Raw genomic sequence first — 55,887 nt, 5'->3', positions numbered from 1 at the left:
GCGCCGTCGACGAGCCAGCCGATCACGCCGACGTCGGCCCAGGTGGGCGTCGGGTAATTGAAGATGCTCGAGTACTTGGCCTTGCCGGCGTGCAGTGCGTCGATCAACTGGTCGCGCGAGACGCCGAGCGTTTCCGCGGCGCTATAGAGATAAAGGCCGTGGCCGCCTTCGTCCTGCACCTTGGCCAGCAGGATTGCCTTGCGCTTGAGGCTGGGCGCGCGGGTGATCCAGTTGCCCTCGGGCAGCATGCCGACGATCTCGGAATGCGCGTGCTGTGAGATCTGGCGCACGAGCGTTTTGCGATAGGCGTCGGGCATCCAGTCCTGTGGCTCGATTTTTCCGTCGGCCGCGATCGTGGCGTCGAAGTGGGCCTGCTCGGGCGAGCCGGCGCCGGCATCGAGCGGTGCGACGTTGCCGGGAATGTCGAGGGATTGCGTGTACATGGCGGGCGCTCTCGTGCGAAGTTTGTCCGTAGGGCGCAGTATAAACCAACCGACCGGTCGGTCAATTTGATTTTCCAGGGCGGCGCGGAGGTGCCGGTCGGCGCGGGGCGGCGCGCGCAGGCAGCGTCACGGGCGCGGGGAGTCGAGCTTGCCACGGGCCTGTCTTGTCTCGCTTCGTCCCGCCCGTCGATCAGGCACAATGGCCGCCTTCCTTCTTCCAGATTCCCCACATCGCTTCAGCATGAAAATTCTTACTCTGGCTGGTGTGCTCGGACTGCTGTTGCCGCTCGCGTCGCCGGCGCTTGCTGCCACTCCCGCCGCTCCTGCCGATACCGAGGCGCACTGGGTCGCCGCCTGGGCGACGGCGCTCCAGCCTATCCCCCAGCGGGCCGAGCTGCCGCCGCTCTATCGGGCGCCCGAGGTGGCGGGGCGTACGGTTCGGCAGATCGTCTATCCAACCGTGAGTGGGCACGTCGTCCGGATTCGCGTCAGCAATGAGTATGGACGGACGGCGCTCGTGATTCGTGGTCTGCGCATTGCGCGGTCGATGGGCGGAGCGAGCATCGACCCTGCGCGAGACGTTTCGATCACGTTCGGCGGCAAGCAGGGCGTGTCGGTGCCCGCGGGGACGGATGTTGAAAGCGACCCTGTGTCGATCGAGATCGCAGCGGGAACGCCTTACGCGATCAGCTCCTATATGGGGCAAGAGCAGACGATGGTCGCGTGGCACCGGGTGGCCAGCCAGATCAATTACGTCTCGTCGCCCGGGGACCACGTCGCGGATGCTTCGGGCGCAGGCTGGCGCCAGCGGTTCACCCAGTATGCGTGGGTGAGCGGGCTCTCGGTGGAAGCGCCGGGCGCGACGACGATCGTTGCGATCGGCGACTCGATCACAGATGGTATGCGCTCGACCATCAATCGCAATCAACGCTGGCCGGATGAACTGGCGCGGCGGCTCGCCGGCGAGCGGGAGCAGTCGATCGGCGTGGTGAATCTGGGGATCAGCGGCAACCGCTTGCTCAGTGACTCGCCCTGCTACGGCGAAGCGCTCGAGAAACGTTTCGAGCGGGACGCGCTCGCGCAGCCGGGTGTGAGGGCGGTCGTTCTGCTGATCGGCATTAACGACATCAATTTCGCCGCGATGCCGCCGCACGCTGGGCTCGATTGTGACTTCCCGCATACCCAGGTTACGGCGCAAGCGCTGATCGACGGCTACAAGCGCCTGATCGCCGAGGCTCGCCGCCGCGGCGTGCGGATTTATGGTGCGACGCTGACGCCGGCCTCATTGCCGCCGCAGAGGGAGGCGATCCGGCTTGCCGTGAACAACTGGATCCGGACCGGCGGCGCTTTCGACGGCGTAGTGGATTTCGATGGCGCCCTCCGCGATCCCGCGCAGCCGGATCGGCTTCGGGCCGCGTACGACAGCGGCGATCACGTCCATCCGGGCGACCGAGGCTATGCGGCTATGGCACAGGCGGTGCCGCATGCTGTCGTGGCCGCGGCGGCGGGGAACTGAGCGCGGCGGAGGCGGGTAGGAAAAAAATCTCCGTCATCCCCTTGTCATGTGGGCGGTGTTGGCCTACTATTCGCCTCCCCGTTGCAAACACAGGGCCGCTGCAGAAACCAGCGGGGCGCGAAGCCGGCAGATTTTTAAGCGGATGCGAAATTATCTGTTGACGAAGCGGCAAAGAGTCTTCATAATCTCGTTTCTCTGCTGCTGATGCAGCGACGCAGGCGGTGCTGGAGGGAAGTGACTCTGGTGGCGGTGCGAACGATCTTTAAAAACTTACAGCCGATAAGTGTGGGCGCTTGATGGCGGCGTGCCCCGGTGACGTTATGTTGCCGGGCAAGCAAAGGTATCAAGAGTCTCACACGGTAAGGAATAGGAAGTGAAGCAATTCACGACCTGTCAGTACCGAGTTGAGCGACCTGTCCGGAGACGGACAGAGACAGTAACAGGTTTGAACTGAAGAGTTTGATCCTGGCTCAGATTGAACGCTGGCGGCATGCCTTACACATGCAAGTCGGACGGCAGCGCGGGCTTCGGCCTGGCGGCGAGTGGCGAACGGGTGAGTAATACATCGGAACGTATCCTGGAGTGGGGGATAGCCCGGCGAAAGCCGGATTAATACCGCATACGCTCTGAGGAGGAAAGCGGGGGCCCTTCGGGCCTCGCGCTCAAGGGGCGGCCGATGGCGGATTAGGTAGTTGGTGGGGTAAAGGCCTACCAAGCCGACGATCCGTAGCTGGTCTGAGAGGACGACCAGCCACACTGGGACTGAGACACGGCCCAGACTCCTACGGGAGGCAGCAGTGGGGAATTTTGGACAATGGGGGCAACCCTGATCCAGCAATGCCGCGTGTGTGAAGAAGGCCTTCGGGTTGTAAAGCACTTTTGTCCGGAAAGAAATCATCGGGGCCAATACCCCTGGTGGATGACGGTACCGGAAGAATAAGCACCGGCTAACTACGTGCCAGCAGCCGCGGTAATACGTAGGGTGCGAGCGTTAATCGGAATTACTGGGCGTAAAGCGTGCGCAGGCGGTGCTGTAAGACCGATGTGAAATCCCCGGGCTTAACCTGGGAACTGCATTGGTGACTGCAGCGCTGGAGTATGGCAGAGGGGGGTGGAATTCCACGTGTAGCAGTGAAATGCGTAGAGATGTGGAGGAACACCGATGGCGAAGGCAGCCCCCTGGGCCAATACTGACGCTCATGCACGAAAGCGTGGGGAGCAAACAGGATTAGATACCCTGGTAGTCCACGCCCTAAACGATGTCAACTGGTTGTTGGGGATTCATTTCCTTAGTAACGTAGCTAACGCGTGAAGTTGACCGCCTGGGGAGTACGGTCGCAAGATTAAAACTCAAAGGAATTGACGGGGACCCGCACAAGCGGTGGATGATGTGGATTAATTCGATGCAACGCGAAAAACCTTACCTACCCTTGACATGTACGGAACCCTGGTGAGAGCCGGGGGTGCCCGAAAGGGAGCCGTAACACAGGTGCTGCATGGCTGTCGTCAGCTCGTGTCGTGAGATGTTGGGTTAAGTCCCGCAACGAGCGCAACCCTTGTCCCCAGTTGCTACGCAAGAGCACTCCGGGGAGACTGCCGGTGACAAACCGGAGGAAGGTGGGGATGACGTCAAGTCCTCATGGCCCTTATGGGTAGGGCTTCACACGTCATACAATGGTCGGAACAGAGGGTTGCGAAGCCGCGAGGTGGAGCCAATCCCAGAAAACCGATCGTAGTCCGGATTGCAGTCTGCAACTCGACTGCATGAAGCTGGAATCGCTAGTAATCGCGGATCAGCATGCCGCGGTGAATACGTTCCCGGGTCTTGTACACACCGCCCGTCACACCATGGGAGTGGGTTTTGCCAGAAGTGGCTAGTCTAACCGCAAGGAGGACGGTCACCACGGCAGGATTCATGACTGGGGTGAAGTCGTAACAAGGTAGCCGTATCGGAAGGTGCGGCTGGATCACCTCCTTTCCAGAGCAGCGCGTCCAAAGTCAGAGCGCTCACACTTGTCGGCTGTATGAATGACAGACTCAGGGGTCTGTAGCTCAGTCGGTTAGAGCACCGTCTTGATAAGGCGGGGGTCGTTGGTTCGAATCCAACCAGACCCACCAACTTTGTCTGTGACGGGCAGTCCCCTGCAGGAGTCGGTGAGGGGGCATAGCTCAGCTGGGAGAGCACCTGCTTTGCAAGCAGGGGGTCGTCGGTTCGATCCCGTCTGCCTCCACCAGTCCCCAGCGCGCAGTGTCGGTGAGACACGGGTACTGCGCCCTGGCGACTGCCAGCCAGACGGCATGAGGTTGATGCCGCTGTCGTTCTTTAACAATCAGGAAGCAGCAGTAATTTGACTGATGCGAAAGCGCCTTGTGAGATGGGCGTGAGTAGGTCAGTCAGGGTTGTGATTGTATCGAAAGTATCTCAGGGCCATCGAAGGATGGCATTGGAATACGGCACAACGCTAAAACTCAACCTGTAGCGGTCGAGGTCTGTTCCCTGTGTGGGAAGAGACACACCCGTTATAGGGTCAAGCGAACAAGTGCATGTGGTGGATGCCTTGGCGATCACAGGCGATGAAGGACGCGGTAGCCTGCGAAAAGCTCCGGGGAGCTGGCAAACAAGCTTTGATCCGGAGATGTCCGAATGGGGAAACCCACTCCTTCTGGAGTATCCGTGGCTGAATACATAGGCCATGTGAAGCGAACGCGGCGAACTGAAACATCTAAGTAGCCGCAGGAAAAGAAATCAACCGAGATTCCCAGAGTAGTGGCGAGCGAAATGGGAGCAGCCTGTACTCTTTATCTGAACTGTTAGCCAAACGCTCTGGAAAGTGCGGCCATAGCGGGTGATAGCCCCGTAGGCGAAAACAGGTTGGAAGAACTGGGTGTACGACAAGTAGGGCGGGACACGTGAAATCCTGTCTGAAGATGGGGGGACCATCCTCCAAGGCTAAATACTCGTGATCGACCGATAGTGAACCAGTACCGTGAGGGAAAGGCGAAAAGAACCCCGGGAGGGGAGTGAAACAGATCCTGAAACCGCATGCATACAAACAGTCGGAGCCTCGAAAGGGGTGACGGCGTACCTTTTGTATAATGGGTCAGCGACTTACATTCAGTGGCGAGCTTAACCGTATAGGGCAGGCGTAGCGAAAGCGAGTCCGAACAGGGCGTCCAGTCGCTGGGTGTAGACCCGAAACCAGGTGATCTATCCATGGCCAGGCTGAAGGTGCGGTAACACGTACTGGAGGGCCGAACCCACTGACGTTGAAAAGTCAGGGGATGAGCTGTGGATAGGGGTGAAAGGCTAAACAAACCTGGAAATAGCTGGTTCTCTCCGAAAACTATTTAGGTAGTGCCTCGTGTATCACCTTCGGGGGTAGAGCACTGTCATGGTTGAGGGGTCCATTGCGGATTACCTCGCCATAGCAAACTCCGAATACCGAAGAGTGCAATCACGGGAGACAGACATCGGGTGCTAACGTCCGGTGTCAAGAGGGAAACAACCCAGACCGCCAGCTAAGGTCCCCAAACATGGCTAAGTGGGAAACGAAGTGGGAAGGCTAAAACAGTCAGGAGGTTGGCTTAGAAGCAGCCACCCTTTAAAGAAAGCGTAATAGCTCACTGATCGAGTCGTCCTGCGCGGAAGATGTAACGGGGCTAAGCCATGTACCGAAGCTGCGGATGCGAGCTTGCTCGCATGGTAGGAGAGCGTTCCGTAAGCCTGCGAAGGTGCACCGGAAGGTGTGCTGGAGGTATCGGAAGTGCGAATGCTGACATGAGTAGCGATAAAGGGGGTGAAAGGCCCCCTCGCCGTAAGCCCAAGGTTTCCTACGCAACGTTCATCGGCGTAGGGTGAGTCGGCCCCTAAGGCGAGGCAGAAATGCGTAGCTGATGGGAAGCAGGTCAAGATTCCTGCACCGGCGTGAAATGCGATGGGGGGACGGATCGCGGAAGGTTGTCCGGGTGTTGGAAGTCCCGGTCGCTGCATTGGAGAAGGTGCCCTGGCAAATCCGGGCACGCAATTCAAGGGTGTGGCGCGAGCGGCCTCGGCTGCGAAGCAACTGGAAGGGGTTCCAGGAAAAGCCTCTAAGCTTCAGTTTCACGTTGACCGTACCGCAAACCGACACAGGTGGGCGAGATGAGTATTCTAAGGCGCTTGAGAGAACTCGGGAGAAGGAACTCGGCAAACTGGTACCGTAACTTCGGGATAAGGTACGCCCTGGTAGCTTGACCGGCCTGCGCCGGAAGGGTGAAGGGGTTGCAATAAACTGGTGGCTGCGACTGTTTAATAAAAACACAGCACTCTGCAAACACGAAAGTGGACGTATAGGGTGTGACGCCTGCCCGGTGCCGGAAGATTAAATGATGGGGTGCAAGCTCTTGATTGAAGTCCCGGTAAACGGCGGCCGTAACTATAACGGTCCTAAGGTAGCGAAATTCCTTGTCGGGTAAGTTCCGACCTGCACGAATGGCGTAACGATGGCCACACTGTCTCCTCCCGAGACTCAGCGAAGTTGAAGTGTTTGTGATGATGCAATCTACCCGCGGCTAGACGGAAAGACCCCATGAACCTTTACTGCAGCTTTGCATTGGACTTTGAACCGGTCTGTGTAGGATAGGTGGGAGGCTGTGAAGCGTGGACGCCAGTCTGCGTGGAGCCAACCTTGAAATACCACCCTGGCTTGTTTGAGGTTCTAACCCAGGTCCGTGAATCCGGATCGGGGACAGTGCATGGCAGGCAGTTTGACTGGGGCGGTCTCCTCCCAAAGCGTAACGGAGGAGTACGAAGGTACGCTAGGTACGGTCGGAAATCGTGCTGATAGTGCAATGGCATAAGCGTGCTTGACTGCGAGACCGACAAGTCGAGCAGGTGCGAAAGCAGGTCATAGTGATCCGGTGGTTCTGTATGGAAGGGCCATCGCTCAACGGATAAAAGGTACTCTGGGGATAACAGGCTGATACCGCCCAAGAGTTCATATCGACGGCGGTGTTTGGCACCTCGATGTCGGCTCATCTCATCCTGGGGCTGTAGCCGGTCCCAAGGGTATGGCTGTTCGCCATTTAAAGAGGTACGTGAGCTGGGTTTAAAACGTCGTGAGACAGTTTGGTCCCTATCTGCCGTGGGCGCTGGAAGTTTGAGGGGGCCTGCTCCTAGTACGAGAGGACCGGAGTGGACGAACCTCTGGTGTACCGGTTGTCACGCCAGTGGCATCGCCGGGTAGCTATGTTCGGAAGAGATAACCGCTGAAAGCATCTAAGCGGGAAACTCGCCTCAAGATGAGACTTCCCCGGGGCTTCGAGCCCCTTGAAGGGTCGTTCAAGACCAGGACGTTGATAGGCCGGGTGTGGAAGCGCAGTAATGCGTTAAGCTAACCGGTACTAATTGCCCGTAAGGCTTGATCCTATAACCGGTGTGTTTCAGCACACCGCTACAGTTGCGCGTTGTGCCCAGTCACAACCCCACAGTTACATACGCTGCTTCCCGATTGGCTGCGCCGCAGCCGGGCCTCATACCGGCCCCGCCCACGCGACGCAGCAACCCGTCATGCCTGATGACCATAGCGAGTCGGTCCCACCCCTTCCCATCCCGAACAGGACCGTGAAACGACTCCACGCCGATGATAGTGCGGATTGCCCGTGTGAAAGTAGGTAATCGTCAGGCTCCTTACCCAGCAAAGACCCCGCCAAACATATGGCGGGGTCTTCTGCTTTGGGCGCGTGCTTATAAGTGAGAACGCCTTGGGGGATTCCCGTAGTTGATGCTTGACATCAATCGGTTACTCCCCCATAATCATCAGTTCTCTGCGGAGGGGTGCCCGAGTGGCTAAAGGGGGCAGACTGTAAATCTGTTGGCTTACGCCTACGTTGGTTCGAATCCAACCTCCTCCACCAGAATTGCTAAGCTGAGGTCGCGGCAGGAAATCGAAGGCCCTTGCGGGTGTAGCTCAATGGTAGAGCAGAAGCCTTCCAAGCTTACGACGAGGGTTCGATTCCCTTCACCCGCTCCAGCGCACAAAAAGTATCGCCCATGTGGCTCAGTGGTAGAGCACTCCCTTGGTAAGGGAGAGGTCGGCAGTTCGATCCTGCCCATGGGCACCAGCGAGTGTCAGTGATAGTTTGCGCCCAGCGCAACGTACGGAAAAATCCTCTTAGGAGTCGAAAATGGCTAAGGGTAAATTTGAGCGGACCAAGCCGCACGTGAACGTGGGCACGATCGGTCACGTTGACCACGGCAAGACCACGCTGACGGCGGCGATTGCGACGGTTCTGTCGGCGAAGTTCGGCGGTGAGGCGAAGAAGTACGACGAGATCGACGCGGCGCCGGAAGAAAAGGCCCGCGGCATCACGATCAACACGGCGCACATCGAGTACGAAACGGCCAACCGCCACTACGCCCACGTTGACTGCCCGGGTCACGCGGACTACGTGAAGAACATGATCACGGGTGCAGCGCAGATGGACGGCGCGATCCTGGTGTGCTCGGCCGCGGACGGTCCGATGCCGCAGACGCGCGAGCACATCCTGCTGGCGCGCCAGGTGGGCGTGCCGTACATCATCGTGTTCCTGAACAAGTGCGACATGGTGGACGACGCCGAGCTGCTCGAGCTGGTGGAAATGGAAGTGCGCGAGCTGCTGTCGAAGTACGACTTCCCGGGCGACGACACGCCGATCATCAAGGGTTCGGCCAAGCTGGCGCTGGAAGGCGACAAGGGCGAGCTGGGTGAAGTGGCGATCATGAACCTGGCCGACGCGCTGGACACGTACATCCCGACGCCGGAGCGCGCGGTGGATGGTGCGTTCCTGATGCCGGTGGAAGACGTGTTCTCGATCTCGGGCCGCGGTACGGTGGTGACGGGCCGTGTCGAGCGTGGCGTGGTCAAGGTTGGCGAGGAAATCGAGATTGTCGGTATCAAGCCGACGGTGAAGACGACCTGCACGGGCGTGGAAATGTTCCGCAAGCTGCTGGACCAGGGCCAGGCGGGCGACAACGTCGGTATCCTGCTGCGCGGCACGAAGCGTGAGGAAGTGGAGCGTGGCCAGGTGCTGGCCAAGCCGGGTTCGATCACGCCGCACACGCACTTCACGGCTGAGGTGTACGTGCTGAGCAAGGACGAAGGCGGCCGTCACACGCCGTTCTTCAACAACTACCGTCCGCAGTTCTACTTCCGTACGACGGACGTGACGGGCTCGATCGAGCTGCCGAAGGACAAGGAAATGGTGATGCCGGGCGACAACGTGTCGATCACGGTGAAGCTGATTGCACCGATCGCGATGGAAGAAGGCCTGCGCTTCGCCATCCGTGAAGGTGGCCGTACCGTCGGCGCCGGTGTCGTCGCCAAGATCATCGAGTAAGCCAGCTAGTTCTCGTTGATCGGTTGTTTCGGGGTTGGCGACATCGTCAACCCCAAATGGTTTAGGGGTATAGCTCAACTGGCAGAGCGTCGGTCTCCAAAACCGAAGGTTGGGGGTTCGATTCCCTCTGCCCCTGCCAAATTCTCGCGCTCGTCGCGATGTTCGTTAAGGTGTTATGGCGAATCCTTCCTCCGTCGAAACTGTAAATACTTCCGGTGACAAGCTTCTGCTCGTCGCGGGCGTATTGTTGGTGGTGGCCGGGTTCGTAGGCTTTTTCTGGCTCGGTAGCCAGGAATGGTACGTCCGCGGTGCAGCACTGGCCGTTGGCGTGGTCGCGGGTGTGGTGGTCGGTTTGCTCTCGGCGCCCGGTAAGGGCTTTATCGCGTTCGCCAAGGACTCGTACCGGGAAGTTCGCAAGGTTGTCTGGCCTACCCGCAAGGAAGCCACGCAGACCACGCTGGTGGTTTTCGGCTTCGTGCTGGTCATGGCCGTGCTCCTCTGGATCAGCGATAAGTCCATCGAATGGGTGATTTTCTCGGTGATTCTGGGTTGGAAATGATATGAGCGATACTCCGGCATCCCCGAGCGGAAAACGTTGGTACGTCGTGCACGCCTACTCCGGCATGGAGAAGAGCGTGCAACGTGCGCTTCAGGAGCGCATTGAGCGCGCCGGCATGCAAGACAAGTTCGGTCAGATTCTCGTTCCGACCGAAGAAGTGGTTGAAGTGAAGGGCGGTCACAAGTCTGTGACCGAGCGTCGTTTCTTCCCGGGCTACGTGCTCGTCGAGATGGAAATGACCGACGAGACGTGGCATCTCGTGAAGAACACTGCCAAGGTGACGGGATTTGTGGGCGGTGCGCGTAACCGACCCAGTCCGATCTCGCCGCGCGAAGTCGAAAAGATCATGTCGCAGATGCAGGAAGGCGTGGAGAAGCCGCGTCCGAAGACCCTGTTCGAAGTTGGCGAGATGGTCCGGGTGAAGGATGGTCCGTTTACGGACTTCAACGGTAGCGTCGAAGAAGTCAATTACGAAAAGTCGCGCGTCCGCGTTTCTGTCACTATTTTTGGTCGCGCAACGCCGGTTGAACTCGAGTTCGGCCAAGTCGAGAAGCTTTGAGCCAGATTTCGCGGATCGCGCCGGTAAGGCGCGATCCGCCTTTCGCGCTTACGGTCCGCGCAATGGCCGTTGAGGAGCGTCAGTAGTCAGTTCATCGGCGAACGCGCGTTACTACTCACCGAACGCTCACGCGTTCCACTGAGGTTTTCAAATGGCAAAGAAAATTATCGGCTTTATCAAGCTGCAGATTCCTGCGGGTAAAGCCAATCCGTCGCCCCCCGTCGGTCCGGCGCTGGGTCAGCGCGGTCTGAACATCATGGAGTTCTGCAAGGCGTTCAACGCGCAGACTCAAGCCATGGAACCGGGCCTGCCCGTTCCGGTGGTCATCACCGCTTTCGCCGACAAGAGCTTCACGTTTGTTCTGAAGACGCCGCCGGCAACGGTTCTGATCAAGAAGGCCGCGAAGATTGACAAGGGTTCGAGCAAGCCGCACACCGACAAGGTCGGTTCGATCACGCGTGCTCAGGCCGAAGAGATCGCCAAGACGAAGATGCCGGATCTTACGGCAGCTGATATGGACGCAGCGGTTCGCACGATCGCTGGCAGCGCCCGCTCGATGGGCATCACCGTGGAGGGCGTGTAAATGGCCAAGCTTTCTAAGCGTCTGCAGGCATACGCGAACAAGGTCGACCGTCAGAAGCTGTATCCGATCAACGACGCGCTCGCGCTCGTGAAGGAATGCGCAACGGCGAAGTTCGACGAATCGATCGACGTGGCCGTGCAACTCGGCATCGATGCGAAGAAGTCAGACCAGGTTGTTCGTGGCTCCGTCGTGCTGCCCGCTGGTACCGGCAAGTCGGTTCGCGTGGCCGTGTTCGCGCAAGGCGACAAGGCCGAGCAGGCTCGGGCCGCAGGTGCGGAAATCGTCGGGATGGAAGATCTCGCCGAGCAGATCAAGGCAGGCAATCTGAACTTCGACGTCGTGATCGCCTCGCCGGACACGATGCGTGTGGTCGGTACGCTGGGTCAGATTCTCGGCCCGCGCGGCCTGATGCCGAACCCCAAGGTTGGCACCGTGACGCCGGACGTGGCTACCGCAGTCAAGAACGCGAAGGCCGGTCAGGTGCAATTTCGCGTCGACAAGGCCGGCATCATCCACGCGACCATCGGTCGTGCCTCGTTCGAACCCGCAGCGCTGCGCAGCAACCTCGACGCACTCGTCGACGCGCTGAACAAGGCGAAGCCGGCAACGAGCAAGGGCGTGTACCTGCGCAAGATCGCCGTGTCGAGCACGATGGGTGTGGGCGTGCGCGTCGATCAGGCAACGCTCGCCGCGCAGTAATCGTTTTGTCGCTTCGCTGCCGGACAGGGCGGAGCGTTTAAGGGCTTTGGGCGGTCGCGGGATGGCAGGGTGCATCACGCGGCCGGTTGTCAAAGACCGTTGGTGGAGCGTAGTAGTTGGACGTCTCCTTAATGCAAACCAACGCAGATGGCGAACCCGAAAAGGTTTTGAAGTGCTGAAGCAGGTTGTCGTGCGCAGCAATGCGGGCGGGAACCGGCTGAAATACTCCGGACTGGTCGGACGCCGTTGTTGAACCCGATGCACAAGGCTCGTGCCGCGTGTATCGAATCTGGAGGCTAACCGTGCCACTCAACAAGGAAGACAAGCAGGCCGTCGTAGCTGAGGTTTCCGCGCAAGTTGCGAAAGCCCAGACGATGGTTCTTGCTGAGTATCGTGGGATTGCGGTTGGCGATCTGACCAAGCTGCGCGCGAAAGCGCGCGAGCAGCAGGTGTACCTGCGCGTGCTGAAGAATACGTTGGCACGTCGTGCAGTTGAAGGTACCCCGTTTGCTCCGCTGGCAGAGCAGATGACTGGCCCCCTGATCTACGGCATCTCGGAAGATGCCATTGCCGCTGCGAAGGTCGTCAACGACTTCAGCAAGGGTAATGACAAGTTGATCATCAAGGCCGGCGCCTACGAAGGCAAGGTGATGGACAAGGCTGGCGTGCAAGCGCTTGCCAACATCCCGAGTCGCGAGGAACTGCTCTCGAAGCTGTTGTTTGTCATGCAGGCCCCGGTTTCTGGCTTCGCGCGCGCTATGGCTGCGCTGGCGGAGAAGAAGCAGGGCGAAGCTGCGTAACGAACTTCAGCCTGGCGAGATCTGCGGACAGGATCGCTGGCTGTATCCGAATTCAATCTAGGAGTATTTCAAATGGCAATCGCAAAAGAAGACATCCTCGAAGCCGTTGGCGCGATGTCGGTTCTGGAACTGAACGAACTGGTCAAGGCGTTCGAAGAGAAGTTTGGCGTGTCGGCTGCTGCAGTGGCAGTGGCAGGCCCGGCCGGCGGCGGCGGTGCAGCTGCAGCCGCTGAAGAGCAGACCGAATTCACGGTGGTGCTGACCGAAACCGGTGGCAACAAGGTTGCCGTGATTAAGGCTGTTCGCGAACTGACGGGCCTGGGCCTGAAGGAAGCGAAGGACCTCGTCGACGGTGCACCGAAGCCCGTTAAGGAAGCGGTGCCTAAGGCTGCTGCTGACGAAGCGAAGAAGAAGCTGGAAGACGCAGGCGCGAAGGCTGAAATCAAGTAAGTTCCGGCGCGCTGTGCGAAGGCTGGCGGTTTTCACACCGCCGGCCTTTTTGTGCTTTGTGGGGACCGTGTTTTTGCACCTGCCGGGTGCGGACCTTCGGGCCCCAGAAGCCAAAGAAAATCGCCTTTCCAGGCCTTCGGGTCACGATTGAACGGCGCTTCTCTTTGTCTTCTGAAGCGACTGCAGAAGGCAAGTTTGGTCGGGCAGCGGGCAACACTGGCATCCGCTGCCGTCAGCCAGCGGTTGGTAGCGGCCAACCACCAAGCTTCTAAGGCTCGTTCAAGCCATCGGACGGCCATCGGGTCTCAGTCGGTGAACACTCGGGTCGTACCTGTCGGGCAATCCTGCCCCCGGCAACCCCGCCGTGATTCGGAGATCGTATGCAATATTCCTTCACCGAGAAGAAGCGTATTCGCAAGAGTTTCGCGAAGCGCCCCATCGTTCACCAGGTTCCTTTCCTGCTGGCCACCCAGCTTGAATCATTCAGCACATTTCTGCAAGCAGATGTGCCCACGCCGCAGCGCAAGCCTGAAGGCCTGCAAGCGGCGTTCTCGTCCGTGTTCCCCATTGTTTCGCACAACGGGTTTGCTCGCCTCGAGTTCGTCAGCTACGCGCTTTCGCCACCCGCATTCAACATCAAGGAATGCCAGCAGCGCGGTCTGACGTATTGCTCCGCGCTGCGCGCGAAGGTGCGTCTGGTATTGCTCGACAAGGAGTCTCCGAGCAAGCCGGTCGTCAAGGAAGTGAAGGAGCAGGAAGTGTACATGGGCGAAATTCCGCTCATGACGCCGACCGGCTCGTTCGTGATCAACGGCACGGAACGTGTGATCGTGTCGCAGCTGCACCGCTCGCCTGGTGTGTTCTTCGAACACGACAAGGGCAAGACGCACAGCTCCGGCAAGCTGCTGTTCTCCGCGCGCATCATTCCTTACCGCGGCTCGTGGCTCGACTTCGAATTCGATCCGAAGGACGTGCTGTACTTCCGCGTGGACCGTCGCCGCAAGATGCCGGTCACGATCCTGCTGAAGGCCATTGGCCTCACGCCGGAACAGATCCTCGCGAACTTCTTCGTGTTCGACAACTTCACGCTGATGCCGGAAGGCGCGCAGATGGAGTTCGTGCCCGAGCGTCTGCGGGGTGAAGTCGCGCGTTTCGACATCACGGACCGTGATGGCAACGTGATCGTCCAGAAGGACAAGCGCATCAACGCGAAGCACATTCGCGACCTCGACAACGCCAAGACGAAGTTCATCTCGGTGCCCGAGGACTATCTGCTCGGCCGCGTGCTGGCCAAGAACATCGTCGACAGCGAAACGGGCGAAGTGATCGCCAACGCGAACGACGAAGTCACGGAAAGCGTGCTCGAGAAACTGCGCGAAGCGGGCATCAAGGACTTCCAGACGCTCTATACGAACGATCTGGATCAAGGTCCGTACATCTCGTCGACGCTGCGGGTTGACGAAACGGCCGACCGCATGGCCGCACGCATCGCGATCTACCGCATGATGCGTCCGGGTGAGCCGCCCACCGAAGAAGCGGTCGAGGCACTGTTCAACCGTCTCTTCTACAGCGAAGACGCGTACGACCTCTCGAAGGTCGGCCGTATGAAGTTCAACCGCCGCGTGGGCCGCGATGAAATCACGGGCCCGATGACGCTGCAGGACGACGACATCCTCGCGACCATCAAGATCCTCGTCGAGCTGCGTAACGGCAAGGGCGAAGTGGACGATATCGACCACCTCGGCAATCGTCGCGTGCGTTGCGTTGGCGAACTGGCGGAGAACCAGTTCCGTGCCGGTCTCGTGCGCGTCGAGCGCGCGGTGAAGGAACGCCTGGGTCAGGCCGAAAGCGAAAACCTGATGCCGCACGACCTGATCAACTCGAAGCCGATTTCGTCGGCGATTCGCGAGTTCTTCGGTTCGTCGCAGCTGTCGCAGTTCATGGACCAGACCAACCCGCTGTCGGAAATCACGCACAAGCGTCGCGTTTCCGCACTGGGCCCGGGCGGTCTGACGCGTGAGCGTGCCGGCTTCGAAGTGCGTGACGTGCACCCGACCCACTATGGCCGCGTGTGCCCGATCGAAACGCCGGAAGGTCCGAACATCGGCCTGATCAACTCGCTCGCGCTGTACGCGCACCTGAACGAGTACGGCTTCCTCGAAACGCCGTACCGCAAGGTCGAAGACGGTAAGGTCACGGACCAGATCGATTACCTGTCGGCGATCGAAGAAGGCCGTTACGTGATCGCGCAGGCGAACGCGGCAGTGGCCGACGACGGCACGCTCACCGACGAACTGGTGTCGTCGCGTGAAGCCGGCGAAACGCTGATGGTCACGCCGGACCGCATTCAGTACATGGACGTGGCGCCGTCGCAGATCGTGTCGGTGGCGGCTTCGCTGATTCCGTTCCTCGAGCACGACGACGCGAACCGCGCGTTGATGGGTTCGAACATGCAGCGTCAGGCTGTGCCGTGTCTGCGTCCTGAGAAGGCCGTGGTGGGTACGGGCATCGAGCGCACGGTGGCGGTCGACTCGGGCACGACGGTTCAGGCGTTCCGCGGTGGCGTGGTCGATTACGTCGACGCGGGCCGTATCGTGATTCGCGTGAACGACGACGAAGCCGTGGCCGGTGAGGTGGGTGTCGACATCTACAACCTCATCAAGTACACGCGTTCGAACCAGAACACGAACATCAACCAGCGTCCCATCGTGAAGGTGGGCGACATCGTCTCGCGCGGCGACGTGCTGGCCGACGGCGCCTCCACGGACCTGGGCGAGCTCGCGCTCGGCCAGAACATGCTGGTCGCGTTCATGCCGTGGAACGGCTACAACTTCGAAGACTCGATCCTGATCTCCGAAAAGGTGGTGGCCGACGACCGTTACACGTCGATCCACATCGAAGAGTTGAACGTTGTTGCTCGCGACACGAAGCTCGGACCGGAAGAAATCACGCGCGACATTTCGAATCTCGCGGAAGTGCAGCTGAGCCGTCTCGACGAGTCGGGCATCGTGTACATCGGCGCGGAAGTCGAAGCGGGCGACGTGCTGGTGGGCAAGGTGACGCCGAAGGGCGAAACGCAGCTCACGCCGGAAGAAAAGCTGCTGCGCGCGATCTTCGGCGAGAAGGCATCGGACGTGAAGGACACCTCGCTGCGCGTGCCGTCGGGCATGAGCGGCACGGTGATCGACGTGCAGGTGTTCACGCGTGAAGGCATCCAGCGCGACAAGCGCGCCCAGCAGATCATCGACGACGAGCTGAAGCGCTATCGCCTCGACCTGAACGACCAGCTGCGTATCGTGGAAGGCGACGCGTTCCAGCGTCTCGCACGCATGCTCGTGGGCAAGGTTGCGAATGGTGGTCCGAAGAAGCTCGCCAAGGGCACGAAGATCGACCAGGCGTACCTGGAAGACCTCGACCACTACCACTGGTTCGACATCCGCCTCGCGGACGAAGACGCAGCGGCGCAGCTCGAAGCCATCAAGGACTCGATCGAACAGAAGCGTCACCAGTTCGACCTCGCGTTCGAAGAGAAGCGCAAGAAGCTCACGCAAGGCGACGAACTGCCGCCGGGCGTGCTGAAGATGGTCAAGGTGTACCTCGCGGTGAAGCGCCGTCTGCAGCCTGGCGACAAGATGGCCGGCCGTCACGGTAACAAGGGCGTGGTGTCGAAGATCGTTCCGGTCGAAGACATGCCGTACATGGCCGACGGCCGTCCGGCCGACGTCGTGCTGAACCCGCTCGGCGTGCCGTCGCGGATGAACGTGGGTCAGGTGCTCGAAGTGCACCTGGGCTGGGCTGCGAAGGGTCTGGGCTGGCGTATCGGCGAAATGCTGCAGCGTCAGACGAAGGTCGAAGAACTGCGTGTGTTCCTGACGAAGATCTACAACGAGTCGGGCCGTGCGGAAGAGCTGGACAGCTTCTCGGACGACGAGATCATCGAACTCGCGAAGAACCTGCGCGAAGGCGTGCCGTTCGCCACGCCGGTGTTCGACGGTGCGACCGAAGAGGAAATGTCGAAGATGCTGGATCTGGCGTTCCCGGACGAGATCGCCGAGCAGCTGGGCATGACGAAGTCGAAGAACCAGGTCCGCCTCTACGACGGCCGCACGGGCGAAGCATTCGAGCGTACGGTGACGGTCGGCTACATGCACTACCTGAAGCTGCACCACCTGGTCGACGACAAGATGCACGCGCGCTCCACGGGTCCGTACTCGCTCGTGACGCAGCAGCCGCTGGGCGGTAAGGCGCAGTTCGGTGGTCAGCGCTTCGGTGAAATGGAAGTGTGGGCGCTCGAAGCGTATGGCGCATCGTACGTGCTGCAGGAAATGCTGACGGTGAAGTCGGACGACGTGACCGGCCGTACCAAGGTCTATGAGAACCTGGTGAAGGGCGACCACGTGATCGACGCCGGTATGCCTGAGTCGTTCAACGTGCTGGTGAAGGAAATCCGGTCGCTGGGTATCGACATCGACCTGGACCGGAACTAATCGGACTACTGGAGAGAAGCGATGAAAGCTTTGCTCGATCTATTCAAGCAAGTCCAACAAGAAGAAGTTTTTGATGCGATCAAGATCGGTCTGGCCTCGCCCGACAAGATCCGGTCGTGGTCGTTCGGTGAAGTCAAGAAGCCGGAGACCATCAACTACCGTACGTTCAAGCCGGAACGCGATGGCCTGTTCTGCGCCAAGATCTTTGGCCCGATCAAGGACTACGAGTGCCTGTGCGGCAAGTACAAGCGCCTCAAGCACCGCGGCGTGATCTGCGAGAAGTGCGGCGTCGAAGTGACGCTCGCCAAGGTGCGTCGCGAACGCATGGGCCACATCGAACTAGCCTCGCCCGTTGCGCACATCTGGTTCCTGAAGTCGCTGCCATCGCGTCTGGGCATGGTGCTCGACATGACGCTGCGCGACATCGAGCGCGTGCTGTACTTCGAAGCGTACGTGGTGATCGATCCGGGCATGACGCCGCTGAAGGCGCGGCAGATCATGACCGAAGAGGATTACTACAACAAGGTCGAGGAATACGGCGACGAATTCCGTGCCGAGATGGGCGCGGAAGGCGTGCGCGAACTGCTGCGTTCGATCAACATCGACGAGCAGGTCGAGACGCTGCGCACGGAACTCAAGAACACGGGTTCCGAAGCGAAGATCAAGAAGTACGCGAAGCGCCTCAAGGTGCTCGAGGCCTTCCAGCGTTCGGGCATCAAGCCCGAGTGGATGATTCTCGAAGTGCTGCCGGTGCTGCCGCCGGAACTGCGTCCGCTCGTGCCGCTCGACGGCGGCCGTTTCGCGACATCGGACCTGAACGACCTGTATCGCCGCGTGATCAACCGTAACAACCGGTTGAAGCGTTTGCTCGAGCTGAAGGCACCGGAAATCATCGTGCGCAACGAAAAGCGCATGCTGCAGGAAGCCGTCGACTCGCTGCTCGACAACGGTCGTCGCGGCAAGGCGATGACGGGTGCGAACAAGCGTCCGCTGAAGTCGCTCGCCGACATGATCAAGGGTAAGGGCGGTCGCTTCCGTCAGAACCTGCTGGGCAAGCGCGTGGACTACTCGGGCCGTTCGGTCATCGTGGTGGGCCCGACGCTGAAGCTGCACCAGTGCGGTCTGCCGAAGCTGATGGCGCTCGAACTCTTCAAGCCGTTCATCTTCAACAAGCTCGAAGTGATGGGCGTGGCAACGACCATCAAGGCGGCGAAGAAGGAAGTCGAAAACCAGACGGCGGTGGTGTGGGACATCCTCGAAGAGGTGATCCGCGAGCACCCGGTGATGCTCAACCGTGCGCCGACGCTGCACCGTCTCGGCATTCAGGCTTTCGAGCCGGTGCTGATCGAAGGTAAGGCCATTCAGCTGCACCCGCTCGTCTGCGCGGCGTTCAACGCCGACTTCGACGGTGACCAGATGGCCGTTCACGTGCCGCTGTCGCTCGAAGCGCAGATGGAAGCGCGCACGCTGATGCTCGCGTCGAACAACGTGCTGTTCCCGGCCAACGGCGATCCGTCGATCGTGCCGTCGCAGGATATCGTGCTGGGTCTGTACTACGCGACGCGCGAGGCGATCAACGCGAAGGGCGAAGGCATGACGTTCACGGGCGTGTCGGAAGCGCTGCGCGCGTACGAGAACAAGGAAGTCGAGCTTGCATCGCGCGTCAACGTGCGGATTACCGAAATGGTCCGCAACGAAGACACGTCGGAAGGTGCGCCGCAGTTCGTGCCGAAGATCTCGCTGTATGCGACGACTGTCGGCCGCGCGATCCTCTCGGAAATCCTGCCGCACGGCCTGCCGTTCTCGGTGCTGAACAAGCCGCTCAAGAAGAAGGAAATCTCGCGCCTCATCAACACGGCGTTCCGCAAGTGCGGTCTGCGCGCGACGGTGGTGTTCGCCGACCAGCTGATGCAGTCGGGTTTCCGTCTCGCGACGCGCGCCGGTATTTCGATCTGCGTGGACGACATGCTCGTGCCGCCGCAGAAGGAAACCATCGTCGGCGACGCCGCGAAGAAGGTGAAGGAGTACGACCGTCAGTACATGTCGGGTCTCGTCACCGCGCAGGAACGCTACAACAACGTGGTCGACATCTGGTCGGCGACGTCGGAAGCGGTCGGCAAGGCGATGATGGAGCAGCTGTCGACGGAGCCGGTAACGGACCGCGACGGCAACGAGACGCGCCAGGAGTCGTTCAACTCGATCTACATGATGGCCGACTCGGGCGCCCGGGGTTCGGCGGTGCAGATTCGTCAGCTGGCCGGTATGCGCGGCCTGATGGCGAAGCCGGACGGCTCGATTATCGAGACGCCGATTACCGCGAACTTCCGCGAAGGTCTGAACGTGTTGCAGTACTTCATCTCGACCCACGGTGCACGTAAGGGTCTGGCTGATACGGCACTGAAGACCGCGAACTCGGGTTACCTGACGCGTCGTCTCGTCGACGTGACGCAGGACCTCGTGGTGGTCGAGGACGATTGCGGCACCTCGAACGGCGTGGCGATGAAGGCGCTGGTGGAAGGCGGCGAAGTGGTCGAAGCGCTGCGTGACCGGATTCTCGGCCGCGTGGCGGTGGCGGACGTCGTCAATCCCGAATCGCAGGAAACGCTGTACGAATCGGGCACGCTGCTCGACGAAGTTGCGGTCGAGGAAATCGAACGCCTCGGCATCGACGAAGTGCGCGTGCGTACGCCGCTCACCTGCGAAACGCGTTACGGCCTGTGCGCGGCCTGCTACGGCCGCGACCTCGGCCGCGGCTCGCTCGTGAACGTCGGCGAAGCGGTTGGCGTGATTGCGGCGCAGTCGATCGGCGAACCGGGCACGCAGCTCACGATGCGTACGTTCCACATCGGTGGCGCGGCTTCGCGTGCGGCAGTCGCCTCGTCGGTCGAAGCGAAGAGCAACGGTACGGTGCGTTTCACTGCCTCGATGCGCTACGTCACCAACGCGAAGGGCGAGCAGATCGTCATCTCGCGTTCGGGCGAAGCGATCATCGCCGACGATCACGGCCGCGAGCGCGAGCGTCACAAGGTGCCTTACGGCGCCACGCTGCTCCAGCTCGACGGTGCGCAGATCAAGGCCGGCACGCAGCTCGCCACGTGGGACCCGATGACGCGCCCGATCATCACCGAGTACAGCGGTACGGTGAAGTTCGAGAACGTCGAGGAAGGCGTGACGGTGGCCAAGCAGATCGACGACGTGACGGGGCTTTCGACGCTCGTCGTGATCGACGTGAAGCGCCGCGGTTCGCAGGCCTCGAAGAGCGTGCGTCCGCAGGTGAAACTGCTCGACGCCAGCGGCGAAGAAGTGAAGATTCCGGGTACCGAGCACTCGGTGCAGATCGGCTTCCAGGTCGGCGCACTGATCACGGTGAAGGACGGCCAGCAGGTGCAGGTCGGTGAAGTGCTCGCGCGTATTCCGACGGAATCGCAGAAGACGCGTGACATTACCGGCGGTCTGCCGCGTGTGGCCGAACTCTTCGAAGCCCGTTCGCCGAAGGACGCGGGTATCCTGGCGGAAGTCACCGGTACGGTGTCGTTCGGTAAGGACACGAAGGGCAAGCAGCGTCTCGTTATCACGGACCTCGAGGGCAACCAGCACGAGTTCCTGATCGCGAAGGAAAAGCAGGTTCTGGTGCACGATGGTCAGGTCGTCAACAAGGGCGAAATGATCGTGGACGGACCGGCGGATCCGCACGACATCCTGCGTCTGCAGGGCGTCGAGGCGCTGTCGCGCTACATCGTGGACGAAGTGCAGGACGTGTACCGTCTGCAAGGCGTGAAGATCAACGACAAGCACATCGAAGTGATCGTGCGTCAGATGCTGCGCCGCGTGCAGATCGTCGACAACGGCGATACGCGCTTCATTCCGGGCGAACAGGTCGAGCGTTCCGACATGCTCGACGAGAACGACCGGATGATCGCGGACGACAAGCGTCCGGCCACGTACGAGAACGTGCTGCTGGGTATCACGAAGGCGTCGCTGTCCACCGACTCGTTCATCTCCGCTGCGTCGTTCCAGGAAACGACCCGCGTGCTGACCGAGGCGGCAATCATGGGCAAGCGCGACGATCTGCGTGGCCTGAAGGAAAACGTGATCGTCGGTCGCCTGATTCCGGCCGGTACGGGCCTTGCGTTCCACAAGGCACGCAAGAGCAAGGAGATGGCCGATCGCGAGCGCTTCGACCAGATCGCGGCCGAAGAGGCGTTCGACTTCGGTACGCCGGAAGCCCCGGCCGCCGAGCAGCAGCCTCACACGGGCGAGTAATCCGCAAGCGGCGCGAGCCGCTTCGGATGACCGCTTTGCACAAGCCGTCCAGTTTCGACTGGGCGGCTTTTTTATTTCTTGCCTCGCATTCGCTCGCTCGCCGGTGTCTCGCATGCGACGCCGGCTTGTCTTTGCCGACGTATGGCATCGTCCGCATGGCCAACGCAGTCCGATGCCCTGCATGACCGGCGCCTCGCGTTGGTAGAATTCCGGCTGATCCGCATTGCCCGTTCTCTTCCGCCTACATGTCCCGCTCGCTCGAAATTCTCAACGAAGTTTTTGGTTATCCCGCGTTCCGGGGGCAGCAGGGCGAAATCGTCGAACATGTGGCGAGCGGCGGCGACGCCCTCGTGCTGATGCCCACGGGCGGCGGCAAATCGCTTTGCTATCAGATTCCGTCGCTCGTGCGGCGGGAGGCGGGGCAGGGCGCGGGCATCGTGGTCTCCCCGCTCATTGCGCTCATGCAGGACCAGGTTGCAGCGCTCACCGAGGTGGGTGTGCGTGCCGCTTACCTGAACTCGACGCTGTCGGGCGCGGAGGCCGCTGCCACGGAGCGTGCGCTGCGAGAGGGCGACATCGACCTTCTCTATGTCGCGCCGGAACGCTTGATGACGCCGCGCTTTCTCGAACTGCTCGAGCGCGCACGCATCGGCCTCTTTGCCATCGACGAAGCGCATTGCGTGTCGCAGTGGGGGCACGACTTCCGGCCCGAATACATCCAGCTATCTGTGCTGCACGAGCGCTTTCCGGCGGTGCCGCGCATCGCGCTAACGGCTACTGCGGACGCCATCACGCGCGACGAAATCGTGCATCGTCTCGCGCTCGACGAAGCGCGCATTTTCGTCTCGAGTTTCGACCGGCCCAACATTCGTTATCGCATTGTCGAAAAGGACAATGCGCGCACCCAGTTGCTCGATTTCATTCGGGCCGAACACACGCGTGCGGACGGCACCACCGACGCCGGCGTCGTGTATTGCCTGTCCCGCCGCAAGGTCGAAGAAACGGCAGAGTGGCTGAAAGGGCAAGGCATCCGCGCGCTGCCGTACCACGCCGGCATGGAATTCGCCGTGCGACAGGAACACCAGGAGATATTCCAGCGCGAAGAGGGCATCGTGATGTGCGCGACGATCGCCTTTGGCATGGGCATCGACAAGCCCGACGTTCGCTTCGTTGCGCACCTGGATTTGCCAAAGAGCGTGGAGGGCTACTACCAGGAAACCGGACGCGCAGGTCGCGACGGTCTGCCTGCAAACGCATGGATGGCCTATGGGCTGGGCGACGTCGTGCAGCAGCGCAAGATGATCGATGAGTCCGACGCCGACGACGCGCACAAGCGCGTGCAGACGAGCAAGCTCGACGCGCTGCTCGGCCTGTGCGAAACCGCTGCGTGCCGGCGCGTGCGGCTGCTCGCCTACTTCGGCGAAGAGTCGGGGCCGTGCGGCAACTGCGACACCTGCCTCGAGCCTCCGGCCACATGGGACGCGACGCGCGAGTCGCAAATGGCGCTCTCATGCGTCTTCCGCGCGCAGCGTGCGAGCGGCTTCCACTTCGGCGCCGGGCATCTCATCGACATTCTGCGCGGCAACCGCAACGAAAAGATTCTTCAGCGCGGGCACGAGCAGCTCAGTACCTTCGGCATCGGTGCAGCGCTTTCCGAAGCGGAATGGCGCGCCATCTTCCGGCAACTCGTCGCCTTTGGCTACCTGGCGGTCGACCATGACGGCTTTGGCTCGCTCGTGCTCACGGAGGCGAGCAAGCGGGTGCTCAAGGGCGAGGAGGCCGTGACGATGCGGCGCTACGTCAAGCCGGCCCGCGCACGGCAAGCGTCCGGCCGCACCAGCGAGCGCGCCGACCCGACGCTCGGCATGAGCGCACACGAGCGTGCGCGCTGGGACAGGCTGCGTGCGTGGCGAACCGCTACGGCGAAGAGCGAGGGCGTACCGGCCTACGTCATATTTCACGACGCAACCCTGGCGGAAATCGCCCGCGTGCATCCCGACACCATTAACGACCTGCGCCATATTCCTGGCATTGGGGCCCGTAAGCTGGAACGGTTCGGCGACGAACTTCTCGAGGTCGTGAGCGCGGACTAATTGCGGAGACGCCGGAGGCCGTCCGTCACAACATCAGAAATGCTGCAAGCTATTGACGCGCTTGGCATTTCCCGAATATGATGCTGGGTTCCGGTTCTTGGGATGTCGGCGTGCGTTCGTTCCTATTGGTCACGCTGCCGGTGGTTTTCCCGTTCGGAGATTCGAAACGTATCGATTTTCGCTTTGCCCGGAAATGGATGCGTCGATTTTGTTCAATTTCAGGAATAAACAATGCCAACCATCAATCAACTGGTTCGCAAAGGCCGCACTTCGGAAGTCGCGAAGAGCAAGAGCCCGGCCTTGCAGGACTGCCCGCAGCGTCGCGGCGTGTGCACCCGTGTGTACACCACGACGCCGAAGAAGCCGAACTCGGCACTCCGTAAGGTCGCCAAGGTTCGTCTCACGAACGGCTTCGAAGTGATCTCGTACATCGGTGGTGAAGGCCACAACCTGCAGGAACACTCGGTTGTGCTGATCCGCGGCGGCCGTGTCAAGGACTTGCCGGGTGTGCGTTACCACATGGTTCGCGGCTCGCTGGATACCCAGGGCGTCAAGGATCGTAAGCAGGCTCGTTCGAAGTACGGCGCGAAGCGCGCCAAGGCTGCGAAGTAAGCAGTCGGGATGTCGCCTTCACGGGCGATGGAAGGCGGTGGTGCCGGATTCGCCGGTGCTGTCGAGTAAGTGGTCACCCGACCAGGCTGGTAAGTCTTCATGGATGAATCGGGTTAGTTGGTGGCCGCGGGGCAGGCGCAAATCGCCGCTCCAACTGAAAAAGTAAAGGAAGAAACATGCCGCGTCGTCGCGAAGTCCCCAAGCGGGAAGTGTTGCCGGATCCGAAATTCGGTAACGTCGAAGTAGCAAAGTTCATGAACGTGCTGATGCTCTCGGGCAAGAAGTCGGTTGCCGAGCGTATCGTGTACGGCGCTTTCGAGCAGATCCAGACCAAGGGTGGCAAGGACCCGCTGGAAGTGTTCACTGTCGCACTCAACAACGTGAAGCCGGTGGTGGAAGTGAAGAGCCGCCGCGTGGGTGGTGCGAACTATCAGGTTCCGGTCGAAGTGCGTCCGTCGCGTCGTATGGCATTGGCGATGCGTTGGTTGCGCGAGGCCGCGAAGAAGCGCAGCGAGAAGTCGATGGCACTGCGTCTCGCTGGTGAACTGCTGGAAGCGTCCGAAGGGCGTGGTGGCGCAATGAAGAAGCGCGACGAAGTTCACCGGATGGCGGAAGCCAACAAGGCGTTCTCGCATTTCCGTTTCTAAGCGTCCCGACTTCGGGTCTAACGGAAAGAAATTCCGGGCGGGTGCGCTTGAAAAGCGCCTCGCCCGTTTGTGTTAAGGCGCATCGGGCCTATATATCCGCAGACGGATTCCCGGTTTGCCAACCCCATAGAGGAACAAAGTGGCTCGCAAGACTCCCATCGAGCGCTACCGCAATATCGGTATTAGCGCTCACATCGACGCCGGCAAAACGACGACGACCGAGCGCATCCTGTTTTACACCGGCGTGAACCACAAGATCGGTGAAGTGCACGACGGCGCTGCAACCATGGACTGGATGGAGCAGGAACAGGAGCGGGGCATCACGATTACGTCCGCTGCTACGACTGCCTTCTGGAAGGGCATGGGCAACAACTATCCGGAACACCGGATCAACATCATCGATACCCCGGGCCACGTCGACTTCACGATCGAAGTGGAGCGTTCGATGCGCGTGCTCGACGGCGCGTGCATGGTTTACTGTGCCGTGGGCGGCGTGCAGCCGCAGTCGGAAACGGTGTGGCGCCAGGCGAACAAGTACAAGGTGCCCCGTCTCGCGTTCGTCAACAAGATGGACCGTACCGGCGCGAACTTCTTCAAGGTCTACGACCAGCTGAAGACCCGCCTGAAGGCGAACCCGGTTCCCGTCGTGGTGCCGATCGGCTCGGAAGAAAACTTCAAGGGCGTCGTCGACCTCCTGAAGATGAAGGCGATCATTTGGGACGAAGCGTCGCAAGGCACGAAGTTCGACTACGTCGACGTCCCGGCTGAACTCGTCGATACGTGCAACGAGTGGCGCGAGAAGATGATCGAATCCGCCGCCGAAGCCAGCGAAGAGCTGATGGAAAAGTACCTCGGCGGCGAAGAGCTGAGCGAAGCGGAAATCGTCAAGGCGCTGCGTGATCGCACGATCGCCTGTGAAATCCAGCCGATGCTGTGCGGCACCGCGTTCAAGAACAAGGGCGTGCAGCGCATGCTCGACGCTGTGATCGACTTCCTGCCGTCGCCGGTCGACATCCCGCCGGTGAAGGGCGAACTCGAAAGCGGCGAAACGGCGGAGCGCAAGGCGTCGGACGACGAGAAGTTCTCGGCGCTCGCGTTCAAGATCATGACGGATCCGTTCGTCGGCCAGCTGATCTTCTTCCGCGTCTACTCGGGTGTGGTGAATTCGGGCGACACGGTGCTGAACTCGACCAAGGACAAGAAGGAACGCCTTGGCCGTATTCTGCAGATGCACGCCAACCAGCGCGAAGAAATCAAGGAAGTGCGCGCGGGCGACATCGCCGCGGCTGTGGGCCTGAAGGAAGCGACCACTGGCGACACGCTGTGCGATCCCGCCCACCCGATCGTGCTCGAGCGCATGGTGTTCCCGGAGCCGGTGATCTCGCAGGCCGTCGAGCCGAAGACGAAGGCCGACCAGGAAAAGATGGGTCTCGCGCTGAACCGTCTCGCGCAGGAAGATCCTTCGTTCCGCGTGCAAACGGACGAGGAATCGGGCCAGACGATCATCTCGGGCATGGGCGAGCTGCACCTCGAAATTCTCGTCGACCGCATGAAGCGTGAATTCGGCGTGGAAGCGACTGTCGGCAAGCCGCAGGTGGCGTACCGCGAAACGATCCGTAGCACGGCGAAGGACGTGGAAGGCAAGTTCGTCAAGCAGTCGGGCGGTCGCGGCCAGTATGGTCACGCCGTCATCACGCTGGAGCCGAACGAGCAGGGCAAGGGCTACGAGTTCCTCGACGAGATCAAGGGTGGCGTGATTCCGCGTGAATTCATTCCGGCTGTCGACAAGGGTATCGTCGAAACGCTGAAGAACGGCGTGCTGGCTGGCTTCCCGGTCGTGGACGTGAAGGTCCACCTGACGTTCGGTTCGTACCACGACGTGGACTCGAACGAAAACGCGTTCCGCATGGCTGGCTCCATGGCGTTCAAGGAAGCGATGCGCCGCGCAACGCCGGTGCTGCTCGAGCCGATGATGGCTGTCGAAGTCGAGACGCCGGAAGACTACATGGGCAACGTGATGGGCGACCTGTCGGGCCGCCGCGGCATCGTGCAGGGCATGGAAGACATGGTGGGCGGCGGCAAGATCGTGCGCGCCGAAGTTCCGCTGTCGGAAATGTTCGGCTACTCCACGTCGCTGCGTTCGCTCACGCAAGGCCGCGCAACGTACACGATGGAATTCAAGCACTACGCAGAAGCCCCGCGTAACGTGGCCGACGCGATCATCAACGCGAAGGCGAAGTAATCGTCGGCGTCCTGTCACCGATTCACTTTTTTTGAAAGAAGAGAAACATGGCTAAAGGTAAATTTGAGCGGACCAAGCCGCACGTGAACGTGGGCACGATCGGTCACGTTGACCACGGCAAGACCACGCTGACGGCGGCGATTGCGACGGTTCTGTCGGCGAAGTTCGGCGGTGAGGCGAAGAAGTACGACGAGATCGACGCGGCGCCGGAAGAAAAGGCCCGCGGCATCACGATCAACACGGCGCACATCGAGTACGAAACGGCCAACCGCCACTACGCCCACGTTGACTGCCCGGGTCACGCGGACTACGTGAAGAACATGATCACGGGTGCAGCGCAGATGGACGGCGCGATCCTGGTGTGCTCGGCCGCGGACGGTCCGATGCCGCAGACGCGCGAGCACATCCTGCTGGCGCGCCAGGTGGGCGTGCCGTACATCATCGTGTTCCTGAACAAGTGCGACATGGTGGACGACGCCGAGCTGCTCGAGCTGGTGGAAATGGAAGTGCGCGAGCTGCTGTCGAAGTACGACTTCCCGGGCGACGACACGCCGATCATCAAGGGTTCGGCCAAGCTGGCGCTGGAAGGCGACAAGGGCGAGCTGGGTGAAGTGGCGATCATGAACCTGGCCGACGCGCTGGACACGTACATCCCGACGCCGGAGCGCGCGGTGGATGGTGCGTTCCTGATGCCGGTGGAAGACGTGTTCTCGATCTCGGGCCGCGGTACGGTGGTGACGGGCCGTGTCGAGCGTGGCGTGGTCAAGGTTGGCGAGGAAATCGAGATTGTCGGTATCAAGCCGACGGTGAAGACGACCTGCACGGGCGTGGAAATGTTCCGCAAGCTGCTGGACCAGGGCCAGGCGGGCGACAACGTCGGTATCCTGCTGCGCGGCACGAAGCGTGAGGAAGTGGAGCGTGGCCAGGTGCTGGCCAAGCCGGGTTCGATCACGCCGCACACGCACTTCACGGCTGAGGTGTACGTGCTGAGCAAGGACGAAGGCGGCCGTCACACGCCGTTCTTCAACAACTACCGTCCGCAGTTCTACTTCCGTACGACGGACGTGACGGGCTCGATCGAGCTGCCGAAGGACAAGGAAATGGTGATGCCGGGCGACAACGTGTCGATCACGGTGAAGCTGATTGCACCGATCGCGATGGAAGAAGGCCTGCGCTTCGCCATCCGTGAAGGTGGCCGTACCGTCGGCGCCGGTGTCGTCGCCAAGATCATCGAGTAAAATCGCTGGTTTGCAGTAACAGCAGTAAGTGCCCGGGGCCGGGCACCTGCCTCCCCGGCAGGCGTCCGGTCCTACGTTCTTTCTTAATCCGGCGGTGCAACATCGCCTCGCTCTTTTTCAAGGAATCGTCATGCAAAACCAGAAAATCCGCATCCGCCTGAAGGCTTTCGACTACCGCCTGATCGACCAGTCGGCCGCCGAGATCGTCGACACGGCCAAGCGGACTGGTGCAATCGTCCGCGGCCCGGTGCCGCTGCCGACGCGTATCCAGCGTTTCGACATCCTGCGTTCGCCGCACGTCAACAAGACGTCGCGCGACCAGCTCGAGATCCGTACTCACCTGCGTCTGATGGACATCGTCGACCCGACGGACAAGACTGTCGACGCGCTGATGAAGCTCGATCTGCCGGCAGGCGTGGACGTTGAAATCAAGCTGCAGTAAGGGTTTCAGGCGCTGCCGCTCACACGGGCGGCGCTAAGTCATTGATTGCTTGCGAAAAACGAAAGGCCTCGCTATAATGCTAGGCTTTTCGCGCATTTGCGCAAAAAGCCAGTGTTTTGCTGTGGGCCTGAAGGCGCTGAAAGCGTCCGTCAAGTCCCGGTAATCAGCTGGCACTTTGTAAATTAGCCCCGACCAATCGCAGTCGGGAATGGAGAAAACGATGAGCCTTGGACTCGTAGGTCGCAAGGTTGGCATGACCCGTATCTTCACGGCTGAAGGGGATTCGATTCCCGTCACCGTGCTGGACGTGTCCGACAACCGCGTGACGCAGATCAAGACTGTTGAAACCGACGGCTACACGGCTGTTCAGGTTGCGTTCGGTACGCGCCGTGCATCGCGCGTGACGAAGCCGCTCGCAGGTCATCTCGCCAAAGCCGGTGTTCAGGCCGGTGAAATCCTCAAGGAATTCCGCATTGATGCCACCAAGGCTGCCGAGCTGTCCGCCGGCGCTGTGGTTGGCACCGATCTGTTCGAAGTGGGCCAGAAGGTCGACGTGCAGGGCGTGTCGATCGGTAAGGGCTACGCCGGTACCATCAAGCGTTACAACTTCAGTTCGGGCCGTGCATCGCACGGTAACTCGCGCTCGCACAACGTGCCGGGCTCGATCGGTATGGCGCAGGATCCGGGTCGCGTGTTCCCGGGCAAGCGCATGACTGGTCACATGGGTGACGAGACCGTGACGGTCCAGAACCTCGAGATCGCTCGCATCGACGCAGACCGCAAGCTGCTGCTCGTGAAGGGTGCCGTTCCGGGTGCGAAGGGCGGCAAGGTTTTCGTGACGCCGGCCGTGAAAGCGCGTGCCGAGAAAGGAGCGAAATAATGGAACTTAAGCTCCTGAATGCCAATGGTCAGGAAGGCGCCGCGGTCAACGCGTCGGACGTCGTGTTCGGCCGTGACTACAACGAAGCCCTGATTCACCAGATCGTCATTGCGTACCAGGCGAACGCGCGCAGCGGTAACCGCGCCCAGAAGGATCGCACGGACGTCAAGCACACCACCAAGAAGCCGTGGCGTCAGAAGGGTACGGGCCGCGCTCGTGCCGGTATGTCGTCGAGCCCGCTGTGGCGCGGCGGTGGTCGCATCTTCCCGAACTCGCCGGAAGAAAACTTCTCGCACAAGGTCAACAAGAAGATGCACCGCGCAGGTCTGTGCTCCATCTTCTCGCAGCTGGCCCGCGAAGGCCGCATCTCGGTGGTCGAGGACCTCACGCTCGAAGCGCCGAAGACGAAGCTGCTGGCCGAAAAGTTCAAGGCTATGGGTCTCGAGTCCGTGCTCGTCATTACTGACACGGTCGACGAAAACCTGTACCTCGCGTCGCGCAACCTCGCCCACGTGGCGGTTGTCGAGCCGCGTTACGCCGACCCGCTGTCGCTGATCTACTTCAAGAAAGTACTGATCACGAAGGCTGCGGTCGCCCAGATCGAGGAGTTGCTGTCATGAGCGAGATTCGCAAGAACGATCATCGTTTGATGCAGGTTCTGCTCGCGCCGGTGATCTCCGAAAAGGCGACGCTGGTTGCCGACAAGAACGAACAGGTTGTGTTCGAAGTTGCGCCGGACGCGAACAAGCAGGAAATCAAGGCTGCTGTCGAGCTGCTGTTCAAGGTGGAAGTCAAATCCGTCAACGTGCTGGTCACGAAGGGCAAGAGCAAGCGCTTTGGCCGTTTCGTGGGTCGCCGCAAGGACGTGAAGAAGGCCTACGTCTGCCTGAAGCCCGGCCAGGAAATCAACTTTGAAGCGGAGGCCAAGTAATCATGGCACTCGTTAAAGTTAAGCCGACCTCGCCGGGCCGCCGCGCGATGGTCAAGGTGGTCAACAAGGAACTGCACAAGGGCAAGCCGTTCGCGCCGCTCGTCTCGAAGCAGAGCTCGACCGCCGGCCGTAACAACAACGGCCACATCACGACGCGCCACAAGGGTGGTGGTCACAAGCAGCACTATCGCGTGATCGACTTCCGTCGTACGAAGGATGGCATTCCGGCGAAGGTCGAACGTCTCGAGTACGACCCGAACCGTAGCGCGAACATCGCGCTGGTTCTGTACGCAGACGGCGAGCGTCGCTACATCATCGCGCCGAAGGGTGTGACGGTCGGCCAGCAGATCATGTCGGGCTCGGAAGCACCGATCCGCGCGGGTAACGCACTGCCGATCCGCAACATCCCGGTCGGTACGACGATTCACTGCATCGAGATGTTCCCCGGCAAGGGCGCGCAAATGGCGCGTTCGGCTGGCGCATCGGCCATGTTGCTGGCTCGCGAAGGCATCTACGCGCAGGTTCGTCTGCGCTCGGGTGAAATCCGCCGCGTGCACGTGGAGTGCCGCGCGACGATCGGTGAAGTGGGCAACGAAGAGCACAGCCTGCGCCAGATCGGCAAGGCCGGCGCAAACCGCTGGCGCGGTATCCGCCCGACGGTGCGTGGCGTTGCAATGAACCCGGTCGATCACCCGCACGGTGGTGGTGAGGGCAAGACGGCTGCAGGCCGCGACCCGGTAAGCCCGTGGGGCACGCCGACGAAGGGTTACCGCACCCGCAGCAACAAGCGCACGACGACGATGATCGTCCAGCGCCGTCACAAGCGTTAAGGAGCAGCAATGGCACGTTCTGTTAAAAAAGGTCCGTTCTGCGACGCCCATTTGCTGAAGAAGGTTGAGGCGGCTGCAGCTTCGCGTGACAAGAAACCGATCAAGACCTGGTCGCGTCGTTCGACGATCCTGCCGGACTTCATCGGCCTGACGATCGCCGTGCACAACGGCCGTCAACACGTTCCGGTGTACATCTCGGAAAACATGGTCGGCCACAAGCTTGGCGAGTTCGCACTGACCCGGACGTTCAAGGGTCACGCGGCCGACAAGAAGGCCAAGAAATAAGGGGCAATCAAGATGGAAGTGAAAGCAATTCATCGCGGTGCCCGCATCTCGGCGCAGAAAACGCGCCTTGTGGCTGACCAGATCCGCGGTTTGCCGGTCGACAAGGCGCTGAACGTTCTGACGTTCTCGCCGAAGAAGGCGGCAGGCATCGTGAAGAAAGTCGTGCTGTCGGCGATCGCGAATGCGGAGCACAACGAGGGCGCCGATATCGACGAGCTCAAGATCAAGAGCATCTACGTCGACAAGGCAGCGTCGCTCAAGCGGTTCACCGCGCGCGCAAAGGGCCGCGGCAACCGCATTGAGAAGCAATCCTGTCACATCACTGTGACGGTCGGGAATTAAGGGGTCACACGATGGGACAGAAAATTCATCCGACTGGCTTCCGTTTGGCCGTCAGCCGCAATTGGGCTTCGCGCTGGTACGCGAACAACAACAATTTCGCGGCGATGTTGAAGGAAGACATCGGTGTTCGCGAATACCTGAAGAAGAAGCTGAAGAACGCTTCGGTGGGCCGCGTGGTCATCGAGCGTCCGGCGAAGAACGCGCGCATCACGATTTACAGCTCGCGTCCTGGCGTCGTCATCGGCAAGAAGGGCGAAGACATCGAACTGCTCAAGTCGGAGCTGCAGAAGCGTATGGGCGTGCCCGTGCACGTCAACATCGAGGAAATCCGCAAGCCGGAAACCGATGCGCAACTGATCGCCGACTCGATCACGCAACAGCTCGAGCGCCGGATCATGTTCCGCCGCGCGATGAAGCGTGCGATGCAAAACGCCATGCGTCTGGGTGCCCAGGGCATCAAGATCATGAGCGCGGGCCGTCTGAACGGTATCGAAATCGCCCGTACCGAGTGGTATCGCGAAGGCCGCGTGCCTCTGCACACGCTGCGTGCGGACATCGACTACGCGACTTCGGAAGCGAAGACGACGTACGGCGTGATCGGCGTCAAGGTGTGGGTCTACAAGGGCGACACGCTCGGCCGCAACGACGCGCCGGTCGTGGAGGAAGTTGCCGAAGAGAAGCGTCCGCGCCGCAACGCACGTCCGGGCGACCGCCGTGGCCGCCGTGACGGCGAAGGTGCCCCGGGTGCACGCCGTGGCGCGCCTCGCCGTGGTGCCGGCAAGCCTGAAGGCGACGGCAAGACTGGAGAATAACGATGCTGCAACCGAAACGCAGGAAGTATCGCAAAGAGCAGAAGGGCCGTAACACCGGTATCGCGACGCGCGGCAACGCCGTTTCGTTCGGTGAGTTTGGCCTGAAGGCTGTCGGTCGCGGCCGTCTGACCGCGCGTCAGATTGAGGCGGCGCGTCGTGCCATGACGCGTCACATCAAGCGCGGTGGCCGCATCTGGATTCGCATTTTCCCGGACAAGCCGATCTCGCAAAAGCCGGCCGAAGTACGTATGGGTAACGGTAAGGGTAACCCGGAGTACTACGTCGCCGAGATCCAGCCGGGCAAGATGCTCTATGAAATGGACGGCGTAACCGAAGAACTGGCACGCGAAGCGTTCCGTCTGGCTGCAGCGAAGCTGCCGCTGAAGACGACCTTCACCGTGCGTCAGCTCGGCGCCTAAGGAGCAAAAGATGAAAGCTTCCGAACTCCGGGAAAAAGACCAGGCCGCGCTCAACAAGGAGCTGTCGGACCTGTTGAAGGCGCAATTCGGTCTGCGCATGCAGCTCGCGACCCAGCAGCTCACGAACACGAGCCAGCTGAAGAAGGTTCGTCGCGACATCGCGCGCGTGCGGACCGTTCTGACCCAGAAGGCGAACCAGAAATGAACGATAGCGTAAAAACCTCGCTCAAGCGGACGCTGGTCGGCAAGGTCGTCAGCAACAAGATGGACAAGACCGTCACCGTGCTCGTCGAGCATCGTGTGAAGCACCCGATCTACGGCAAGTACGTTGTGCGCTCGAAGAAGTACCACGCGCACGACGAAGCGAACACGTACAACGAGGGCGACCTCGTAGAAATCCAGGAAACCCGTCCGGTGTCGAAGACGAAGGCCTGGACCGTGTCGCGCCTCGTCGAAGCGGCCCGCGTCATCTAAGCACGAGCCGGACTGAGCAGTAGAAGTACTTGAAATCGCAGTAGATTTCGCTTGCAAGACCGAGATTGTTTGTTATAATCTCGGTCTTCCCTCTTTATGGGAGCCCGTCGCGGGCGAAATTGGTGGAGGGAGGCGGCTCGGCGTCAGTCCGTGGCTGTCAGGTTTCACCGGAATGCGATGGCGGGTTTCGTTATGCCGTCGCTGCTGTTCTACCCCAAGCAGCTGAGCAATGCAGTACGGCTGACGGGACCAAGACTGACCGGGTGCGCCATGGTGGTGCAGTCGGATTAAGTTGGGAAAGATAAACCATGATCCAGACCGAATCTCGGCTTGAAGTGGCCGACAACACGGGTGCGCGTGAAGTCATGTGCATCAAGGTGCTCGGCGGCTCGAAGCGTCGTTATGCCAGCATCGGCGACATCATCAAGGTGAGCGTCAAAGAGGCAACGCCGCGTGGGCGCGTGAAGAAAGGCGAAATCTACAACGCCGTGGTGGTTCGCACCGCCAAGGGCGTGCGCCGTCAGGACGGCTCGCTGATCAAGTTCGATGGCAACGCCGCCGTGCTTTTGAATAACAAGCTTGAGCCTATCGGCACCCGCATCTTCGGGCCGGTGACGCGTGAGCTGCGTAGCGAACGGTTCATGAAGATCGTTTCGCTGGCGCCGGAAGTGCTGTAAGGAGTCGCGATGAACAAGATTCGCAAGGGTGACGAAGTCGTCGTCATTACCGGCAAGGACAAGGGCAAGCGCGGCGTCGTGCTGGCTATTGGCGAAGATCGCGTCACCGTCGAGGGCATCAACATCGCGAAGAAGCATGTGAAGCCGAACCCCATGAAGGGTACGACCGGTGGCGTGGAAGCGAAGGCGATGCCGCTGCATATTTCGAACGTCGCGCTGGTGGATGCCAATGGCAAGCCGTCGCGTGTCGGCATCAAGGTCGAAGGGGACAAGAAGGTTCGTTTCCTTAAGACGACCGGTGCTGTCCTGAGCGCCTGACGCTGCGGAGTAAAAAATGGCACGTTTGCAAGAATTCTATAAAGAGAAGGTTGTTCCCGGCCTGATCGAGAAGTTCGGTTACAAGTCGATCATGGAAGTGCCGCGCATCACCAAGATCACCCTGAATATGGGTCTTGGCGAAGCGGTTGCTGACAAGAAGGTGATCGAGAACGCCGTGGGCGACCTGACGAAGATCGCTGGTCAGAAGCCTGTCGTGACGAAGGCCCGTAAGGCAATCGCCGGCTTCAAGATTCGCCAGGGTTATCCGATCGGCGCGATGGTCACGCTGCGTGGCCAGGCAATGTACGAATTTCTCGACCGTTTCGTGACCGTGGCGCTGCCGCGTGTGCGTGACTTCCGTGGCGTGTCCGGCCGTGCATTCGACGGTCGCGGCAACTACAACATCGGTGTGAAAGAGCAGATCATTTTCCCCGAAATCGACTACGACAAGATCGACGCGCTGCGTGGGCTGAACATCAGCATCACGACGACCGCGAAGACCGACGACGAAGCAAAGGCACTGCTCGCCAGCTTCAAGTTCCCGTTCAGAAACTGAGGTTACTGTGGCTAAACTGGCACTGATCGAACGTGAAAAGAAGCGCGCCCGCCTTGCGGCCAAGTACGCACCGAAGCGCGCAGCGCTGAAGGCGATCATCGACGACCAAACGAAGTCGGAAGAAGAGCGCTACGCAGCCCGTCTCGAACTGCAACAACTGCCCCGCAACTCGAACCCGACTCGCAAGCGCAACCGCTGTGCGATCACCGGTCGTCCGCGTGGCACGTTCCGCAAGTTCGGGCTCGCACGTAACAAGATTCGCGAAATCGCATTCCGTGGCGAGATCCCTGGCCTGACCAAGGCGAGCTGGTAATAGGAGAAACATAAATGAGCATGAGTGATCCTATCGCCGATATGCTGACTCGCATCCGCAATGCGCAGATGGTCGAGAAGGTTTCGGTGACGATGCCCTCGTCGAAAGTCAAGGTTGCGATTGCGCAGGTCCTGAAGGACGAAGGCTATATCGAAGATTTCGCGGTGAAGACCGAAGGTGCGAAGTCGGAGCTGAATATCGCGTTGAAGTACTACGCTGGCCGTCCGGTCATCGAGCGCCTCGAGCGCGTTTCGAAGCCCGGTCTGCGCGTGTACCGTGGTCGTAACGATATCCCCCAGGTCATGAACGGCCTCGGCGTAGCGATTGTTTCGACGCCCAAGGGTGTGATGACCGATCGCAAAGCGCGCGCCACTGGCGTGGGCGGCGAAGTCATCTGCTACGTCGCTTAACGCCGAAGGAGAGGAAACATGTCTCGAGTAGGTAAGAGCCCGATCACGCTGCAAGGCGCAGAGGCGACGATCAGCGACGACCGCATTATCGTCAAGGGTCCGTTGGGCACGATCTCGCAAGCGGCGAACAGCCTGGTGAAGGTGGTGAACGACAACGGCACGCTGAAGCTGGAGCCGGCCGACGAAAGCCGCGAAGCAAATGCGATGTCGGGCACGATGCGCGCGCTGATTGCGAACATGGTGCAAGGCGTGACGAAGGGTTTCGAGCGCAAGCTGACGCTGGTTGGCGTTGGTTATCGTGCTCAGGCGCAAGGCGACAAGCTGAACCTGTCGCTGGGTTTCTCGCACCCCGTGGTGCACCAGATGCCGGAAGGCGTCAAGGCTGAGACCCCGTCGCAAACGGAAATCGTGATCAAGGGGATCGACAAGCAGAAAGTCGGCCAGGTGGCTGCGGAAGTCCGCGGTTACCGCCCGCCTGAGCCCTACAAGGGCAAGGGTGTGCGCTACGCCGACGAGGTTGTGATCCTCAAAGAAACGAAGAAGAAGTAAGGGTGCGCAATCATGGATAAGACTCAATCTCGCCTGCGCCGCGCTCGTCAGACGCGTATCAAGATCGCTGAGCTGCAGGTCGCGCGTCTGGCCGTGCATCGCACGAACATGCACATCTACGCGCAAGTGTTTTCGCCCTGCGGCACCAAGGTGCTCGCCAGTGCGTCGACGCTCGAAGCCGAAGTGCGTGCGCAACTCGCCGACCAGTCGGGCAAGGGCGGCAACGTCGCTGCCGCGACCCTGATCGGCAAGCGTATTGCAGAAAAGGCCAAGGCTGCCGGCATCGAATCCGTCGCCTTCGACCGCTCGGGTTTCCGCTACCACGGCCGCGTGAAGGCGCTGGCTGATGCTGCGCGCGAAGCCGGGCTCAAGTTCTAAGGAAGGAATTCGTCATGGCAAAGATGCAAGCGAAAGTTCAGGCTGACGAGCGCGACGACGGCCTTCGTGAAAAGATGATTTCGGTCAACCGCGTGACCAAGGTCGTGAAGGGTGGCCGTATTCTCGGCTTCGCCGCACTGACCGTGGTTGGCGACGGTGACGGCCGCGTCGGTATGGGCAAGGGCAAGGCGAAGGAAGTGCCGGTCGCTGTCCAGAAGGCAATGGAGCAGGCTCGTCGCAACATGTTCAAGGTGCCGCTGAAGAACGGCACGTTGCAGCACGAAGTGCATGGCAAGCACGGCGCGTCGACGGTTCTCCTCGCTCCGGCGAAGGACGGTACGGGCGTGATCGCGGGTGGGCCGATGCGCGCCGTGTTCGACGTGATGGGCGTGCAGAACGTCGTGGCGAAGAGCCACGGTTCGACGAACCCGTACAACCTCGTTCGCGCGACGCTCGACGGCCTGCGCAAGCAGTCCACGCCGGCTGACATCGCGGCCAAGCGTGGTAAGTCCGTCGAAGAAATTCTGGGCTAAGGTGGGCACCATGTCTGAAAAAACTGTCAAGGTCCAGCTCGTCAAGAGCCTGATCGGTACCCGCGAATCGCACCGCGCCACCGTGCGCGGCCTCGGCCTGCGCCGCCTCAACTCGGTTTCCGAGCTGCAGGACACGCCGGCTGTGCGTGGCATGATCAACAAGGTCTCGTACCTCGTTAAGGTCATCGGCTAAGTGGCTGACCAGGGACTCAAGGAGTTGATTATGGAATTGAATAACCTGAAGCCGGCAACGGGCTCGAAGCACGCCAAGCGTCGCGTGGGCCGCGGTATCGGCTCCGGTCTCGGCAAGACCGCTGGTCGTGGTCACAAGGGTCAGAAGTCGCGTTCGGGCGGCTTCCACAAGGTGGGCTTCGAAGGCGGTCAGATGCCGCTGCAACGTCGTCTGCCGAAGCGCGGTTTTACCTCGCTGACGAAGGAGTTCGTCGGTGAAGTGCGCCTGGCTGATCTCGAAAAGCTGCCGGTCGACGAAATCGATTTGTTGGCGCTCAAGCAGGCTGGCCTCGTTGGCGAGCTGACGAAGAGCGTGAAGATCATCGCGACGGGCGAGCTGAAGCGCAAGGTCGTTGTGAAGGGTCTGGGTGCGACGAAGAATGCGCGCGCCGCAATCGAAGCGGCTGGCGGTTCTTTTGCCGAGTAACGTGCAGGTTCGCCTGCCGTCACTAGCATTTGCATCGGAGAAGCTACTTGGCTAACAGCCCGAGTTTCGCAAAAACCGGTCGGAGCGCGCCGAAGTTTGGCGATCTGCGTCGGCGAGCAGTCTTCCTGCTGCTGGCGCTGGTCGTCTATCGGATCGGTGCGCACATTCCGGTGCCGGGCATCGACCCGGATCAGCTGGCGAAGCTGTTCCAGAGCCAGTCTGGCGGCATCCTTGGCATGTTTAACATGTTCTCGGGTGGCGCGCTGTCGCGCTTCACGATTTTCGCCTTGGGGATCATGCCGTACATCTCCTCGTCGATCATCATGCAGCTGCTCGCGATCGTTTCGCCGCAGCTCGAGGCGTTGAAGAAGGAAGGGCAGGCCGGTCAACGCAAGATCACGCAGTACACGCGAATCTTCACCGTAGTTTTGGCGACCTTCCAGGCGTTCGGTATTGCGGTAGCACTGGAAAACCAGCCGGGCCTCGTGATCGATCCGGGTATGGTGTTTCGCCTGACGACGGTCGTTACGCTCGTGACCGGTACGATGTTCCTGATGTGGCTGGGTGAGCAGATCACGGAACGCGGCCTCGGCAACGGCATTTCGATCATCATCTTCGGCGGAATCGCAGCGGGCTTCCCGAACGCGATCGGCGGTCTCGTGTCGCTCGTGCAAACGGGTTCGATGGGGCCGGTGTCGGCGATCTTCATCGTGGCGCTTATCGCCGCTGTGACGTATCTGGTGGTGTTCATCGAACGCGGCCAGCGCAAGATTCTCGTGAATTATGCGAAGCGCCAGGTTGGCAACAAGATTTACGGTGGCCAGTCGTCGCATCTGCCGCTGAAGCTGAATATGTCGGGCGTGATTCCGCCGATCTTCGCGTCGTCGATCATCCTGTTCCCGGCAACGATCCTGAACTGGTTCAGCTCCGGGTCGCGCAACAGTTGGTTTGCCGACACGCTGCACAACGTTGCTGAAGCACTGAAGCCGGGCCAACCCGTCTATGTGCTGTTGTACGCGTTGGCAATCGTGTTTTTCTGCTTCTTCTACACCGCGTTGGTGTTCAACAGCAGGGAAACCGCGGACAACCTGAAGAAGAGCGGCGCATTCGTACCGGGCATCCGCCCGGGCGATCAGACGGCACGCTATATCGACCGTATCCTGACGCGTCTGACGCTGGCTGGTGCGATCTATATCGTGTTCGTGTGCCTGCTGCCGGAGTTTCTGGTGCTGCGCTGGAACGTGCCGTTTTATTTTGGCGGAACGTCGCTGCTGATCATCGTCGTCGTCACGATGGACTTCATGGCGCAAGTGCAGTCGTACGTGATGTCGCAACAATATGAATCGCTGCTCAAGAAGGCCAACTTCAAGGGTGGCGGCGTCCCGATGCGTTGAAAGGACTATGGCCAAAGACGATGTAATCCAGATGCAAGGTGAGGTCATCGAAAACCTCCCGAACGCGACCTTCCGGGTGAAGCTGGAAAACGGCCATGTCGTGCTGGGACATATTTCCGGAAAGATGCGGATGCACTACATCCGTATTCTGCCTGGCGACAAGGTGACGGTTGAACTGACGCCTTACGATCTGTCGCGTGCGCGGATCGTATTCCGGGCGAAGTGATTTGAAAAAAGGGTAATATCATGAAAGTGATGGCATCGGTTAAGCGGATGTGCCGCAATTGCAAGATCATCAAGCGCAACGGCGTCGTGCGCGTGATTTGCAGCTCGGATCCGCGCCACAAGCAGCGTCAAGGCTGATTGAGACAGGCGCACTTTTGCCTGCGCTTTTTGTTTGAGGAAAAACAATGGCTCGTATCGCAGGGGTTAACATCCCGAACCACCAGCACACCGAAATCGGTCTGACCGCGATCTATGGCGTCGGCCGCACGCGTTCGCGCAATATCTGCGCCGCAGCTGGTGTCCCGTTCAACAAGAAGGTCAAAGATCTGACCGACGCAGACCTCGAAAAGCTGCGTGAGGAAGTCGGCAAGTTTGTCGTCGAAGGCGATCTTCGCCGTGAAGTGACGATGAACATCAAGCGCCTGATGGACCTCGGCTGCTATCGCGGCGTACGCCATCGCAAGGGCCTGCCCCTGCGCGGCCAGCGCACGCGCACGAACGCCCGCACCCGCAAGGGCCCGCGTCGTGCAGCTCAGGCGCTGAAGAAGTAAGCGGAACTGACAGTTACAGGGAAACGTAATGGCTAAGGCTTCGAACAACACCGCGGCGCAACGCGTTCGCAAGAAGGTTAAGAAGAACGTCGCCGAGGGCGTGGTTCACGTTCACGCGTCGTTCAACAACACCATCATCACGATCACCGACCGTCAAGGCAACGCGCTTGCCTGGGCAACGTCGGGCGGTCAGGGCTTCAAGGGTTCGCGCAAGTCGACGCCGTTTGCAGCTCAGGTCGCAGCCGAATCGGCTGGCCGTGTCGCGATGGAATACGGCGTGAAGAACCTCGAAGTGCGGATCAAGGGCCCGGGCCCTGGCCGTGAGTCGGCGGTGCGCGCGCTGCATGGTCTTGGCATCAAGATCACCGCGATCTCCGACGTGACTCCGGTGCCGCACAACGGTTGCCGTCCGCCGAAGCGCCGCCGCATCTAAGACGTCGCTTTTTGCCAGCGCCTGTTGCCGCCTTGCGCGTCGACGGGTTGCTTGCGTTATTGAATCGACTAAGCCCACTGTTCGGCCCAAAGGGTACGGACTAGCGCGAAGGCAGTACGTTCGCGTGATCAATCTCAAAGGAATACAACGTGGCACGTTATATCGGCCCGAAGGCCAAGCTGTCCCGCCGTGAAGGCACCGATCTGTTCCTGAAGAGCGCACGCCGCTCGCTCGCCGACAAGTGCAAGCTCGATAGCAAGCCGGGTCAGCATGGTCGCACCTCCGGCGCCCGTACGTCGGACTACGGCACGCAGTTGCGCGAAAAGCAAAAAGTGAAGCGCATCTACGGCGTTCTCGAACGTCAGTTCCGCCGTTACTTCGCTGAAGCTGACCGCCGCAAGGGCAACACCGGCGAAAACCTGCTCAAGCTGCTTGAGTCGCGCCTCGACAACGTCGTGTATCGCATGGGTTTCGGCTCGACGCGCGCCGAAGCGCGTCAGCTGGTGAGCCACAAGGCGATCCTCGTGAACGGTCAGGTCGCCAACATCCCGTCGCTGCAGGTCAAGTCGGGCGACGTGGTGGCAGTGCGTGAACAGGCAAAGAAGCAGGCTCGTATCGTCGAGGCTCTGTCGCTCGCCGAGCAAGGCGGGATGCCGAGCTGGGTGTCGGTCGACGCCAAGAAGTTCGAAGGCGTCTTCAAGGGCATGCCGGAGCGCAGCGATATCGCTGGCGACATCAACGAAAGCCTGATCGTCGAATTGTATTCGCGGTAATCGGATTGACGGCCGGGGTACCCGTATTGCGTTGCGCAAGGGGTGGCCTCGGCTGTTTATTTTCAGGTTGTTACCGGTCAGCCTTATCGGTGTAACGAGCCGAGGGTATTGAAAAGGAAAACCTATGCAAACCAGTTTGTTGAAACCCAAGATCATCGCAGTGGAATCGCTCGGCGACAACCACGCGAAAGTGGTCATGGAGCCGTTTGAACGCGGTTATGGCCACACCTTGGGCAACGCGCTTCGGCGCGTACTGCTGTCGTCGATGGTGGGCTACGCGCCGACCGAAGTGACGATCGCAGGCGTCGTGCACGAATACTCGACGCTCGATGGTGTGCAGGAGGACGTGGTCAACCTGTTGTTGAACCTGAAGGGCGTGGTGTTCAAGCTGCATAACCGTGACGAAGTGACGGTGACGCTGCGCAAGGAAGGCGAAGGCGTGGTGACGGCGGGCGATATCGAACTCGCGCACGACTGCGAAGTGATCAACCCCGATCACGTGATCGCGCACCTCTCGAAGGGCGGCAAGCTCGACGTGCAGATCAAGATCGAAAAGGGCCGCGGCTATGTCCCGGGCAACGTGCGCCGCTACGGCGACGAAACAGCGAAGATCATCGGCCGCATCGTGCTGGACGCGTCGTTCTCGCCGGTGCGTCGCGTGAGCTATTCGGTGGAAAGCGCGCGTGTCGAACAGCGTACCGACCTCGACAAGCTCGTGATGAACATCGAAACCAACGGTGTGATCTCGCCTGAAGAAGCGATCCGTCAGTCAGCTCGCATTCTGGTCGATCAGCTGTCGGTGTTCGCTGCACTGGAAGGGACCGAGGCCGCTGCCGAAGCGCCGTCGCGTGCTCCGCAGATCGACCCGATCCTGCTGCGTCCGGTGGACGATCTCGAACTCACGGTTCGTTCCGCGAACTGCCTGAAGGCCGAGAACATCTACTACATCGGCGACCTGATCCAGCGCACGGAAAACGAGTTGCTCAAGACGCCGAACCTGGGCCGCAAGTCGCTGAACGAAATCAAGGAAGTGCTCGCCTCGCGCGGCCTCACCTTGGGCATGAAGCTCGAAAACTGGCCGCCGGCTGGTCTCGACAAGTAATTGCCGCAAGCATGGCGGGCTCGTCCCGCCGCTGGTAAGGGCGCGGATTTTCCTTTAAAATCCGCGTCTTGCTTTTTTCACTACCGGCCCGTGCCTAAGGCTTGTCCTGGGCGATAGAAGAGCTGGATCAAAACTTTGATTCAAGGAAACTGAAATGCGTCACCGTCATGGTCTGCGGAAACTGAACCGCACGAGCAGCCACCGTCTGGCAATGCTCCGTAACATGTCCAACTCGCTGATCGAGCACGAAGTCATCAAGACCACGCTGCCGAAGGCGAAGGAACTTCGCAAGGTTGTCGAGCCCCTCATCACGCTCGGCAAGAAGCCGTCGCTGGCGAACCGCCGCCTCGCGTTCAACCGCCTGCGCGACCGCGACTCGGTCACCAAGCTGTTCGATGTGCTGGGTCCGCGCTTCGCGAACCGTCCGGGCGGCTACCTCCGCATCCTGAAATTCGGCTTCCGCGTGGGCGACAACGCTCCCATGGCGCTCGTCGAACTGCTCGACCGCCCGGAAGTGGTGGAGGCAGAAGAGGTCCAGGAAGCCGAATAAGCATTCCTCGTTCTCTTGATGCATACAAAAGCCAGGCTTCTGCCTGGCTTTTTTGCGTCTGCGCGCCGATTTCTGGCCGATTGGTTATCCGTGCGGGCGGCCGCCGAAGTGCCCGCGCGTCAGGTGGTACGATAGCTGCACCCGAGTTCTCGATGTTTTTGGAGTGGCCGTGAGCGTCAACGTGACCCTGATTCTGACCGCTGTGCCCGACGCGCAGACTGCCCAGAAGCTCGCGTCCGGCGCACTCGATGCACGTCTTGCCGCTTGCGTGACGCAACTGGGTGCCGTGCATTCGAACTACCACTGGCAGGGCAAGGTCGAATCCGCCGACGAGATCCAGTTGCTCTTCAAGACGAGTGTCGCCCGGTCACTGGAGCTCGAACAGTTCATTCAGAGCCATCACCCCTACGAAACACCGGAAGTGCTCTCGTGGCAGGCCACCGCTACGCAGGCCTATGGCCAATGGATCATTGCCGAAACTCAACGCCCGCTTCATGTTTAATCGTTCCCATCGGCCCGCGGCTCGCATGATGCGCGCAATTGTTCTACTGCTCTGCAGTCTCTTCGCGATGCTGCTCGGGGCCGGCCTCGCGCAAGCTGGCGACGACTTCCTTGATCCCGATGCCGCGTTCCGCTTCAGCGCCACCGAGCAGCCGGGCGAAGTCGAGGTTCACTACCGTATCGCCGACGGCTACTACATGTACCGCGAGCGGTTCTCGTTCGCGGTACAAAAGGGCAGTGCGACGCTCGGCGATCCGCAGTTGCCACCTGGCCACGTCAAGTTTGATACGACGTTCCAGAAAAACGTGGAGACGTACCGCAACGAGTTGACGATCCGCGTCCCGGTGAAACAGGCGTCTGCGGGATTCGACCTTGCTGTCACGTCACAGGGTTGCGCGGACGCGGGAATCTGTTATCCGCCCATGGTTCGGACGTATCACGTGAGCGGCGCCGCGCTGCAGGCCGCGACCTCCGCAGGCGCCGCACCCGATACTGCCGTTGTCGCCGCCGTGGGTACCGATTCGAGCGGTCCCTGGTACGACCGCATCACGAGCGCCGACTATGCACAGCAGCTGCTGACGAAGGGCGGTTTCCTCGCCATCGTCGCGCTGTACTTCGTCGCCGGCGTCGTGCTCAGCCTGCTGCCCTGCTCGTACCCGATGCTCCCCATCCTGTCTGCCATCATCATCGGCGAGGGGACCAGCGTGACGCGGGCGCGTGGGTTTGCGCTGTCGCTTGCGTACGTGTTGGGCATGGCACTGGTCTATACAGTGCTCGGCATCGTGGCCGGTTTCGTTGGGCAAAGCCTGGGCGGATGGTTGCAGAACCCCTGGGTGCTGGGTGCCTTCGCGGTTCTGTTGGCGGTATTCGCATTCGCGCTAATCGGCGGTATGGACATCGCGCTGCCGCGTCGCTGGCAGGACGGGGTGTCGCGCGCGACGCAAGGCCGTCCCACGGGCAAGTACGCGGCCGTTGCGTCGCTTGGGGCGCTGTCGGCGCTCGTGGTCGGCGCGTGCATGACGGCGCCGCTCTTTGCGGTGTTGGCGTTTATCGCGCATACCGGCAACGCCTTGCTCGGCGGCGCGGCGCTGTTTGCGATGGGATTGGGTCTCGGTGTGCCGTTGCTGATTCTGGGTCTGGGCGCTGGCGTGCTCTTGCCGCGTGCGGGCGCCTGGATGGATGGCGTGAAGGTATTCTTCGGCGTGATCCTGCTCGCAGCCGCCTTGTGGATCGTCTGGCCAGTGTTGGGTGGCGGGGTGAGGATGCTGCTTGCGGCCGTCTGGCTGCTGATTGCCGCTGCGGCGCTTGGCCTTTTCACGCCGAACTCCGGTGGTCCGACGCCGTGGCGGCGCCTTGGCCGTGGTATTGGGGCAGCACTGGCTATCTGGGGCGCGACGTTGCTTGTGGGACTGGCTGCGGGGTCGTCAGACCCACTTCGCCCGCTCGCTGTTTTGGCCGCCAGGGGCAGCGAAGGTGGCGCGGGCAATGGCCTGTCGCCGAACCAACTCGCGTTTGCGCCGGTGCGCTCGTCGACGCAACTCGATGATGCGGTGAAGACCGCGCTGAAGCCGGCCATGCTGGACTTCTATGCGGACTGGTGCGTCAGCTGTAAGGAGATGGAGAAGTTCACCTTCAGCGACCCGCGCGTGCAGCTCCGCCTCAAACAGCTCAACCTCCTGCGCGCCGATGTGACTGCGAACAACACCGACGACCAGGTTCTGCTCAAGCGCTTCGACCTGTTCGGGCCACCGGGCATCATTTTCTTCGACCATACTGGCAGAGAGGTCCTGCGCGTAGTCGGCTACGAATCCGCGGACCGCTTTCTGCGCAGTCTGGACCGCGCGGCGCCACCGCAGTCGTAGCGTAAGCGCGAATTTAACCCCACCTAGAATCGAAAGCTGAACGAGCGCAGGCTTGCGTCCGCAACTACAACTTGCGGACGCAACCGATGACACAGAACGAAGTTGATTTCCTTCCGCTGCGGGTGACGGGCGTGACGGCGACGGGCAAGCGCAAGTTTGACGCCGAGGGTAAGCGCAAGCTGATTGACGCCTGCCGGCAACCGGGCGCGTCAATTGCCGGACTGGCGTTGAAGGCTGGGGTGAACGCGAACCAGCTGCATAAGTGGATTCAATTGCGCGAACGCACGAATGCCGCTGCTGCGACGGCGAGCGTCGAGCCGTTGCCGTCCGCATTCGTGCCGGTCGTCACGGTCGACGAAGTGGCGCCGATGCGCACGAACCCCGAGCCGGCGAACGTACGGCGAACGTCTCACAGGTACGACTCGGCGAAGGCAATGACGCCGGCGCGACTATCAGCGCAGTTGCCCAACGGCGTGACGCTGCAGCTCGAATGCGCCGCACACGATGGCGCGCTCGTGAAGGCGATGATCGAAGCGTTGGGGACGCGCTGATGTTCCGCTTCGACGCGGACCTGCAGATCTACCTGCACCGCGAGCCCATCGACTTCCGTGCCGGCATCAACAGCCTCGTCACGCTGGTCGAGCAGTCGATGCAGCTCGATCCGCTTGCGCGAGCCGTCTTCGCGTTCCACAACCGCAAACGCGATCGCGTGAAACTTCTGCTGTATGACCGGGCCGGATTCTGGCTCCTATTGAAACGCCTCGAGGCCGACCGTTTCGTTTGGCCCCGCCGTCAGCAAGCCGTGATCGAACTGACGGCCGAGCAGCTTCACCTGCTGCTCGACGGCGTCGATATCGACGCCGTGCGCCGCCACCCAGCGCGGCAGTACTGCCACGCGAGCTGAAGCAGGGTATCGCCGCCGTTGCCGGTAAACAACGGCGGCTTTAGCTGTTACAAATTCGCGTAAACCTATTTGGCTCGGCGATCCGCTATCGTTGAGCGCATGTCTCCTCCCGATCTCCCCCGACTTCCGCGCACCGCCAAGGCCTATATCCACAAGCTGGAGGAACGGGTGGCGGCCGATGCGCAGGTCATTGCCGAGCGTGACGCCAGGATCGACGAATTGACCCGGCGCCTGGATGCGCTCGAAGAGCAATATCGTCTCGCGTTGGCCCGACAGTACGCGCCCAAGAGCGAGAAGCGCCGCGACCGCGTGTTCAACGAGGCCGAGGAAGCAGCCCAAGCCGAGCCGGCCGACGAGGACGACGGCGATGTGTCGGCGCTGCCCGATACCGGGTTGCCGGAACCCGGTCAGCCGGAACCGCGCAAGCGTGGCCGCAAGCCGCTGCCCGCGGATCTGCCGCGCGAGCGAATCGAGTACGACCTGCCCGAGGAGCAGAAGATCTGTCCGTGCTGCAGCAAGGCCATGCATCGGATGGGCGAGGAAATCAGCGAACAGTTGCACATGGAGGTCAAGGTCTCTGTGCTGCAGCACGCGCGTTTCAAGTACGCGTGTCGGCACTGCGAGCGTCATGGCACGCACACGCCGATCGTGGTCGCGCCGATGCCGGCGCAGCCTTTGCCGGGCAGTCACGCCAGTGCCTCGATGATCGCCGCCGTCACGGCCGGCAAGTATGTCGACGGCACACCGCTGTACCGGATGGAAGACGTGCTCGCGCGCTCGAACATCGCGGTCGGCCGCGGCACGCTGGCGAACTGGATCATCCGCCCCGCCGAGCTTCACTACACGCGCCTGTTCGAGGCGCTCAAGAAGATTCTGCTAAGCCAGTGGCTGATTCACGGCGACGAGACCACCGTCCAGGTCCTGAAGGAAAGCGGCCGAAACGCGCAGTCCACCTCGTATATGTGGGTCTACCGAAGCGCCGAGGATAGCGAGCAGCCGGTGGTGCTGTTCGAGTACCAGCCGGGGCGTGGCCAGCAGTACCCGAAGGAATTCCTCGGAGACTACGCGGGCACGCTGATGACGGACGGCTGGCCTGCGTGGCGAACGGTTAAATCGGCCACGCACCTCGGATGCCTTGCGCATGGACGCCGGATGTTCACGGACGCGCTCAAAGGACAGAAGAACAAACCGAGCCCGCGCATCACGAAGGCGCTCGAATTCTTCCAGGCGCTGTATCAAGTCGAGACGCTCGCCAAGCAGACGTTGCCCGAAGGCGAGACGCTGGCCGATTACCGGTACCGCCTGCGCCAGCAGCACAGCGTGCCGTTGCTCAATGCCTTTAAGACCTGGCTCGACGAGCTCGCGCCGAAGGTTCTGCCAAAGAGCCTGCTGGGCGAGGCGATCGGCTACTGTCTCAGGCAATGGCGGTATCTGAGCCGTTATGTCGAGGACGGCCGGTCCCCAATCGATAACAACGTCATCGAGCGCGACATCAGGCCCTTTGTGACCGGACGAAAGTCGTGGCTCTTCAGCGATACGGTCGACGGCGCAAAAGCGAGCGCGATGGTCTATAGCCTGATGCTCACGTGTCGAGCCTGCGGCGTCGATCCTCACGCCTATCTGCTGCACGTGCTGACGCAATTGCCGCAGCGTGCGCCGGACGCCGATATTAGCGACCTGCTACCGTTCAACTTCGCTCGACAGCAAGCCGTTACCGGGTAACTCCGGTCCCTATCGCGCCGGGCCGAAGTATTGGTCCCACTGTTCCGAATCGGGATCGAGTCGGCGCACGATCGCGTCGTCGGCCCGTGCGATCAACCGCTCCAGCATCTGGCGCTTCGTTACCGAGTAACGGCGAGCTAACCGCGTCAGAGCAAGATTCGCTTCCGTGCTCACCCACATATCCAGACGCCGATCACCGTTGCCGTCCTTGCCTGCCGTCTCGCGCCTTGCCCGATAAGCCGCTTGCCGCTGCGCCGTCGTTTGCGTCATCTCGCATCTCCTTCGTTACCCGGTAACTATCGATCTGAAATATGTTACCCGGTAACACGTCACCTAACGACGTGTGGCGGATTTAGCGCTTACGTCGTAGCAACGCACGTGGCCTTTGCATCGACGCTCGTTACTGCGAAGGAACGCCGGCGCGGGGCAGCACAAAAAAAGAGGCACATCGGTTCTTATCCGATGTGCCTCTTTTGCGTTTGCGTCTGAGGTGGCAGCCGCACCGCCACGTTGTCTGCGTTATCGCTGGGTACGCAGGATTCTCGCCGCGTCGAGCGCGAAATAGGTGAGCACGCCGTCCGCGCCAGCGCGCTTGAACGCCAGCAGCGATTCCATCATCACCTTGTCGTGATCGAGCCAGCCGTTCTGCGCGGCCGCCTTGAGCATCGCGTATTCGCCGCTCACTTGATACACGTAGGTCGGGTAGCGGAACTCGTTCTTCACGCGGCGCACGATGTCCAGATACGGCATGCCCGGCTTCACCATCACCATGTCGGCGCCTTCCTCGATGTCGAGGCGCACTTCGCGCAGCGCTTCGTCGCTATTCGCCGGGTCCATCTGGTAGGTCATCTTGTTGCTCTTGCCCAGGTTCGACGCGGAACCCACTGCATCGCGGAACGGACCGTAGAACGCCGACGCGTATTTTGCCGAATACGCCATGATGCGCGTATGGATATGGCCTTCGCTCTCGAGCATCTCGCGGATCGCGCCGATGCGCCCGTCCATCATGTCTGAGGGCGCGACGATATCGACGCCCGCTTCGGCCTGCGCCTGCGCCTGCTGAACGAGGATTTCGACTGTCTCGTCATTCATGACATACCCGGCCTCGTCCAGTACGCCGTCCTGCCCGTGGCTGGTGTACGGATCGAGCGCGACGTCGGTCAGCACGCCCAGCTCCGGGAAGTGCTTTTTCAGTTCGCGTACGGCGCGCGGAATCAGCCCGGCTTCATTGGCGGCTTCGCGGCCGTCGGGCGTCTTGATGGACGGCTCGATGGCCGGAAAGAGCGAAATGACGGGCACGCCGAGCTCGACGCATTGCTCGGCCACGCCCATCAGCAGGTCGACGGAAACGCGTTCGACGCCCGGCATCGACGGCACGGCTTGCCGCACGTTTTGGCCTTCTACGACGAAGACGGGGTAAATCAGGTCGTTGGTGGTGAGAATGGTTTCGCGCATGAGGCGGCGCGAAAAGTCGTCGCGTCGCATACGGCGCGGACGGAGATGGGGATAGAAGCTCATGTCGGATATCGTGGGAGAGGACGACAGAAGGGCGGGATGCAGCGGCTCCCGCGTGGCAGAAACTTTTCAGGCCAATGGTATATCATACCGATCGAGCGAGGCGCCCTGCGCCGGACTCCCCGCTTCTCCTCCCTGAGCGGGTGCCTGTCGTTTTTCGATTAGGCTGTTAACCCGCCGCGAACCGGCGGGTTTTTTTATGGGCGCCCGGGATGAAGCGCCCCTCGCTTTGCACAACAAGCAGGCACTTCCGGCGCAGCCGCCGCGACGACATGTCGCACATGTGCTGGTCGTGAAGGCCGCTTCAAAATTCTGTGCCTCGCACGCCATTGACCGCGGCAACGCTGGCCGCCGCGTCGATTTCTTCACGCGCCACCGCTCCCATGCCACGCTGGCCCGCCGATTATTCTGACGCCGCCTCAGCCTCGCCGGCGTGCTCCGCAGGTGCAATCCAGCTTTCGATCAGTTCGTGCGCTTCGTCCAGCCCGGTGCGCTTGAGCGAAGAGAAAAGCTGCGCGCTGAGCTCACCCGCGTGGCCGGCCGCCCGGTATTCGTCGAAACCCTTCTTCGTCATGCGCAGTGCATTGATGCTCTCTTGGCGTGTCAATTTGTCGCACTTCGTTAGCAGAGCATGGATCGGCTTCCCGGTGGGCTCGAACCATTCGATCATCCGGCGGTCGAGTTCGGTGAGCGGACGGCGGGCGTCCATCATGAGAATCAGGCCGCGCAGCTGGGCGCGAGTCTGCAGATAGCGCGACAGCAGTTCCTCCCAGTGCGCCTTCGAGGCCTCCGGCACATCGGCGTATCCATAGCCGGGCAGATCCACGATGTGTGCCACCGGCTCCGCGGCCGGCCCCACCGAGAAGTAGTTGATGTGCTGCGTGCGCCCTGGCGTCTTCGAGGCGAAGGCGAGCCGCTTCTGGTTGCACAGCACGTTGATGGCCGTCGACTTCCCGGCATTCGAGCGTCCCGCGAACGCGATCTCGGGCTGCGTCGTGGCCGGTAGGTCGCGCAGATGATTGACCGTCGTAAAGAAGCGGGCTTGATGGAGCAGGAAGGCCATGAGGGGAAAACCAGAATGTGAGACGCCGTGGCGAATGCCGGGCACCGGGATGGACCGGGAGAGGTCCGACTGGCGCCATTGCGTATAGCGCGTTATTGTACAATACGACGGTTTACTGAAGACCTTACTGAAGTCCTCGATACGGAGACAATTTGGGGACGAGCGTGCGGGCCTTCGCGGTAGATCGGTCGCCGTCGTATTTTGCAGAGCCTAATCCCACAAGACGAAACAGGGTGTGCGAATGAATCGACTGTGCAAGTCCTTGATGGTGCTTGAATTTGCGGTAGCGGCAGGTCTTTCGGCAGTAGCGGTGCAAAAAGCAGTGGCAGCGGATCAGACAAAGCCCGATCTCAACCGGGGGCAGACAATCGCGACACAGGTCTGCGCCGCCTGCCACGGAGCGGACGGCAACAGCGCCGGCGGCGCGTATCCAAAGCTCGCCGGCCAGCATCCCGAGTATCTCGTCAAGCAGCTTCACGACTTCAAGCCGGCGGAAGGCAAGCCGGCAGCGCGCAGCAATCCGATCATGGCCGGTTTCGCGGGCGCGCTGTCCGATCAGGACATGCAGAACGTGGCGGCCTACTTCGCAGCGCAAGCGCCAAAACCCGGCTACGCGCATAATGCGAGCACCGTCGCGCTAGGCCAGAAGATTTATCGCGGCGGCGACGCGGAACGGGGCGTGCCGGCGTGTGCGGCCTGTCACGGGCCGACGGGGCAGGGTATTCCGACCCAGTACCCGCGGCTCTCGGGTCAGTGGTCCGAGTACATCGTTGCGCAGCTCACCGCTTTCCAGCAGGGTACGCGCAATAACAACGAACCGATGCATGCGGTGTCGCTGCGACTGTCCGATAGCGAGATCAAGGCCGTCGCCGATTACATCGCCGGGCTGCATTGACAGCCCGCGCGATTCGCGTCGGGTAAGAACCAGCCGGCCCAGCCAGGGACGGCAAGAAAACAAGAAAAGGGTGGGGGCGTCGTCATGGCACGACAGCCCTTCACCCTTTTTTGCTGTTGAGTCGGAGTTTGAATGAGCGTCACCACGTCGGGTTTGCAGTTGAATACGCGTAAGCGGGCATGGCGCAATGCGATCGAATTGCTCAGCTCGATGCGTTTCGCCATCGCGCTGCTTGTGGTTCTTTCGATCGCGAGCATCATCGGCACCGTCCTGACACAGGACGATCCTTATCCGAATTACGTCAATCAGTTCGGTCCGTTCTGGGCCGACATCTTTCGCTCGCTGGGCCTCTATAGCGTGTACAGCGCGTGGTGGTTCATGCTGATTCTCGGCTTTCTGGTCGTGTCGATTTCGCTGTGCGTGATCCGCAACGCGCCGAAGATGATCGCCGACATGAAGAGCTGGAAGGACAAAGTCCGCGAAGGCAGCCTGCGCGCGTTTCACCACAAGGGCGAGTATGCGGTGCAGGGCTCGCGTGTGCAGATGGCCCAAGTGCTCACGAATCTTACCGGCCGGCTCGGCTACAAGTTCGTGACGCGCGAAAGCGACGGCGCCACGCTCATCGCGGCCAAGCGCGGCGCGCTCACGCGCATCGGCTACATCTTTGCTCATCTGGCCATTGTCGTGATCTGTATCGGCGGGCTGCTCGACAGCAACCTGCCCATCAAGCTGCAGATGTGGCTCTTCGACAAGACGCCGATCCGTAGCAATACCGTCATCAGCCAGATCGCACCCGAGCACCGTCTCTCGGTCTCGAATCCGACGTTCCGCGGCTATGCGTGGGTGCCGGAAGGCCAGTTCGTTTCGACTGCGATTCTCAATCAGCCGAACGGCTCGCTGATCCAGGACCTGCCGTTTTCCATCCAGCTGAACAAGTTCATCGTCGATTACTACTCGACCGGCATGCCGAAGCTCTTCGCGAGCGACATCGTCGTGATCGATCACAAAACCGGCCAACGCGTTCCGGCGCGCGTCGAGGTGAACAAGCCGTTCGAATACGACGGCGTGTCGATCTATCAATCGAGCTTCCAGGACGGCGGCTCGCAGATGCAGATGACCGCCTGGCCAATGACGGGCGGCGGCACGAAGACCTTCCCGTTTGGCGGCACGATCGGCAATTCCGCGCCGCTGCCCGCGTCCACGCCGGGTGCCGACGGTCAGACCGTCGAGTTCACGGATTTCCGGGCCATCAACGTCGAGAACATCTCGAACGGCAGCGGCTCGACGGACGTGCGCGGCGTGGCGCATCGCTCGCTCAAGGAGGTGTTCGACGAGCGGCTCGGTTCGGGCGCGAAAACGTCGAAGCCGCTCGATCTGCACAACGTCGGCCCCTCGGTGCAGTACAAGGTGCGCGACAAGGACGGCCAGGCGCGCGAATACAACAACTACATGGTGCCCGTCGACGTGGGTGGCGCGCGGATGTTCCTCGCCGGCATGCGCACGAACCCGGACGATCCGTTCCGCTACCTGCGCATCCCGGCCGACAGCGGCGGCACCGTGAACGAATGGATGCGCCTGCGCGCCGCCTTCGAAGATCCGGCGCTGCGCGCCCAGGCGGCGCACCGGTTTGCGATGCGGTCCGTGCCCGAAGCCAATCGCGAATTGCAGCAGCATCTCGAGGAAAGCGCGGTGCGCGTCCTGACCCTCTTTGCTGGCGCCGACGACGTCTCCGGCAAGCCGGTGCCGGGGCAATCCATCGGCGGCTTCCAGGCCATTGCGGCGTTCATCGACAAGTCGGTGCCGAAGGGCGAGCAGGAAAAGGCCGCAGGTCTCCTGCTGCGCATGCTGGAAGGCTCGACGTGGGACTTATGGCAGCTTGCCCGCGAGCAGGCCGGCGAGCCTGATGTAAAGCCCGATACCCAGACAACGCGCTTTGTGCAAGATTCGATCAACGCGGTGTCCGACAGTTTTCTGTATGGAGCGCCTGTTTACCTGCAGCTCGATTCCTTCAAGCAGGTGCAGGCATCGGTGTTCCAGCTCACGCGGGCACCTGGCAAGAAAGTCGTGTATCTTGGCAGCCTCCTTCTCGTGCTCGGCATCTTCTCGATGTTCTACGTGCGCGAACGCCGGCTGTGGTTCTGGCTCAAAGATAGCGGCTCAGGCGTGAACGTCGTCATGGCCATGTCGACGGCGCGCAGGACCTTCGATTTCGAAAAAGAGTTTGCCCGCACCCGCGATGCCGTCGGCCAGGCGCTGGGCGTCAAACCGCTGACTCCCGACGCTCCTGGCACAGCCCCTGCTGTGCCGTCAGAGAACGCTGCAGATTCGACCCGGTAAGAACATGGATTTGACTCAGGTTTCCTCATCCCGCCCCGGCGCGCCGCGCGTGCCCGCCACGCCGCCCGCCGCTTCGGAGATCAGCGCGCTTGGCGACGAGCGTTCCTTCTTGCGGCGCCTCGGCGCCTTCGACTGGCTGTTTGCGCTTGCGCTCGTGGCCGGCGCGGGTTTCGCGCTCTCGCGTTACCACGCGCACATGAACTACTACGACAAGCTCGTACTGGTCTGCACCGTGCCCGCGCTCGTCGTGCTGGGCTGGCGATGGAAGCCGGCGCGTCTGCTCATGGCGGGCATCGCGGTGCTCTCGCTGGCCGGCATCCAGTTCTACCACGGCGATCTGGCGCGGGCCGACACCGCCTTCTTCCTCAAGTACTTCCTCTCCAGCCAGTCCGCCATCCTCTGGATGAGCGCGCTGTTCGTGCTTGCCACCTTGTTCTACTGGATCGGCACGCTCTCGCGCTCGCCCGTGGGCGGTGCGATCGGTTCGAAGCTGACCTGGGCAGCGGTGCTGATGGGCTTCGTCGGGCTGATGGTGCGCTGGTACGAGTCGTACCTGATCGGCGCGGACGTGGGCCATATTCCCATCTCGAACCTCTACGAAGTGTTCGTGCTGTTCAGCCTCATCACGGCCCTCTTCTACCTGTTCTACGAGAAGCACTACAACACGCGGGCGCTGGGCGCGTTCGTGCTGCTCGTGATCAGCGCGGCGGTCGGCTTCCTGATGTGGTACTCCATTGCGCGCGACGCCCAGCAGATCCAGCCGCTCGTGCCCGCGCTGCAAAGCTGGTGGATGAAGATCCACGTGCCGGCGAACTTCATTGGCTACGGCAGTTTCGCGCTGTCGGCCATGGTGGGCGTTGCCTACCTGATGAAGGAGCGCGGCGTGCTGGCGGACCGCCTGCCGGAGCTCGAGGTGCTCGACGACGTCATGTACAAGTCGATTGCCGTGGGTTTTGCGTTCTTCACCATTGCCACGATTCTCGGTGCGCTGTGGGCCGCCGAAGCGTGGGGCGGCTACTGGAGCTGGGATCCGAAGGAAACCTGGGCGCTGATCGTCTGGCTCAATTACGCGGCGTGGCTCCACATGCGGCTCATGAAGGGCCTGCGCGGCTCGGTGGCGGCCTGGTGGGCGCTGACTGGCCTGCTCGTCACCACCTTCGCGTTCCTGGGCGTCAACATGTTCCTGTCGGGACTGCATAGCTACGGCAAGCTGTAAGATCCGCCGCGCTCGAACGACAAACAACCGCCGGATGGTTTTCCCCGGCGGTTTTTTGTTTCCAGTGGAAGTTTTTTGCCCGGCGCGTGTTTGCCAGAGTGTGGCCTGCGCGGGGCGGGTCGGACGAACGTGGATGCGGTTCGCACGGGATACACCCGCTGCGCCGCGAGGAGTGAAGTCATGTGGATCAAGCGAGCCAGCAGGATTCTGCTGAACGGCGACGACATTGCGGGAAGCGAGATCACGCCCGAATCGGTGTACCGGAACCGCCGGCGCGTGCTGCAGGCGGCGGGCGCCGCGGCTATCGGCTCATTGGCGGGCCCGTTCGGGCTCAGCGCGCCGGCGTTGGCCGAATATGCATCGCCGGACCCGAAGGCGCAGAAACTGGCGGCGAAAACGAACCCTAAATTCGTCGCCCTGGATAAGGTCACGTCTTTCAAAGACATCACCACGTACAACAATTTCTACGAATTCGGCACCGACAAGAGCG

At 61.1% G+C, this 55,887-nt stretch carries 57 protein-coding genes, 6 tRNA genes and 3 rRNA genes (2 of these 66 only partly in view); 62 read left to right on the top strand and 4 right to left on the bottom strand.

Going from position 1 to position 55,887, the window contains the following annotated elements; all coding sequences use genetic code 11:
- A protein-coding gene (gene paaA, locus P2869_RS16110; RefSeq protein ID WP_277596963.1) for a 1,2-phenylacetyl-CoA epoxidase subunit PaaA crosses the window boundary here: on the bottom strand, window positions 1-443 show its 5' end (the start). Its footprint begins 556 nt before the window's first position; the window shows 443 of its 999 coding nt (coding positions 1-443); its start codon is at window positions 441-443; the stop codon falls past the left edge of the window.
- Between the two features lie 241 nt (window positions 444-684).
- Between paaA and P2869_RS16105 the strand changes: the two genes are divergently transcribed.
- The 58 genes from P2869_RS16105 (at window position 685) to P2869_RS15820 (ending at window position 48,371) form a co-directional block, all read left to right on the top strand.
- Window positions 685-1,959, top strand: coding sequence for an SGNH/GDSL hydrolase family protein (locus P2869_RS16105; protein WP_277596962.1), 1,275 nt, complete (start codon window positions 685-687; stop codon window positions 1,957-1,959).
- A 447-nt stretch (window positions 1,960-2,406) separates the two neighbouring features.
- A 16S ribosomal RNA gene (locus P2869_RS16100) occupies window positions 2,407-3,937 on the top strand.
- A gap of 63 nt (window positions 3,938-4,000) precedes the next feature.
- Window positions 4,001-4,077, top strand: a tRNA-Ile gene (locus tag P2869_RS16095).
- A 40-nt stretch (window positions 4,078-4,117) separates the two neighbouring features.
- Window positions 4,118-4,193, top strand: a tRNA-Ala gene (locus P2869_RS16090).
- Between the two features lie 292 nt (window positions 4,194-4,485).
- A 23S ribosomal RNA gene (locus tag P2869_RS16085) occupies window positions 4,486-7,366 on the top strand.
- 144 nt (window positions 7,367-7,510) lie between these two features.
- Window positions 7,511-7,624 (top strand): 5S ribosomal RNA (gene rrf, locus P2869_RS16080).
- Together the 16S, 23S and 5S rRNA genes with 5 tRNA genes alongside form the textbook arrangement of a ribosomal RNA operon.
- A gap of 144 nt (window positions 7,625-7,768) precedes the next feature.
- A tRNA-Tyr gene (locus P2869_RS16075) sits at window positions 7,769-7,854 on the top strand.
- 42 nt (window positions 7,855-7,896) lie between these two features.
- Window positions 7,897-7,970: transfer RNA gene (locus P2869_RS16070), tRNA-Gly, on the top strand.
- A gap of 16 nt (window positions 7,971-7,986) precedes the next feature.
- Window positions 7,987-8,061, top strand: a tRNA-Thr gene (locus tag P2869_RS16065).
- 63 nt (window positions 8,062-8,124) lie between these two features.
- A complete protein-coding gene (gene tuf, locus P2869_RS16060; protein WP_017777140.1) occupies window positions 8,125-9,315 on the top strand; it encodes an elongation factor Tu in 1,191 nt (396 codons plus the stop codon).
- A 63-nt stretch (window positions 9,316-9,378) separates the two neighbouring features.
- Window positions 9,379-9,454 (top strand) — tRNA-Trp (locus P2869_RS16055).
- A 36-nt stretch (window positions 9,455-9,490) separates the two neighbouring features.
- On the top strand, window positions 9,491-9,874 hold the full coding sequence (secE, locus tag P2869_RS16050; RefSeq protein ID WP_017777141.1) for a preprotein translocase subunit SecE: 384 nt from the start codon (window positions 9,491-9,493) through the stop codon (window positions 9,872-9,874).
- 1 nt (window position 9,875) lies between these two features.
- The gene (gene nusG / locus P2869_RS16045; protein WP_026121916.1) at window positions 9,876-10,433 is read left to right on the top strand and encodes a transcription termination/antitermination protein NusG; all 558 of its coding nucleotides are present in this window, start codon (window positions 9,876-9,878) and stop codon (window positions 10,431-10,433) included.
- A gap of 151 nt (window positions 10,434-10,584) precedes the next feature.
- Entirely contained in the window at window positions 10,585-11,016 is a 432-nt protein-coding gene (rplK, locus tag P2869_RS16040; protein ID WP_017777143.1) for a 50S ribosomal protein L11, read from the top strand.
- Complete coding sequence (gene rplA / locus P2869_RS16035; protein WP_017777144.1) at window positions 11,017-11,715, top strand: 50S ribosomal protein L1; 699 nt, start codon at window positions 11,017-11,019, stop codon at window positions 11,713-11,715.
- Window positions 11,716-12,017: 302 nt separating this feature from the next.
- Window positions 12,018-12,515 (top strand): 50S ribosomal protein L10, encoded by a 498-nt coding sequence (rplJ, locus tag P2869_RS16030; protein WP_017777145.1) that lies wholly within the window; start codon window positions 12,018-12,020, stop codon window positions 12,513-12,515.
- Window positions 12,516-12,587: 72 nt separating this feature from the next.
- Window positions 12,588-12,965 (top strand): 50S ribosomal protein L7/L12, encoded by a 378-nt coding sequence (gene rplL / locus P2869_RS16025; RefSeq protein WP_017777146.1) that lies wholly within the window; start codon window positions 12,588-12,590, stop codon window positions 12,963-12,965.
- Window positions 12,966-13,345: 380 nt separating this feature from the next.
- Window positions 13,346-17,452 (top strand): DNA-directed RNA polymerase subunit beta, encoded by a 4,107-nt coding sequence (rpoB, locus tag P2869_RS16020; protein ID WP_017777147.1) that lies wholly within the window; start codon window positions 13,346-13,348, stop codon window positions 17,450-17,452.
- Window positions 17,453-17,473: 21 nt separating this feature from the next.
- Complete coding sequence (gene rpoC, locus P2869_RS16015; RefSeq protein WP_277596961.1) at window positions 17,474-21,715, top strand: DNA-directed RNA polymerase subunit beta'; 4,242 nt, start codon at window positions 17,474-17,476, stop codon at window positions 21,713-21,715.
- A gap of 245 nt (window positions 21,716-21,960) precedes the next feature.
- A complete protein-coding gene (gene recQ / locus P2869_RS16010) occupies window positions 21,961-23,808 on the top strand; it encodes a DNA helicase RecQ (RefSeq protein ID WP_277596960.1) in 1,848 nt (615 codons plus the stop codon).
- 231 nt (window positions 23,809-24,039) lie between these two features.
- A complete protein-coding gene (rpsL, locus tag P2869_RS16005) occupies window positions 24,040-24,420 on the top strand; it encodes a 30S ribosomal protein S12 (protein ID WP_017777150.1) in 381 nt (126 codons plus the stop codon).
- A gap of 176 nt (window positions 24,421-24,596) precedes the next feature.
- A complete protein-coding gene (rpsG, locus tag P2869_RS16000; RefSeq protein WP_017777151.1) occupies window positions 24,597-25,067 on the top strand; it encodes a 30S ribosomal protein S7 in 471 nt (156 codons plus the stop codon).
- A gap of 139 nt (window positions 25,068-25,206) precedes the next feature.
- On the top strand, window positions 25,207-27,309 hold the full coding sequence (fusA, locus tag P2869_RS15995) for an elongation factor G (RefSeq protein ID WP_017777152.1): 2,103 nt from the start codon (window positions 25,207-25,209) through the stop codon (window positions 27,307-27,309).
- Window positions 27,310-27,356: 47 nt separating this feature from the next.
- On the top strand, window positions 27,357-28,547 hold the full coding sequence (tuf, locus tag P2869_RS15990) for an elongation factor Tu (RefSeq protein ID WP_017777140.1): 1,191 nt from the start codon (window positions 27,357-27,359) through the stop codon (window positions 28,545-28,547).
- Window positions 28,548-28,677: 130 nt separating this feature from the next.
- On the top strand, window positions 28,678-28,989 hold the full coding sequence (gene rpsJ, locus P2869_RS15985) for a 30S ribosomal protein S10 (protein WP_017777154.1): 312 nt from the start codon (window positions 28,678-28,680) through the stop codon (window positions 28,987-28,989).
- A gap of 220 nt (window positions 28,990-29,209) precedes the next feature.
- Window positions 29,210-29,869 (top strand): 50S ribosomal protein L3, encoded by a 660-nt coding sequence (rplC, locus tag P2869_RS15980; protein WP_026121917.1) that lies wholly within the window; start codon window positions 29,210-29,212, stop codon window positions 29,867-29,869.
- The gene (gene rplD / locus P2869_RS15975) at window positions 29,869-30,489 is read left to right on the top strand and encodes a 50S ribosomal protein L4 (RefSeq protein WP_017777156.1); all 621 of its coding nucleotides are present in this window, start codon (window positions 29,869-29,871) and stop codon (window positions 30,487-30,489) included. Before rplC ends, rplD begins: the two co-directional genes overlap by 1 nt.
- Window positions 30,486-30,800 (top strand): 50S ribosomal protein L23, encoded by a 315-nt coding sequence (gene rplW / locus P2869_RS15970; RefSeq protein ID WP_017777157.1) that lies wholly within the window; start codon window positions 30,486-30,488, stop codon window positions 30,798-30,800. The genes rplD and rplW overlap by 4 nt, the downstream gene beginning before the upstream one ends.
- A gap of 2 nt (window positions 30,801-30,802) precedes the next feature.
- Window positions 30,803-31,630, top strand: coding sequence for a 50S ribosomal protein L2 (rplB, locus tag P2869_RS15965; protein WP_017777158.1), 828 nt, complete (start codon window positions 30,803-30,805; stop codon window positions 31,628-31,630).
- 9 nt (window positions 31,631-31,639) lie between these two features.
- Complete coding sequence (rpsS, locus tag P2869_RS15960) at window positions 31,640-31,915, top strand: 30S ribosomal protein S19 (protein ID WP_004199273.1); 276 nt, start codon at window positions 31,640-31,642, stop codon at window positions 31,913-31,915.
- Between the two features lie 12 nt (window positions 31,916-31,927).
- Window positions 31,928-32,257, top strand: coding sequence for a 50S ribosomal protein L22 (rplV, locus tag P2869_RS15955; RefSeq protein WP_004199272.1), 330 nt, complete (start codon window positions 31,928-31,930; stop codon window positions 32,255-32,257).
- A gap of 11 nt (window positions 32,258-32,268) precedes the next feature.
- Window positions 32,269-33,069, top strand: coding sequence for a 30S ribosomal protein S3 (gene rpsC / locus P2869_RS15950; protein WP_017777159.1), 801 nt, complete (start codon window positions 32,269-32,271; stop codon window positions 33,067-33,069).
- A 2-nt stretch (window positions 33,070-33,071) separates the two neighbouring features.
- Window positions 33,072-33,488 (top strand): 50S ribosomal protein L16, encoded by a 417-nt coding sequence (gene rplP / locus P2869_RS15945; RefSeq protein WP_017777160.1) that lies wholly within the window; start codon window positions 33,072-33,074, stop codon window positions 33,486-33,488.
- A gap of 10 nt (window positions 33,489-33,498) precedes the next feature.
- Entirely contained in the window at window positions 33,499-33,693 is a 195-nt protein-coding gene (gene rpmC / locus P2869_RS15940; protein WP_017777161.1) for a 50S ribosomal protein L29, read from the top strand.
- Window positions 33,690-33,962 (top strand): 30S ribosomal protein S17, encoded by a 273-nt coding sequence (rpsQ, locus tag P2869_RS15935; protein ID WP_009888377.1) that lies wholly within the window; start codon window positions 33,690-33,692, stop codon window positions 33,960-33,962. The genes rpmC and rpsQ overlap by 4 nt, the downstream gene beginning before the upstream one ends.
- A gap of 308 nt (window positions 33,963-34,270) precedes the next feature.
- A complete protein-coding gene (gene rplN / locus P2869_RS15930; RefSeq protein ID WP_004197951.1) occupies window positions 34,271-34,639 on the top strand; it encodes a 50S ribosomal protein L14 in 369 nt (122 codons plus the stop codon).
- A gap of 9 nt (window positions 34,640-34,648) precedes the next feature.
- Window positions 34,649-34,957 carry a 50S ribosomal protein L24 gene (rplX, locus tag P2869_RS15925; protein WP_017777163.1) on the top strand — a complete coding sequence of 103 codons (309 nt, stop codon included), beginning with the start codon at window positions 34,649-34,651 and terminating at the stop codon, window positions 34,955-34,957.
- A 16-nt stretch (window positions 34,958-34,973) separates the two neighbouring features.
- A complete protein-coding gene (gene rplE, locus P2869_RS15920) occupies window positions 34,974-35,513 on the top strand; it encodes a 50S ribosomal protein L5 (RefSeq protein WP_017777164.1) in 540 nt (179 codons plus the stop codon).
- A gap of 7 nt (window positions 35,514-35,520) precedes the next feature.
- Window positions 35,521-35,826 (top strand): 30S ribosomal protein S14, encoded by a 306-nt coding sequence (rpsN, locus tag P2869_RS15915; RefSeq protein WP_017777165.1) that lies wholly within the window; start codon window positions 35,521-35,523, stop codon window positions 35,824-35,826.
- A 14-nt stretch (window positions 35,827-35,840) separates the two neighbouring features.
- Window positions 35,841-36,236, top strand: a complete 396-nt coding sequence (rpsH, locus tag P2869_RS15910; protein ID WP_017777166.1) for a 30S ribosomal protein S8 — start codon at window positions 35,841-35,843, stop codon at window positions 36,234-36,236.
- Window positions 36,237-36,254: 18 nt separating this feature from the next.
- Complete coding sequence (rplF, locus tag P2869_RS15905) at window positions 36,255-36,785, top strand: 50S ribosomal protein L6 (RefSeq protein ID WP_017777167.1); 531 nt, start codon at window positions 36,255-36,257, stop codon at window positions 36,783-36,785.
- Between the two features lie 12 nt (window positions 36,786-36,797).
- Window positions 36,798-37,163: a 50S ribosomal protein L18 gene (gene rplR / locus P2869_RS15900; RefSeq protein WP_017777168.1), complete on the top strand. Its 366-nt coding sequence runs from the start codon at window positions 36,798-36,800 to the stop codon at window positions 37,161-37,163.
- Window positions 37,164-37,177: 14 nt separating this feature from the next.
- Window positions 37,178-37,696, top strand: a complete 519-nt coding sequence (gene rpsE / locus P2869_RS15895; RefSeq protein WP_004197945.1) for a 30S ribosomal protein S5 — start codon at window positions 37,178-37,180, stop codon at window positions 37,694-37,696.
- 10 nt (window positions 37,697-37,706) lie between these two features.
- Window positions 37,707-37,889 (top strand): 50S ribosomal protein L30, encoded by a 183-nt coding sequence (rpmD, locus tag P2869_RS15890; protein ID WP_004202755.1) that lies wholly within the window; start codon window positions 37,707-37,709, stop codon window positions 37,887-37,889.
- 30 nt (window positions 37,890-37,919) lie between these two features.
- Window positions 37,920-38,354, top strand: a complete 435-nt coding sequence (rplO, locus tag P2869_RS15885; RefSeq protein WP_277598159.1) for a 50S ribosomal protein L15 — start codon at window positions 37,920-37,922, stop codon at window positions 38,352-38,354.
- Between the two features lie 47 nt (window positions 38,355-38,401).
- Entirely contained in the window at window positions 38,402-39,748 is a 1,347-nt protein-coding gene (gene secY, locus P2869_RS15880) for a preprotein translocase subunit SecY (RefSeq protein WP_017777170.1), read from the top strand.
- Window positions 39,749-39,755: 7 nt separating this feature from the next.
- Window positions 39,756-39,974, top strand: a complete 219-nt coding sequence (gene infA / locus P2869_RS15875; RefSeq protein WP_004521905.1) for a translation initiation factor IF-1 — start codon at window positions 39,756-39,758, stop codon at window positions 39,972-39,974.
- Window positions 39,975-39,994: 20 nt separating this feature from the next.
- On the top strand, window positions 39,995-40,111 hold the full coding sequence (gene rpmJ, locus P2869_RS15870) for a 50S ribosomal protein L36 (protein WP_026121918.1): 117 nt from the start codon (window positions 39,995-39,997) through the stop codon (window positions 40,109-40,111).
- 47 nt (window positions 40,112-40,158) lie between these two features.
- Window positions 40,159-40,524: a 30S ribosomal protein S13 gene (rpsM, locus tag P2869_RS15865; RefSeq protein ID WP_017777172.1), complete on the top strand. Its 366-nt coding sequence runs from the start codon at window positions 40,159-40,161 to the stop codon at window positions 40,522-40,524.
- Window positions 40,525-40,552: 28 nt separating this feature from the next.
- Window positions 40,553-40,957 (top strand): 30S ribosomal protein S11, encoded by a 405-nt coding sequence (rpsK, locus tag P2869_RS15860; protein WP_017777173.1) that lies wholly within the window; start codon window positions 40,553-40,555, stop codon window positions 40,955-40,957.
- Window positions 40,958-41,106: 149 nt separating this feature from the next.
- Window positions 41,107-41,730: a 30S ribosomal protein S4 gene (gene rpsD / locus P2869_RS15855; protein WP_017777174.1), complete on the top strand. Its 624-nt coding sequence runs from the start codon at window positions 41,107-41,109 to the stop codon at window positions 41,728-41,730.
- 124 nt (window positions 41,731-41,854) lie between these two features.
- Window positions 41,855-42,832, top strand: coding sequence for a DNA-directed RNA polymerase subunit alpha (rpoA, locus tag P2869_RS15850; protein WP_017777175.1), 978 nt, complete (start codon window positions 41,855-41,857; stop codon window positions 42,830-42,832).
- A 154-nt stretch (window positions 42,833-42,986) separates the two neighbouring features.
- Window positions 42,987-43,382: a 50S ribosomal protein L17 gene (rplQ, locus tag P2869_RS15845; protein WP_017777176.1), complete on the top strand. Its 396-nt coding sequence runs from the start codon at window positions 42,987-42,989 to the stop codon at window positions 43,380-43,382.
- 169 nt (window positions 43,383-43,551) lie between these two features.
- On the top strand, window positions 43,552-43,884 hold the full coding sequence (cutA, locus tag P2869_RS15840) for a divalent-cation tolerance protein CutA (RefSeq protein ID WP_026121919.1): 333 nt from the start codon (window positions 43,552-43,554) through the stop codon (window positions 43,882-43,884).
- Window positions 43,885-43,909: 25 nt separating this feature from the next.
- Window positions 43,910-45,745 (top strand): protein-disulfide reductase DsbD, encoded by a 1,836-nt coding sequence (dsbD, locus tag P2869_RS15835; protein WP_277598158.1) that lies wholly within the window; start codon window positions 43,910-43,912, stop codon window positions 45,743-45,745.
- Window positions 45,746-45,831: 86 nt separating this feature from the next.
- Window positions 45,832-46,296: a transposase gene (locus tag P2869_RS15830; RefSeq protein WP_277596573.1), complete on the top strand. Its 465-nt coding sequence runs from the start codon at window positions 45,832-45,834 to the stop codon at window positions 46,294-46,296.
- Window positions 46,296-46,649 carry an IS66 family insertion sequence element accessory protein TnpB gene (gene tnpB / locus P2869_RS15825; protein WP_055347105.1) on the top strand — a complete coding sequence of 118 codons (354 nt, stop codon included), beginning with the start codon at window positions 46,296-46,298 and terminating at the stop codon, window positions 46,647-46,649. Before P2869_RS15830 ends, tnpB begins: the two co-directional genes overlap by 1 nt.
- 99 nt (window positions 46,650-46,748) lie before the next feature.
- Window positions 46,749-48,371: an IS66 family transposase gene (locus P2869_RS15820; protein WP_277596574.1), complete on the top strand. Its 1,623-nt coding sequence runs from the start codon at window positions 46,749-46,751 to the stop codon at window positions 48,369-48,371.
- Window positions 48,372-48,380: 9 nt separating this feature from the next.
- Here the strand turns inward: P2869_RS15820 and P2869_RS15815 are convergent, their stop codons facing one another.
- The 3 genes from P2869_RS15815 to yihA form a co-directional block, all read right to left on the bottom strand.
- Complete coding sequence (locus P2869_RS15815) at window positions 48,381-48,641, bottom strand: hypothetical protein (RefSeq protein ID WP_277596575.1); 261 nt, start codon at window positions 48,639-48,641, stop codon at window positions 48,381-48,383.
- A gap of 249 nt (window positions 48,642-48,890) precedes the next feature.
- Window positions 48,891-49,889, bottom strand: a complete 999-nt coding sequence (gene hemB / locus P2869_RS15810; protein WP_277596959.1) for a porphobilinogen synthase — start codon at window positions 49,887-49,889, stop codon at window positions 48,891-48,893.
- 400 nt (window positions 49,890-50,289) lie between these two features.
- On the bottom strand, window positions 50,290-50,949 hold the full coding sequence (yihA, locus tag P2869_RS15805) for a ribosome biogenesis GTP-binding protein YihA/YsxC (protein WP_017777180.1): 660 nt from the start codon (window positions 50,947-50,949) through the stop codon (window positions 50,290-50,292).
- 241 nt (window positions 50,950-51,190) lie between these two features.
- Between yihA and P2869_RS15800 the strand changes: the two genes are divergently transcribed.
- The 4 genes from P2869_RS15800 to msrP form a co-directional block, all read left to right on the top strand.
- Window positions 51,191-51,844 carry a c-type cytochrome gene (locus P2869_RS15800; protein WP_277596958.1) on the top strand — a complete coding sequence of 218 codons (654 nt, stop codon included), beginning with the start codon at window positions 51,191-51,193 and terminating at the stop codon, window positions 51,842-51,844.
- 132 nt (window positions 51,845-51,976) lie between these two features.
- Window positions 51,977-54,181 (top strand): cytochrome c biogenesis protein ResB, encoded by a 2,205-nt coding sequence (locus P2869_RS15795; RefSeq protein WP_277596957.1) that lies wholly within the window; start codon window positions 51,977-51,979, stop codon window positions 54,179-54,181.
- Between the two features lie 4 nt (window positions 54,182-54,185).
- Window positions 54,186-55,397 carry a c-type cytochrome biogenesis protein CcsB gene (gene ccsB / locus P2869_RS15790; RefSeq protein ID WP_026121922.1) on the top strand — a complete coding sequence of 404 codons (1,212 nt, stop codon included), beginning with the start codon at window positions 54,186-54,188 and terminating at the stop codon, window positions 55,395-55,397.
- Window positions 55,398-55,577: 180 nt separating this feature from the next.
- Window positions 55,578-55,887, top strand: the 5' portion of a protein-coding gene (gene msrP, locus P2869_RS15785) for a protein-methionine-sulfoxide reductase catalytic subunit MsrP (RefSeq protein WP_017777184.1). 695 nt of this gene lie beyond the right edge of the window; 310 of the gene's 1,005 nt are visible here — the first part of the coding sequence; it begins with the start codon at window positions 55,578-55,580; the stop codon falls past the right edge of the window.

This window comes from Paraburkholderia sp. SUR17, from assembly GCF_029536165.1.
In the GTDB taxonomy this organism is placed as follows: Bacteria; Pseudomonadota; Gammaproteobacteria; order Burkholderiales; family Burkholderiaceae; genus Paraburkholderia; species Paraburkholderia kururiensis.
This window is presented reverse-complemented; position numbering and strand designations above follow the sequence as displayed.

Excerpts from the sequence above, each read along its gene's own strand:
- rpmC (WP_017777161.1), top strand. The coding sequence starts at position 33,499 with ATGAAAGCTTCCGAACTCCGGGAAAAAGACCAGGCCGCGCTCAACAAG.
- rplV (WP_004199272.1), top strand. The coding sequence starts at position 31,928 with ATGGAAGTGAAAGCAATTCATCGCGGTGCCCGCATCTCGGCGCAGAAA.
- rpsQ (WP_009888377.1), top strand. The coding sequence starts at position 33,690 with ATGAACGATAGCGTAAAAACCTCGCTCAAGCGGACGCTGGTCGGCAAG.
- dsbD (WP_277598158.1), top strand. The coding sequence starts at position 43,910 with ATGATGCGCGCAATTGTTCTACTGCTCTGCAGTCTCTTCGCGATGCTG.
- yihA (WP_017777180.1), bottom strand. The coding sequence starts at position 50,949 with ATGGCCTTCCTGCTCCATCAAGCCCGCTTCTTTACGACGGTCAATCAT.
- P2869_RS15820 (WP_277596574.1), top strand. The coding sequence starts at position 46,749 with ATGTCTCCTCCCGATCTCCCCCGACTTCCGCGCACCGCCAAGGCCTAT.
- rplR (WP_017777168.1), top strand. The coding sequence starts at position 36,798 with ATGGATAAGACTCAATCTCGCCTGCGCCGCGCTCGTCAGACGCGTATC.
- rplP (WP_017777160.1), top strand. The coding sequence starts at position 33,072 with ATGCTGCAACCGAAACGCAGGAAGTATCGCAAAGAGCAGAAGGGCCGT.
- rpsC (WP_017777159.1), top strand. The coding sequence starts at position 32,269 with ATGGGACAGAAAATTCATCCGACTGGCTTCCGTTTGGCCGTCAGCCGC.
- rpsS (WP_004199273.1), top strand. The coding sequence starts at position 31,640 with ATGGCACGTTCTGTTAAAAAAGGTCCGTTCTGCGACGCCCATTTGCTG.
- P2869_RS15795 (WP_277596957.1), top strand. The coding sequence starts at position 51,977 with ATGAGCGTCACCACGTCGGGTTTGCAGTTGAATACGCGTAAGCGGGCA.
- rplN (WP_004197951.1), top strand. The coding sequence starts at position 34,271 with ATGATCCAGACCGAATCTCGGCTTGAAGTGGCCGACAACACGGGTGCG.
- recQ (WP_277596960.1), top strand. The coding sequence starts at position 21,961 with ATGTCCCGCTCGCTCGAAATTCTCAACGAAGTTTTTGGTTATCCCGCG.
- rplK (WP_017777143.1), top strand. The coding sequence starts at position 10,585 with ATGGCAAAGAAAATTATCGGCTTTATCAAGCTGCAGATTCCTGCGGGT.
- rpsG (WP_017777151.1), top strand. The coding sequence starts at position 24,597 with ATGCCGCGTCGTCGCGAAGTCCCCAAGCGGGAAGTGTTGCCGGATCCG.
- rpsE (WP_004197945.1), top strand. The coding sequence starts at position 37,178 with ATGGCAAAGATGCAAGCGAAAGTTCAGGCTGACGAGCGCGACGACGGC.
- rplL (WP_017777146.1), top strand. The coding sequence starts at position 12,588 with ATGGCAATCGCAAAAGAAGACATCCTCGAAGCCGTTGGCGCGATGTCG.
- secE (WP_017777141.1), top strand. The coding sequence starts at position 9,491 with ATGGCGAATCCTTCCTCCGTCGAAACTGTAAATACTTCCGGTGACAAG.
- nusG (WP_026121916.1), top strand. The coding sequence starts at position 9,876 with ATGAGCGATACTCCGGCATCCCCGAGCGGAAAACGTTGGTACGTCGTG.
- rplA (WP_017777144.1), top strand. The coding sequence starts at position 11,017 with ATGGCCAAGCTTTCTAAGCGTCTGCAGGCATACGCGAACAAGGTCGAC.
- rplO (WP_277598159.1), top strand. The coding sequence starts at position 37,920 with ATGGAATTGAATAACCTGAAGCCGGCAACGGGCTCGAAGCACGCCAAG.
- rplC (WP_026121917.1), top strand. The coding sequence starts at position 29,210 with ATGAGCCTTGGACTCGTAGGTCGCAAGGTTGGCATGACCCGTATCTTC.
- rpsH (WP_017777166.1), top strand. The coding sequence starts at position 35,841 with ATGAGCATGAGTGATCCTATCGCCGATATGCTGACTCGCATCCGCAAT.
- rplW (WP_017777157.1), top strand. The coding sequence starts at position 30,486 with ATGAGCGAGATTCGCAAGAACGATCATCGTTTGATGCAGGTTCTGCTC.
- hemB (WP_277596959.1), bottom strand. The coding sequence starts at position 49,889 with ATGAGCTTCTATCCCCATCTCCGTCCGCGCCGTATGCGACGCGACGAC.
- rplQ (WP_017777176.1), top strand. The coding sequence starts at position 42,987 with ATGCGTCACCGTCATGGTCTGCGGAAACTGAACCGCACGAGCAGCCAC.
- rplD (WP_017777156.1), top strand. The coding sequence starts at position 29,869 with ATGGAACTTAAGCTCCTGAATGCCAATGGTCAGGAAGGCGCCGCGGTC.
- tuf (WP_017777140.1), top strand. The coding sequence starts at position 27,357 with ATGGCTAAAGGTAAATTTGAGCGGACCAAGCCGCACGTGAACGTGGGC.
- P2869_RS15800 (WP_277596958.1), top strand. The coding sequence starts at position 51,191 with ATGAATCGACTGTGCAAGTCCTTGATGGTGCTTGAATTTGCGGTAGCG.
- ccsB (WP_026121922.1), top strand. The coding sequence starts at position 54,186 with ATGGATTTGACTCAGGTTTCCTCATCCCGCCCCGGCGCGCCGCGCGTG.
- rplE (WP_017777164.1), top strand. The coding sequence starts at position 34,974 with ATGGCACGTTTGCAAGAATTCTATAAAGAGAAGGTTGTTCCCGGCCTG.
- rpoA (WP_017777175.1), top strand. The coding sequence starts at position 41,855 with ATGCAAACCAGTTTGTTGAAACCCAAGATCATCGCAGTGGAATCGCTC.
- rpoC (WP_277596961.1), top strand. The coding sequence starts at position 17,474 with ATGAAAGCTTTGCTCGATCTATTCAAGCAAGTCCAACAAGAAGAAGTT.
- tnpB (WP_055347105.1), top strand. The coding sequence starts at position 46,296 with ATGTTCCGCTTCGACGCGGACCTGCAGATCTACCTGCACCGCGAGCCC.
- P2869_RS15830 (WP_277596573.1), top strand. The coding sequence starts at position 45,832 with ATGACACAGAACGAAGTTGATTTCCTTCCGCTGCGGGTGACGGGCGTG.
- rplF (WP_017777167.1), top strand. The coding sequence starts at position 36,255 with ATGTCTCGAGTAGGTAAGAGCCCGATCACGCTGCAAGGCGCAGAGGCG.
- rpoB (WP_017777147.1), top strand. The coding sequence starts at position 13,346 with ATGCAATATTCCTTCACCGAGAAGAAGCGTATTCGCAAGAGTTTCGCG.
- P2869_RS15815 (WP_277596575.1), bottom strand. The coding sequence starts at position 48,641 with ATGACGCAAACGACGGCGCAGCGGCAAGCGGCTTATCGGGCAAGGCGC.
- rpsM (WP_017777172.1), top strand. The coding sequence starts at position 40,159 with ATGGCTCGTATCGCAGGGGTTAACATCCCGAACCACCAGCACACCGAA.
- rpsJ (WP_017777154.1), top strand. The coding sequence starts at position 28,678 with ATGCAAAACCAGAAAATCCGCATCCGCCTGAAGGCTTTCGACTACCGC.
- rpsL (WP_017777150.1), top strand. The coding sequence starts at position 24,040 with ATGCCAACCATCAATCAACTGGTTCGCAAAGGCCGCACTTCGGAAGTC.
- rplX (WP_017777163.1), top strand. The coding sequence starts at position 34,649 with ATGAACAAGATTCGCAAGGGTGACGAAGTCGTCGTCATTACCGGCAAG.
- tuf (WP_017777140.1), top strand. The coding sequence starts at position 8,125 with ATGGCTAAGGGTAAATTTGAGCGGACCAAGCCGCACGTGAACGTGGGC.
- rpmJ (WP_026121918.1), top strand. The coding sequence starts at position 39,995 with ATGAAAGTGATGGCATCGGTTAAGCGGATGTGCCGCAATTGCAAGATC.
- infA (WP_004521905.1), top strand. The coding sequence starts at position 39,756 with ATGGCCAAAGACGATGTAATCCAGATGCAAGGTGAGGTCATCGAAAAC.
- rpmD (WP_004202755.1), top strand. The coding sequence starts at position 37,707 with ATGTCTGAAAAAACTGTCAAGGTCCAGCTCGTCAAGAGCCTGATCGGT.
- P2869_RS16105 (WP_277596962.1), top strand. The coding sequence starts at position 685 with ATGAAAATTCTTACTCTGGCTGGTGTGCTCGGACTGCTGTTGCCGCTC.
- rplB (WP_017777158.1), top strand. The coding sequence starts at position 30,803 with ATGGCACTCGTTAAAGTTAAGCCGACCTCGCCGGGCCGCCGCGCGATG.
- rpsK (WP_017777173.1), top strand. The coding sequence starts at position 40,553 with ATGGCTAAGGCTTCGAACAACACCGCGGCGCAACGCGTTCGCAAGAAG.